Source organism: Jannaschia maritima (genome assembly GCF_030973515.1).
Lineage (GTDB): Bacteria > Pseudomonadota > Alphaproteobacteria > Rhodobacterales > Rhodobacteraceae > Jannaschia > Jannaschia maritima.
Genome location: NZ_JARGZA010000023.1, coordinates 1 through 47,033 on the forward strand (window position 1 = coordinate 1; position 47,033 = coordinate 47,033).

38 protein-coding genes, 1 tRNA gene and 1 pseudogene are annotated in these 47,033 nt (G+C 66.7%); 17 read left to right on the forward strand and 23 right to left on the reverse strand.

What is annotated here, in order from left to right:
* The 4 genes and pseudogenes from P0084_RS16720 to katG form a co-directional block, all read left to right on the forward strand.
* Positions 1-174, forward strand: a pseudogene (locus P0084_RS16720) (ABC transporter substrate-binding protein); the annotation flags it as partial.
* A 13-nt stretch (positions 175-187) separates the two neighbouring features.
* Complete coding sequence (locus tag P0084_RS16725) at positions 188-1,846, forward strand: ABC transporter permease (protein WP_308918025.1); 1,659 nt, start codon at positions 188-190, stop codon at positions 1,844-1,846.
* Complete coding sequence (locus P0084_RS16730) at positions 1,839-2,474, forward strand: ATP-binding cassette domain-containing protein (RefSeq protein ID WP_308918026.1); 636 nt, start codon at positions 1,839-1,841, stop codon at positions 2,472-2,474. The genes P0084_RS16725 and P0084_RS16730 overlap by 8 nt, the downstream gene beginning before the upstream one ends.
* 124 nt (positions 2,475-2,598) lie before the next feature.
* Positions 2,599-4,797, forward strand: coding sequence for a catalase/peroxidase HPI (gene katG, locus P0084_RS16735; protein ID WP_308918062.1), 2,199 nt, complete (start codon positions 2,599-2,601; stop codon positions 4,795-4,797).
* A gap of 123 nt (positions 4,798-4,920) precedes the next feature.
* Here the strand turns inward: katG and P0084_RS16740 are convergent, their stop codons facing one another.
* From P0084_RS16740 to P0084_RS16755, 4 genes are all read right to left on the reverse strand, one after another.
* Positions 4,921-5,169: a hypothetical protein gene (locus P0084_RS16740; protein ID WP_308918027.1), complete on the reverse strand. Its 249-nt coding sequence runs from the start codon at positions 5,167-5,169 to the stop codon at positions 4,921-4,923.
* A gap of 22 nt (positions 5,170-5,191) precedes the next feature.
* On the reverse strand, positions 5,192-5,869 hold the full coding sequence (locus tag P0084_RS16745; RefSeq protein WP_308918028.1) for an ion channel: 678 nt from the start codon (positions 5,867-5,869) through the stop codon (positions 5,192-5,194).
* A gap of 14 nt (positions 5,870-5,883) precedes the next feature.
* Positions 5,884-7,071, reverse strand: coding sequence for a low temperature requirement protein A (locus tag P0084_RS16750; protein WP_308918029.1), 1,188 nt, complete (start codon positions 7,069-7,071; stop codon positions 5,884-5,886).
* Between the two features lie 167 nt (positions 7,072-7,238).
* Positions 7,239-7,862, reverse strand: coding sequence for a recombinase family protein (locus P0084_RS16755; protein WP_308918030.1), 624 nt, complete (start codon positions 7,860-7,862; stop codon positions 7,239-7,241).
* Between the two features lie 71 nt (positions 7,863-7,933).
* On the opposite strand from P0084_RS16755, the gene P0084_RS16760 reads away from it, so the two are divergent.
* The 3 genes from P0084_RS16760 (at position 7,934) to P0084_RS16770 (ending at position 9,445) form a co-directional block, all read left to right on the forward strand.
* A complete protein-coding gene (locus tag P0084_RS16760) occupies positions 7,934-8,275 on the forward strand; it encodes a type II toxin-antitoxin system RelE/ParE family toxin (protein WP_308918031.1) in 342 nt (113 codons plus the stop codon).
* Positions 8,272-8,568, forward strand: coding sequence for a helix-turn-helix domain-containing protein (locus P0084_RS16765; protein ID WP_308918032.1), 297 nt, complete (start codon positions 8,272-8,274; stop codon positions 8,566-8,568). The genes P0084_RS16760 and P0084_RS16765 overlap by 4 nt, the downstream gene beginning before the upstream one ends.
* A 241-nt stretch (positions 8,569-8,809) precedes the next feature.
* Entirely contained in the window at positions 8,810-9,445 is a 636-nt protein-coding gene (locus P0084_RS16770; protein ID WP_308918033.1) for a VPLPA-CTERM sorting domain-containing protein, read from the forward strand.
* A 69-nt stretch (positions 9,446-9,514) separates the two neighbouring features.
* On the opposite strand, the gene P0084_RS16775 is transcribed toward P0084_RS16770, so the two are convergent.
* From P0084_RS16775 to P0084_RS16810, 8 genes are all read right to left on the reverse strand, one after another.
* A complete protein-coding gene (locus tag P0084_RS16775; protein WP_308918034.1) occupies positions 9,515-10,213 on the reverse strand; it encodes a response regulator transcription factor in 699 nt (232 codons plus the stop codon).
* The gene (locus P0084_RS16780; RefSeq protein WP_308918035.1) at positions 10,206-13,169 is read right to left on the reverse strand and encodes a PAS-domain containing protein; all 2,964 of its coding nucleotides are present in this window, start codon (positions 13,167-13,169) and stop codon (positions 10,206-10,208) included. The genes P0084_RS16775 and P0084_RS16780 overlap by 8 nt, the downstream gene beginning before the upstream one ends.
* A gap of 126 nt (positions 13,170-13,295) precedes the next feature.
* On the reverse strand, positions 13,296-13,781 hold the full coding sequence (locus P0084_RS16785; protein WP_308918036.1) for a hypothetical protein: 486 nt from the start codon (positions 13,779-13,781) through the stop codon (positions 13,296-13,298).
* Positions 13,782-14,143: 362 nt separating this feature from the next.
* Positions 14,144-15,640, reverse strand: a complete 1,497-nt coding sequence (locus P0084_RS16790; RefSeq protein ID WP_308918037.1) for a tripartite tricarboxylate transporter permease — start codon at positions 15,638-15,640, stop codon at positions 14,144-14,146.
* Complete coding sequence (locus tag P0084_RS16795) at positions 15,637-16,098, reverse strand: tripartite tricarboxylate transporter TctB family protein (protein ID WP_308918038.1); 462 nt, start codon at positions 16,096-16,098, stop codon at positions 15,637-15,639. Before P0084_RS16795 ends, P0084_RS16790 begins: the two co-directional genes overlap by 4 nt.
* Before the next feature lie 4 nt (positions 16,099-16,102).
* On the reverse strand, positions 16,103-17,074 hold the full coding sequence (locus P0084_RS16800; RefSeq protein WP_308918039.1) for a tripartite tricarboxylate transporter substrate binding protein: 972 nt from the start codon (positions 17,072-17,074) through the stop codon (positions 16,103-16,105).
* Between the two features lie 17 nt (positions 17,075-17,091).
* Positions 17,092-18,282 carry an ABC transporter substrate-binding protein gene (locus P0084_RS16805; RefSeq protein ID WP_308918040.1) on the reverse strand — a complete coding sequence of 397 codons (1,191 nt, stop codon included), beginning with the start codon at positions 18,280-18,282 and terminating at the stop codon, positions 17,092-17,094.
* Positions 18,279-19,400 carry a mandelate racemase/muconate lactonizing enzyme family protein gene (locus tag P0084_RS16810; protein ID WP_308918041.1) on the reverse strand — a complete coding sequence of 374 codons (1,122 nt, stop codon included), beginning with the start codon at positions 19,398-19,400 and terminating at the stop codon, positions 18,279-18,281. Before P0084_RS16810 ends, P0084_RS16805 begins: the two co-directional genes overlap by 4 nt.
* Positions 19,401-19,507: 107 nt before the next feature.
* On the opposite strand from P0084_RS16810, the gene P0084_RS16815 reads away from it, so the two are divergent.
* Entirely contained in the window at positions 19,508-20,524 is a 1,017-nt protein-coding gene (locus P0084_RS16815; RefSeq protein WP_308918042.1) for a LacI family DNA-binding transcriptional regulator, read from the forward strand.
* A gap of 32 nt (positions 20,525-20,556) precedes the next feature.
* On the opposite strand, the gene P0084_RS16820 is transcribed toward P0084_RS16815, so the two are convergent.
* The 3 genes from P0084_RS16820 to P0084_RS16830 form a co-directional block, all read right to left on the reverse strand.
* Positions 20,557-21,339 carry an SDR family NAD(P)-dependent oxidoreductase gene (locus P0084_RS16820; RefSeq protein WP_308918043.1) on the reverse strand — a complete coding sequence of 261 codons (783 nt, stop codon included), beginning with the start codon at positions 21,337-21,339 and terminating at the stop codon, positions 20,557-20,559.
* A complete protein-coding gene (locus P0084_RS16825; RefSeq protein WP_308918044.1) occupies positions 21,336-22,220 on the reverse strand; it encodes an SMP-30/gluconolactonase/LRE family protein in 885 nt (294 codons plus the stop codon). Before P0084_RS16825 ends, P0084_RS16820 begins: the two co-directional genes overlap by 4 nt.
* 88 nt (positions 22,221-22,308) lie before the next feature.
* Positions 22,309-23,232 carry a LysR family transcriptional regulator gene (locus P0084_RS16830; RefSeq protein ID WP_308918045.1) on the reverse strand — a complete coding sequence of 308 codons (924 nt, stop codon included), beginning with the start codon at positions 23,230-23,232 and terminating at the stop codon, positions 22,309-22,311.
* Between the two features lie 166 nt (positions 23,233-23,398).
* Between P0084_RS16830 and P0084_RS16835 the strand changes: the two genes are divergently transcribed.
* Genes P0084_RS16835 through P0084_RS16845 form a run of 3 tightly spaced genes read left to right on the forward strand, consistent with a single transcriptional unit; the run spans position 23,399 to position 26,396 of the window.
* Positions 23,399-24,355: a Bug family tripartite tricarboxylate transporter substrate binding protein gene (locus P0084_RS16835; protein WP_308918046.1), complete on the forward strand. Its 957-nt coding sequence runs from the start codon at positions 23,399-23,401 to the stop codon at positions 24,353-24,355.
* A 34-nt stretch (positions 24,356-24,389) separates the two neighbouring features.
* Positions 24,390-24,884 carry a tripartite tricarboxylate transporter TctB family protein gene (locus P0084_RS16840; protein WP_308918047.1) on the forward strand — a complete coding sequence of 165 codons (495 nt, stop codon included), beginning with the start codon at positions 24,390-24,392 and terminating at the stop codon, positions 24,882-24,884.
* Between the two features lie 6 nt (positions 24,885-24,890).
* Positions 24,891-26,396, forward strand: a complete 1,506-nt coding sequence (locus tag P0084_RS16845) for a tripartite tricarboxylate transporter permease (protein WP_308918048.1) — start codon at positions 24,891-24,893, stop codon at positions 26,394-26,396.
* Between the two features lie 823 nt (positions 26,397-27,219).
* Here the strand turns inward: P0084_RS16845 and P0084_RS16850 are convergent.
* Entirely contained in the window at positions 27,220-28,269 is a 1,050-nt protein-coding gene (locus P0084_RS16850; protein ID WP_308918049.1) for a LacI family DNA-binding transcriptional regulator, read from the reverse strand.
* Between the two features lie 73 nt (positions 28,270-28,342).
* Here P0084_RS16850 and P0084_RS16855 point away from each other — a divergent pair.
* From P0084_RS16855 to P0084_RS16880, 6 genes are all read left to right on the forward strand, one after another.
* Positions 28,343-28,419 (forward strand) — tRNA-Arg (locus P0084_RS16855).
* 110 nt (positions 28,420-28,529) lie between these two features.
* Positions 28,530-31,280: a class I SAM-dependent DNA methyltransferase gene (locus tag P0084_RS16860; RefSeq protein WP_308918050.1), complete on the forward strand. Its 2,751-nt coding sequence runs from the start codon at positions 28,530-28,532 to the stop codon at positions 31,278-31,280.
* Positions 31,273-33,336 (forward strand): DEAD/DEAH box helicase, encoded by a 2,064-nt coding sequence (locus P0084_RS16865; RefSeq protein ID WP_308918051.1) that lies wholly within the window; start codon positions 31,273-31,275, stop codon positions 33,334-33,336. Before P0084_RS16860 ends, P0084_RS16865 begins: the two co-directional genes overlap by 8 nt.
* A complete protein-coding gene (locus P0084_RS16870; protein WP_308918052.1) occupies positions 33,329-34,507 on the forward strand; it encodes a GIY-YIG nuclease family protein in 1,179 nt (392 codons plus the stop codon). The genes P0084_RS16865 and P0084_RS16870 overlap by 8 nt, the downstream gene beginning before the upstream one ends.
* Before the next feature lie 1,282 nt (positions 34,508-35,789).
* Positions 35,790-36,797, forward strand: a complete 1,008-nt coding sequence (locus P0084_RS16875; protein ID WP_308918053.1) for a sugar transferase — start codon at positions 35,790-35,792, stop codon at positions 36,795-36,797.
* Positions 36,798-36,852: 55 nt separating this feature from the next.
* The gene (locus P0084_RS16880) at positions 36,853-38,388 is read left to right on the forward strand and encodes a lipid II flippase MurJ (RefSeq protein ID WP_308918054.1); all 1,536 of its coding nucleotides are present in this window, start codon (positions 36,853-36,855) and stop codon (positions 38,386-38,388) included.
* Here the strand turns inward: P0084_RS16880 and P0084_RS16885 are convergent.
* From P0084_RS16885 to P0084_RS16915, 7 genes are all read right to left on the reverse strand, one after another.
* Positions 38,336-39,304, reverse strand: coding sequence for a sulfotransferase family protein (locus P0084_RS16885; protein ID WP_308918055.1), 969 nt, complete (start codon positions 39,302-39,304; stop codon positions 38,336-38,338). The genes P0084_RS16880 and P0084_RS16885 overlap by 53 nt on opposite strands.
* Positions 39,305-39,340: 36 nt before the next feature.
* Positions 39,341-40,492 carry a glycosyltransferase gene (locus P0084_RS16890; protein WP_308918056.1) on the reverse strand — a complete coding sequence of 384 codons (1,152 nt, stop codon included), beginning with the start codon at positions 40,490-40,492 and terminating at the stop codon, positions 39,341-39,343.
* Positions 40,492-41,706 (reverse strand): glycosyltransferase family 4 protein, encoded by a 1,215-nt coding sequence (locus tag P0084_RS16895; RefSeq protein WP_308918057.1) that lies wholly within the window; start codon positions 41,704-41,706, stop codon positions 40,492-40,494. Before P0084_RS16895 ends, P0084_RS16890 begins: the two co-directional genes overlap by 1 nt.
* On the reverse strand, positions 41,703-43,109 hold the full coding sequence (locus P0084_RS16900; protein ID WP_308918058.1) for an O-antigen ligase family protein: 1,407 nt from the start codon (positions 43,107-43,109) through the stop codon (positions 41,703-41,705). Before P0084_RS16900 ends, P0084_RS16895 begins: the two co-directional genes overlap by 4 nt.
* Positions 43,110-43,114: 5 nt before the next feature.
* Positions 43,115-43,963: a polysaccharide deacetylase family protein gene (locus P0084_RS16905; protein ID WP_308918059.1), complete on the reverse strand. Its 849-nt coding sequence runs from the start codon at positions 43,961-43,963 to the stop codon at positions 43,115-43,117.
* A 374-nt stretch (positions 43,964-44,337) separates the two neighbouring features.
* The gene (locus P0084_RS16910; protein WP_308918060.1) at positions 44,338-46,017 is read right to left on the reverse strand and encodes a GumC family protein; all 1,680 of its coding nucleotides are present in this window, start codon (positions 46,015-46,017) and stop codon (positions 44,338-44,340) included.
* 7 nt (positions 46,018-46,024) lie between these two features.
* Positions 46,025-47,033: hypothetical protein (locus tag P0084_RS16915; RefSeq protein ID WP_308918061.1), on the reverse strand; the 1,009-nt coding region annotated here is incomplete at its 5' end.

Here is a 47,033-nt window from a genome sequence, read left to right on the forward strand (position 1 = left end):
GTGCTGGACCTCGATGCGCTGGAGGCGGCGGACCGCGCGCGCTTCGACGCGCTCGACCTGGGGCCCGCCACCTTGTCGCCGGAGGAACTGGGCCCCGTCCTGCCGGAGCCGCATCCCTCCTGGGCCACGCGCCTGGCCGACGACTGGGTGGAACGCTACGGCGTCTCGCCCTGATCCCGCCGCGCGGATGCTGCGCCCCCTGCCGCTGCTGACCGCGCTCGTCCTCGCGGGCCCCGTGGGGTTCGGCCTGCTGGGAACCGTGCTGCCGGCCTTCGGCCTCCTGGTGCCGGGCGACGGCACCGCATGGGGCCGCGCGCTCGACTGGCCCGGCCTGCCCCGCGCGCTGGGCGCGGCCGTCCTGTCGGGCGTCCTGTCCACGCTGGGCGCGCTGGCGATCGCGACGCTGGTCCTGGCGGGCTGGCACGGCACGCGCGCCTTCGCCTGGCTCGAACGCGCGCTGTCGCCGCTCCTGGCCGTGCCCCACGCGGCGGCGGCCCTGGGGCTGGCCTTCCTCGTGGCGCCGTCGGGCTGGATCGCGCGCATCCCCGCCACGCTCCTGGGTTGGGACCGCGCGCCCGATCTCCTGATCCTGGGCGATCCCTGGGGCCTGTCGCTCGCCGCGGGGCTCGTCGCCAAGGAGATGCCGTTCCTCCTGCTGATGATGCTGGCGGCCCTGCCGCAGGCGCAGGCGGGACCGCGCCTGCGGGTCGCCCGGTCCCTGGGCCAGGGGCGCGTGGCGGGCTGGCTGAAGGCCGTGTTCCCCGCGATCCATGCCCAGGTGCGGCTGCCGGTCCTGGTGGTGCTGGTCTATGGCATGACCAACGTGGACGTGGCCGTCATCCTGGGGCCGAACACGCCGCCCACCCTTGCGGTGCAGGTCGCGCGCTGGATGGCCGACCCAGACCTGTCGCAGCGCGCCGCCGGCGCGGCGGGCGGGCTGATCCTGGCGGGCGCGACGGCGGCGGTCGTGGGGGCCTGGTTCGCCGCCGAACGCGGGGTCGCCCGCCTGGGCCGCCTGTGGGTCGAAGGGGGCCGCGGCCTGCCCGAACGCCCCGCCCGCGTCCTGGGCCCGATCCTGGCCGGGGGCGCGGGCGCGGCCGTGGGGGCCGGCATCGCCGCCCTGGCGGTCTGGTCGGTCGCCGCGCGCTGGTCCTTTCCCGCCCTCCTGCCCGACGCGCCGACGACCCGGAACTGGGACCGGTTCGGCCCGGACATGCTGGCCGTGGCGGGCGACACGATGGCCCTGGCGCTCGGGGCCACGGCCCTGTCGCTCGTCCTCGTGATCGGCTGCCTGGAAGCGGAGCACCGCTGGCGCCTCGACGTCGGGCAGCGCGCGCTGTGGCTGCTCTACCTGCCGCTCCTGGTGCCGCAGGTCGCGTTCCTGCCCGGCCTGCAGCTCCTGCCCCTGATGCTGGGGGTGGGCCCGTCCTGGGGACTGGTGCTGGCGGGCCACGTCGTCTTCGTGCTGCCTTACGTGTTCCTGTCCTTGTCGGGACCGTTCCGCGCCTGGGATCCGCGCATCGCCCGGGTGGCGGCGGGCCTGGGCGCCTCGCCCGACCGGATCCTGTGGCGGCTGCGTCTGCCGATGCTCCTGGGGCCGGTCCTGACCGCGGCCGCCATCGGGATCGCGGTGTCGGTGGGCCAGTACCTGCCGACGCTGCTGCTGGGCGGGGGCCGCACCGCCACCCTGGTGACGGAGGCCGTGGCCCTGTCCTCCGGCGGGGACCGGCGGGCGATCGGCGTGTGGGGCCTGGGCCAGACGGCCGCCGCGCTGGCGCCCTTCGTGCTGGCCCTCCTCGTGCCCACGCTGGTCTTCCGCCGCCGGGGGGGGATGCGCGGTGCCTGACGCGCGCGCGGGCCTGACCCTGGACGACGTGACGATCGCCCGCGGCGCGGAGCGTCTGCTGTCGCTGTCCGCCCACGTCCCGCCGGGCACGGTCCTGACGCTGATGGGCCCGTCGGGGTCGGGCAAGTCCACGCTGCTCAGCCACGTGATGGGCGACCTGCCGCCCGCGTTCCGCGCCACGGGCCGCGTCGCGCTGGACGGCCGCGACCTGGGCAACCTTCCCCCCGAAGCGCGGGGCGTGGGCATCCTGTACCAGGACCCGCTCCTGTTCCCGCACCTGTCGGTGGCGTCGAACCTGGCCTTCGGACTGCCGGGCCTGCCCCGCGCCGAACGCCGCCGGCGGATCGCGGGCGCGCTGGAACGGATCGGGATGGACGGCTTCGGGCCCCGCGACCCCGCCACCCTGTCGGGCGGGCAGGCCGCACGCGTGGCCCTGATGCGCGTCCTGCTGTCGGGGCCCTGCGCGCTGCTGCTGGACGAGCCGTTCTCGAAGCTCGACGCCGACCGCCGCGACCAGATGCGCGGCCTCGTCTTCGACCGCGCCCGCGCGGTGGGCATCCCCGTCCTGATGGTCACGCACGACGCGGACGACGCGGCCGCTGCGGGGGGGCCCGTGATCCGGCTGTGAACGGCCGCGACCACGCGCCGCGTCCCGGCACGACCTCGTGACCGCGGGACGATGCGCAAACGGTTGGTGCCCGCCCGCCGGTTGGGTTAGAACCGTTCCAAACGGACCGGAGGGACGCAGGATGATGGACGGCAACAACACGGGCTTCACGGGCGGCTGCCCGGTCATGCACGGCAGCGCCACGGGCGGGCCGCGCAAGCAGCAGAATTGGTGGCCCAAGGGCCTGAACCTGGACATCCTCCACCAGCGCGGCGCGCGCGTGGACCCGATGGACGATGGCTTCGACTACCGCGAAGCGGTGAAGGCGCTGGACCACGACGCGGTGAAGGCCGACGTGATGCATGTCCTGACCGACAGCAAGTCCTGGTGGCCCGCCGACTGGGGCCATTACGGCGGCTTCATGATCCGCCTGGCCTGGCATTCGGCCGGTACCTATCGCCTGGGCGACGGGCGGGGCGGCGGCGGCACGGGCTCGATCCGGTTCGCGCCGCTGAACTCCTGGCCCGACAACGCCAGTCTGGACAAGGCCCGCCGCCTGCTGTGGCCGGTCAAGAAGAAGTACGGCAACGCCCTGTCCTGGGCCGACCTCATCATCCTGTCGGGCACGGTCGCCTACGAATCCTTCGGCCTGAAGACCTTCGGCTTCGCCTATGGGAGGGAGGACATCTGGTCCCCCGAACGCGACGTCTATTGGGGGTCCGAGACGGAATGGCTCGCCCCGTCCGAGAACCGCTACGGCGACCTCGACGACGCCTCCACGATGGAGAACCCGCTGGCGTCGGTCCACATGGGCCTGATCTACGTCAACCCCGAAGGCGTGAACGGCCAGCCCGACCCGGCGCGCACCGCCCACCACATCCGCGAAACGTTCGGCCGGATGGCCATGAACGACGAGGAGACGGCGGCCCTGACCGCGGGCGGGCACACCGTGGGCAAGGCCCATGGCGGCGGCGCGCACGACCGCATCGGCGCGGAGCCCGAAGGCGCGGGCCTGTTCGGCCAGGGCCTGGGCTGGGAGAACCCGGAGCATCACGGCCTGGCGACCAACACCTTCACCTCCGGCATCGAAGGCGCGTGGACCACGAACCCGACGAAGTGGGACATGGGCTACTTCGACATGCTGTTCGGCCACGAATGGGAGCTGACGAAGTCCCCCGCGGGCGCCTGGCAGTGGAAGCCGGTGGAGATCGACGAGGCCGACATGCCCGCGGATCCGACCGAGCCGGACAAGCGCCGCATGCCGCTGATGACGGACGCGGACATGGCGATGAAGGTGGACCCGATCTACCGCTCCATCTGCGAGAAGTTCATGGCCGACCCGGCCTATTTCGACGACACCTTCGCGCGGGCCTGGTTCAAGCTGACCCACCGCGACATGGGTCCCAAGGCCAACTACATCGGCCCCGACGTGCCCGACGAGGATCTCCTGTGGCAGGACCCGGTGCCCGCCGGCCCCACCGGCTACGACGTGGACGCGCTGAAGGCGGCCATCGCCGACGCCGGCCTGTCGCGGACCGAGATGCTGACCACCGCCTGGGATTCGGCGCGCACCTTCCGCCAGTCGGACATGCGCGGCGGGGCCAACGGCGCCCGCATCCGGTTGGAGCCGCAGTCGATGTGGGAAGGCAACGAGCCCGCGCGCCTCGACCGGGTGCTGCGGACGCTGGCCCCCATCGCGGAAGCCCACGGCGCGTCGCTGGCCGACGCGATCGTCCTGGCGGGCGTCGTCGCCCTGGAAGGGGCCGTCGCGGAAACCGGCGCGGACGTGGCGGTGCCCTTCGCCCCGGGCCGCGGCGACGCGAGCGCGGAGATGACGGACGCGCCCAGCTTCAGCGTGCTGGAGCCGTTGGCCGACGGGTTCCGCAACTGGGAGAAGGACCAGTACGCCGTGTCCCCGGAGGAGATGCTGCTCGACCGGGCGCAGCTGCTGGGCCTGACGGCGGCCGAGATGACGGTTCTGGTGGGCGGCATGCGCGCGCTGGGGCTGAACCACGGCGACAGCGACCTGGGCGTGCTGACCGACCGCAAGGGCCGGCTGACGACGGACTTCTTCGTCGCGATCACCGACATGGATCTGTCCTGGCACCAGGCCGACGACGGCCGGACCTACGAGATCCGCGACCGCGACACGGGCGATGCGAAGTTCACCGCGACCAGCGCGGACCTGGTCTTCGGCTCCAACTCGATCCTGCGCGGCTACGCGGAGGTCTATGCCCAGGACGACAACGGCGCGAAGTTCGTCCGCGACTTCGTGGCGGCCTGGACCAAGGTCATGAACGCCGACCGCTTCGACCTGCGCCCCGGCATCGCCGCGGCGCACTGAAGGGCGGACATTTGCGAAGACATGGGGCCGGTCTCGCGGGGGGCCGGCCCTTTTCTTGTCGGATCCCGGATGGGCGGCGTCCCACACGGACATACCTGACGAGACGTTCCGTGCCGGTAGTGCTTACGCGGTTCGCCGTCCGATCCACCAAGCGATCGCGGCGGGCACGGCGAACGTCACGAGGAAGACGGGCGCCTCCTGCATAACGGTGTAGCCTGCCGAGACGACGCCGACGCCGACGTTCGTGAGGGCTAGGACGAACCAGACCGGGATGAACCACTTCGCCGCCTGGGCGCGACCAGCGACGCCGCCTCGCAGATGGCCCACACCTATGAACAGCGCGAGCAGGATCAGGCCGGCGGTGAGGATCATGATGGTGTGCATGGGCGGGCCTTCAGGTCTTAGGCGGGGTGGCGGTGTGCAGCCCCACGAGGCGGGCGAGTAGGATGACGGTGTAGAGGACGCCGACGATGGCCTCGGCCACGGCGGTGGCCTGCGCCAGCGGGCGGCGGGGTAGGATGTCGCCGTAGCCCGCCGAGGTGAGGGTCACGTAGGAGAAGTAGAGGTGCTCCTGCCAGGACGCGACAGGCCCGTCGGGGCCAACGAAGCTGCCGGGCTGGAGCCATTCGACGGTGGCGAAGACGGCCGCGAAGGCCGAGCCGATCACGAGGTAGAGCGCGGTGGCGGCGAGGATCGTCTCGGTCATGACCTGGCGCGCGCCGAAGGTGTAGCGCGCGAGGACCACGAGGAAGACCGCGTGGTACGCGATGGAGGTGAGGAACACCGCTGGCGACCGCCCCGGCCCGTCCGCCAGCCCCGCCCAGACGCCCGCCATGAACACCGCCGCTCCGGTGGCGAGGGTAGCCAGTCGCAGCGTCCAGTCATGGGACAGCCACCACGTGCCTACCACGAAGATCGACCCGTAGAAGGCGTAGAACGCGACCGTGCCGAGGATGCCCGTCGTGGCGATGGGATAGACGAGATTGTGGGCCACGATGGCCGCGATCAGCCAGCCGGTCTTGGCGACCTCCGACAGGCCGCACACGGGCCGGGTCGCGGCGGCATCGCTCACTCTGCCGGGTCCGCTTAGGGCGCACGGGCCTCGCCACGGTCGGGGTTCAAGAGCGCCACCGGCAGCACGACCGCGAGCATCCCCAGCCCCAGCACGATCCCGTTCGCATGTGCCGCGTGGACGGCCCAGCCGATCAGCGGCATCGCGACGATCGGGATGGCGTAGGTCCATGGCACCCGCCGCTCCAGCGTGCGGCGGAACAGGATCACGCCGGCCATGAAGATCATCGGCCCCGCGCAGGCGATCAGGATCGAGGACAGGTAGATCGCGTCCGTCGGGTGTGCGACGATCACTTCGATGGCCACCGCCACCACGATGGCCCCGCAGACCATGATCCCGTGCGCGTAGGCGAGGCCCGCGCGCGCCAGCCGCGTCTGCTCCTCGGCCGAGTGGAACGCCTCCTCCCCCGCCTCGCCGGAATGGACGAAGTAGGTCCACCACATGCCCACGATCAGCGCGAAGCCGATCAGCGCGGTGAGGAACAGCGGCGCCGTCAGGTCCGCGCCGACCATCGTGCCGCCGAGCAGTAGGATGCTCTCGCCGAGTGCGATTATGAAGATCAGCTGGTTGCGCTCAAGCAGGTGCAGGCCCTTCAGCGTCCACGTCTCCATCGGCGTTGGCCTGTGACGGCCCGGCACGCGGAAGCCCGCATAGGGTCCGGCGTAGTCGATAACGACGGCGGCGATCCAGAGCGGCAGGCGCATCGACTCGACGAGCGCCCCGGCGATCCAGAACACTCCGGAGAAGGCTGACCACAGACCGAGCTGCCAGTAGTTCTGCCCCATGGGCGTGCCGCGCATGACGCGGGCCATGTAGAACGCCCGGATCAGCGCCATCGCCACGTAGGCCAGCGCGAAGAGCCAAGCGCGATACCCGAACGCGTAATGGATCGACGCGGCCATCAAGAGCGCGCAGGCCATCAGCACCAGCATCAGGACGCGCCCGTGGACCTTCTCGGGGTCGATCCAATTCGCCGACCACGCCGTGTAGTTCCATGCCCACCACACGCCCGCGAAGAGCGTGGCCGCCTCCAGCGCGCCCAGCCACGTCTGATGCTCCAGCAAGTAGTGGCTCAGCTGGATGATGGTGAAGACGTAGACGAGGTCGAAGAACAGCTCGACCGTCGTCACCTTCAGGTGCGTGCCGCCGGAGCGGTCGCGCAGGGCAGCAGATGGGGCGAGGCGGTCGAGTAGATTGAGCAAGGGGTGGGTCTCCGGTCGGCCTGTTAGATCCAACCTACGCAAAGAGGGAAACTTGGGGAAACGGTTCATTTGAAGCGCACTTCGGAAACGGCTCAGCACCGTTCCGAATGGATCTCATCGGGTGACACGGTCGGGACCGACCCAAGCGGGACGGTCCCGGCGCTTCGTCAGACCGTAGGCGTCATCGTGGTTGTGGTGTCGGGTTCCGCCGGTCGGCTTACCCGCCACACGCTCGTTCGGCTGATCCCGAGCTGTCGCGCGACCGCGCTCGGCCGGACGCCCTCGCCCAGAAGGCGTCGGACTTCCTCGACGTTGATCGACGCCTTCCGACCTCTGTAGACACCTCGGGCCTTCGCCTTCGCGATCCCTTCCATCTGTCGCTCTCGGCGCAGATTGGTCTCGAACTCGGCGAAGACGCCAAGCATGTCGAGGAACGCTTTGCCGGCGGGCGTCGAGGTGTCGATGGGCTGCTCCGTAGCGCGGAGCGTCGCGCCCTTTGCTTTGAGTTCGCGGATGATGTCCTGAAGGTCGCCCATCGACCGGGCAAGCCGATCAACGCGGGTGACCACCAATTCGTCGCCTTGCCTGATGAAGTCGAGCAGCGTGCGTAGCTCGTCCCTGCCCCGAACCGACGTGCCCGAGACCTTCTCGGCGCGAATCACGCGGCAGCCGGCCTTCTCCAGTGCTTCGTACTGTACATCGAGATCTTGGTCGGTGGTCGACACCCTCGCATAGCCATAGCTGCTGCCGGGCGGGACGGGGGCGTTCTCGCCATTCCATGAGATGCTCATCGTGGGGTTCTCCTTTAAGGTTGAACCCGGATCAGCTTGCCCACTTATATCTGATTCGATATAGGTCTGGTATGAAGCGGATCGTGTTCCTCGGCGATGCCCTCGATCAGGTGCGGTCCTTTCCCGAGGGCGCGCGGAAGGAAGCGGGCGTGCAGCTACACAAGGTTCAGCAAGGGCTGGAGCCGAGCGATTGGAAGCCGATGAGCACGGTCGGTTCGGGCGTGCGAGAGATCCGCATCCGCGAGGACGGCGGCGCCTTCCGCATCCTCTACGTGGCGCAGCTCACCGACGCCGTCGTCGTTCTACTTGCCTTCGAGAAGAAGGCGCAGAAGGCCCCGAAGCGGGACCTCGATCTCGCGAACGATCGGCTACGAACGTTCACCGCCATGCAGACCAAGGAGAAGAAGCGATGACCAACGACGAGATGGAAGTGCAGTCCTTCGACTCCGTCTGGGACGCGATCGAGGACACACCCGAAGAAGCGGCCAACATGAGGCTGCGCTCCGAACTCTTGACGGCTGTCGAGCAGGAGATCCGCTCCTGGGGTCTGACGCAGGGGAAGTCCGCCGAGCGGCTTGGGGTCACCCAGCCCCGGCTGAACGATCTGCTGCGCGGGAAGATCGCCAAGTTCAGCCTCGACGCGCTCGTCGATCTGTCAGCACGCGCCGGGCTCGCCGTGAAGCTGGGCATCGAGAAAGCCGCGTAGGCGTCGCGGCGGCATGCTCGTAAGACTGTTCCTTGTCCTAGATCACGAGCTAAGAACCACGAGCATTTCGGAACACTCAGTCGCTCGCGTGTCACCCGGCGATCGGATCGATGGGGCGCCTTGCGCGTCGCGGCGCTCAACCTGATCCCGCGCCGTTCGCTACAAAGGATACGTTTTAGGAAATCCACTGAACATACCGTTCTTCCACAAAAGCGCAGCCATGACAGCCGAAGGATTAATCATGCTACGCGCACTCATTTTCGGGACCACGATCTTCGGAGCTACCGCGGTTCAAGCCAGCACGATCATCACGCGCACCTTCGGTGGCGAAATCGTCTCGTCGTCGAATGCAGGAGGATTGCTGGCCGTTGGCGGCGATGCCACGGTCAACTTCAGCTACCGTGACGACGGCACGACCGACGTGCCAAGTGTCGGTATAGTCCTCGACGGGATCACGGTCAGCGCGCAAGATGCGGTCTACGAGTTCAAGAATAGCCTGCCTGGCGAGGACAATGACTTGTACCGCGTCGACAATGTTGAGGGTCAGACGATCATGTCGACCTCGCAATCGGACTGGACCGTTTCGTCCTTCCTGATCTTCTTCATCGACCAAGACGGCATCGCCTTCGACGAAAGCGGCGATATCGGCCCGTTCGGCACCTGGCCGGAATTGGATGTCTTCTCGGACGATCAGGAGGCCAGCGTTGCGGGCGTGTTCTTTGCCGACGCCAGCGGCGCGGAAGTCAGTGCCATCGTCAGATTGGACGAAGTCCTGAACCGCGTCCCCGAAGTGCCCCTGCCCGCCGGTGGAGGGCTCGTTCTGACCGGCATTGGGGCCCTGGCGGCGATGCGGCGACGGCGGCGCGCCGCGACCTGAGCGGTCTTCTTCCGTTTCGACCAAAGGCCCCGAGTCGATGCGCGACGGGGCCTTTGCGCATCGGTCAATCTACTCGAAGGCGTAGCCGATACCGCGGACGGTGCGGATCACCTGGGGCTTCTTGGGATTCGGTTCGATCTTGCGGCGCAGGCGCGAGATGCGCAGGTCCACGGACCTGTCGAACGGCTCCCAAGTGCGGTCATGCGCGTCGTCCAAGATCTGATCGCGGTTCAGCACGCGACCCCGGTTGCGCGCGAACATGCGTAACAGGCTGAACTCCATGGGCGTGATCGGGATCTCGTCGCCCTCGGGATCGAACAGCCGCGCCCCATCCAGATCCAGGTGGCAAGGTCCGAAGGGCACGCTGCCCGCGGGCATGTTCCGTGGCGGCGGCGGCGGCGGCGGGCGGCGCAGGACGGCGCGAATCCGGGCTTCCAACTCGCGCAGATCCACAGGTTTCGCCAGGTAGTCGTCCGCGCCCATCTCCAACCCGACGACACGGTCGATCACCGCGCCGGCGGCGGTCAGCATGATCACCGGCACGCTGTCCTCGCGCCGGAGCCATCGCAGCAGCGACAGACCGTCCTCGCCGGGCATCGCCACGTCGAGCAGGATCAGGGCGGGTTTCGCGCCCTGCATCGCTGCACGCAACGACGTCCCATCCTCGGTCAGGATCGGGGCGAAGCCGCGGCCTGTCAGATACTCGCCCAGCATGGCCCGCAGATCGGGTTCATCGTCGCAGATCAGGATCGTGGGCCCATTAAGCATTGGTCCGCTCTGACGCGATAGTGGCGAGCGCGCGCAAAACTGTGTCGGTGACCAGCGGTTTCTCCAGATGGGGCCGAGCGCGGGCCGCCAGGAACGATTGGACCCAGGGCGTGAGCGAGTCGCCCGTCATGAAGACCATCCGATCCGCCAGCGCCCGATCGGCGCGCGCGACCGCGTCGTGCAGTTCGGCCCCCGTCATGGACGGCATCTTCATGTCGCTCAGGATCGCGTCGAACCGTTCCGCCGCGATCAGCCGAAGCGCCACGGCCGGTTCGGTGGTCGAGCGGACGACGCAATCCCGGCGCGTCAACATATCGGACAGCATCGCCACGACGTCCGGCTCGTCGTCTACGATCAGCACCCGCAGACCCGCGAGGGACGCCAGATCGGCCTGTGGCATGGCGGGGGCCAGATCCGCGGCCGCGACGGGCAGCGTCAAGCGGAACCCCGCACCCTTGGTCCGATCGTCCAGCAGGGTCAGGCTGCCGCCATGCGCGGCGGCGATCCGATGCGCGAAGGACAGGCCGATCCCCGTGCCTTCGCCCACACCCTTGGTCGTCACGAAGGGCTCGAAGATGCGGGCCCGCAACGCGGCCGGGATGCCCGGTCCCGTATCGGTGACGTCCAGTTCCACAACCGCGCCCTTCGCGCGGGCCGTCAAGGTCACGACCTTTGGCACCGACAGCCCGCGCATGGCCTGTTCGGCATTGACCAGAAGGTTGCTCAGGACCTGTGCGATCTGGTCGGCATCGACCTCGACCGGGGGCAGGTCGGCGGGCACGTCGACCCGCATCTCGGCCCCGGACGCGCGCAGACCGTAGCCCCCGACCTCGCACGCGGTCGCCGCGATCTCGGCCAAGGACGCGCGTTGTAATTGCTGCGGTCGCTGGCGGGCCATGGCCAGGAACATCCGCACGATCCGCCCGCAGCGCTCGGCCGCGGCCTCGATCCGCCGCGCCTTGTCCGAGACGCCGCCATCGGCTTCCTCGGCTAGCATCATCGAATAGCCCGACACGACCGACAGCGGGTTGTTCAACTCGTGCGCGACGCCCGCCAGCAACTCGCCCAGGGCGGACATCTTTTCCGACTGGTGGGCCAGGTCGCGTTGGCGCCGAAGCTCCGCTTCCATCTCCAGCCGGGCGGTGATCTCGCGGAAGGTGAACATGTAGCCCCCCTGCGGGGTCCGCAGGGCCGACGCGAGCACCGTGCGCCCATCCGTAAACCGCATCTCGTAGTCGGTTTCGAGGTCTTGTCCCTGCTTCAAGACGGCCGCGACCGCCCCGCCGGGATGCCGGGTCAATTCCGGCGGCAGGATGTAGTGGTCGGCGTCAATCAGCCGCTGCACCGTCACCGCCGCGGACTCGCCCGGCTCGGGATAGGGGATGGATCGGCAGAACAGTTCGCGCCACCGCCGATTCGCTAGGACGAAGCGGAAGTCGGCGTCGTACATCGCGATGCCTTCGTCCAGCGATTGGATCGCGCCCTCCAAGATCGCGCGGGCGTTCTCTTCGGCGTTCAGCCGTTCGGTGACGTCGGCGAAGGTCAGCAGGTAACCGCCCGACGGCGTGGGCCAGCGATTGGCATGAAGGCGGCGGCCGTCGGTCAGCGGGATCTCGACCGGTCCGGCGGAGTCCTCCGCCGCGTCGAAAAGCCGGACCACCAAGCCGTCCAGCGCGTCCCCGCCCGCGTCGTAGAACCCCGCCGCCTTCAACCGCTCCGCGATGGCCTGCGCCCGTTCGCCCGGCAGTTGCGGTCCGGAGAAGGGCGTGAAGATGTCCCGATAGGCCTTGTTCGTGCGGATCAGCCGCCACTCGGCGTCGAAGAGGCACAGGCCGTAATCCACCGACTCCACGAAGTCGTCCAGCACATCCGACACCCAGGCCCGGGCCGTGACGTCGTGCAGCGTCAGCAGATGGCCGCCATTCTCCGCCGCCTCACAATCGCCTTGGAACGTTCGGCCGTCGAACAGGGCCAACTCGATGCCCTTCGCGTTCTCCCGCACCAGGTCAACCAAGCGATCCACATAGTCAGACCGGGACAAGCCATCAGGCAGGACCACCCGTTCGCCCTCAACCAAGCGCGTCAGAAGGGCGGGCAGGCTTTCGGGGCCGTCATTCGTCGCGGCGGGGCTGACGACTTGCGCGAAAGCACGATTGGCCGAAACGAGCTTTAGATTGCTATCGTATTGGGCGAACGCGGTCGCCATGCGATCTGCCGTCCGCTCGAACGTGATGTCCCGATAGGTGACGAGGTAGCCACCCAATTCGGTCCGTGCGGAAGTGCATAAGAAGACGCGGCCATCCGCCATCGGAATTTCTACATCCTTGACGCAGGCGCGAATCATCCCGACGAAGCTCTCCGCTACGTCGTGCTCCGTTCCGCCTTTCGGGGACGCAAGAACCCCATTGGCAATGTTGCGTGCGATATGCGTAGCGAGTGGCTCGCCCGGCTTGGGCTCGAAACTCGGATAGAGTTCCTTGTAGGACGCGTTCGCCGTCACGAAGCACAGGTTCTCGTCCCACAGGATGACCCCGACCTCCATCGACTGGAACATCGCGTCCATGATCCGCAACGTCCGCGCCTCCGCGCGGCGGCGGTCGGTCACGTCGGACCACACGATGGTGCAACCGCCTTCGGCCGTAGGGGATCGGGAAAGGGTGAAGAGCCGTCCGTCACGGTGGGTCACGTCGGTCCGCTTGCGCGAATTGGCATCGCCCGCGGCGCGTTCGGCCTCAAGGATCGTTGGCCAATCCTCGACCCCTTCGAACGCGTCCGCTGCGACGATCGCGGCCGTCACCTCGGCCCTGGAGGTGCCGGGCGTCATCGCGTGGGCCGCGCCTTCGTTGATCTGCCGGTAGCGTTCGTTCGCCGTCACCAGGCGGTCGTCCGCGTCGAAGAGGACGAAACCCTCGTCCAGCGTCGCGATGGCGTCTTCCAGCAGGGTCAGCGTCGTCATCCGCACCTCCGGGCCCCGGCCTGACGTAGCGTCGCATCGTATCCGCTCGGTGTCACGCGGGCAGGTCGATTGTATCGATTGTGTCGGCCGCCCGGTCCCGGCCCGGAACCGGGCGGCCGCAAGCCATCAGCAGAAGTCGGTCAACAGGACAAGGTCGTAATTCGGGCCGGTCCCGTCATCCGGGGGTTGGGGCGCATCGTCCAGTTCGTGCCCAAACGGCATGTGGTGGGACACCCCCTGCTCCGGCTCGAACGATGCTTTGTCGCCCGGTATTTCGATCCCCGTGGGCGTCCGGTTGGGCAGTTCGTCCGTCTCGGCAGGCGACCGGAACTCGAACTCCTCGGCGTTGGGGTCGATCTTGTGGGTCTCGAACTGGGGTGCCAGCGGCGGCTCGGGACGCCCCTCCTCCTCGGTCGGTGCGTTCTGGTAGTCGTTCGCGGCCATTCCCTGGCTGAACGGCGAATAGACCCAGCCGGGTGGCAGGTCACCGCTATCGGCTTCCTCGGTCTGCGGTGCCTCGACGTTCGTCGGCACGCGGCCGAGCGTGGGGTGATAGGTCCAGCCCTCGGGCAGTTCCCCATTTAGTCGCGACTCGCCGTCGATACCGTCCATCTTTATGAAAGCAGGCATAGTGCAGTCCTTCTCATTCAATCTGATTGTTTCCCGATCTTCGTTCGGGTGGCGGCGTAATCGACCGTCCACGTATCGGTGCGACGTCCGCGAAGGTCTCGATTGTAAGGATTGGCAGATACGTTTGTTACGGACTCACGCCTCGTCGACACGCTGCAACGTTTGACGCCTAGCGTCGCCTAAAGGTCTAATTTTTCGAACCGGGCCCGCACGTCACCTTGGAGCAGGTCCATACCGCCATTCAAGCATGCCCAACCGGAACGTTTTGGCAGCAACGCTGCAAATGCGGTTGAGGCAGGCTGCCGTATAGTGTTGCTCCGGCTCCGATCTCTCCAATTCGCTGGCTACTCAACAGCCGATCTATTCGAATGCCGGCGGACCCATGGGAGAACCAGCGGCATGACGAACAGCAAGCCGGCGATGACGACGAAGACTGCCGAGACGGGCCTTTGGAGGAAACTCAACCACGATCCATCCGCGGAGATCAGCGCGGCGCGCAGGTTGAATTCCGCGAGCGGCGTCAGCACCAACGCGATCACGAACGGACCGATGGGCAGCCGCATCACGCGAAACAGGATCCCGAACAGGCCGAAGGCGAACATCACCCAGACGTCGAAGACGCGGTTATTCCCGGCGTAGGCCCCGATCACGCAGAAGAGCAGGATGATCGGGATCAGATACGTCTTGGGCACCGTCATTAGCCGCGCCAATCCGCGCAGCGAAACGAGCATGACGATCAGCATGACGACATTGGCCACGAGCAGCGTGCTCATGAAGCCGTAGACGATCTCGGGGTTGTCCTGCAGCAGAAGGGGACCGACGCGGATGTTGTTGATCGTCAGCGCCGCGATCAGGAAGACGTCGATGATCGAACCGGGGATGCCCATCGTCACCATGGGGATGATGGCACCGCCGACGGTAGCGTTGTTCGCGGTCTCGGAAGCGATGACGCCTTCTTCGCAGCCGGTGCCGTAGCGTTCCGGTGTCTTGGACAGCGTCTTCGCCGCCCCGTAGGCCAGGATTGAGCCGATGGATCCTCCGACGCCGGGCAGGATGCCGACCCAGGTGCCGATCAAGGCCGACCGGATCAAATTAACCCAGTGGCGCGTGACCGCCCCCAGCGACAACACGAGACGGGACGATTGCAGGCGGATGACTTCCGCCTTGGCACCCGGTGCCGCGTCGGCCAGTAATTGCGAGACTGCGAAAACGCCGATCAGCACCGCCAGCAGGTCGAAGCCGCCGAGCATCCGGTCGAAGCCGAAGGTCAGGCGCGGTTGCGCGGTGACGGGGTCGAGGCCGGGCAGGGCAACCAGCACGCCTAGCATGGCGGCGATCAGCCCGCGCGTCATGGATCCCTCGCTCAACGACGAAATTAGGACGAGCGCGGAGAAGATGATCGCGAAGTATTCGTGCGGCCCGAAGGTCAGCGCGAAGGCCACAAGCGGCGGGGCCAGCAGCACCAGCGCCATCCACGAGACGACACCGCCGAAGAAGGAGGCGATGATCCCCAATTGGAGCGCGCGCGCCGCCTCGCCCCGGCGGGCCATCGGCATGGCGTCCAAGGTAGTCATCAGGTTCGACGGCGAGCCGGGAATGTTGAGCAGCGAGGCGGAGATTAATCCGCCTGAGATCGAGCCGACATACATGCCCACGAGCAGTGCTATGGCGTCGAGGGGGTTCCACCCGAAGGTCAGCGGAAGCGACAGGGCGATCAGCATTCCGCCGTTCAGGCCTGGGATCGCGCCGGCTACGATTCCCAGCACCGTACCTAGTACGATCAACGCGAACGGATAAGGTGCGAGCATCGTCGCGAAGGAGGCGGCCAGTTCCCCGATCATCCGATCAGCACCACGAAGACTTGGGTGAAGACGACCCAGGCCGCGGCTGTCGCGGCGAGGGCCGCAGCGGCCGCGATTGCCACGGCGCGGGGGGCCCGCTCCCCCAGGCCGAGCGCGATCGCGAAGATCATCGCCGCCGCGCTGGGATAGAACGGCACCAGGCCGAAGGTGAGGTTGAGCACGAACAGGGCTAGGATCGACGCGGTAAGGGCCGGACGGGCGAGACGTGCGTCGAAGGTCAGTTGCCCCGCCGTCCGCCCGCCTCTCACCGCTTCCAAGATCAGAAAGCAGGCCAGGACGGACAGGGCCCCGCCCGCCAGCATAACGAGATAGCCCGTTCCGAAGGCCGTATCGAGGAAGGAGGGCGGGATGGCGGCCCCCTCCCGCCAGACGAAAGCGCCCAGCAGCAGGAGGACCACGCCCGCCGCGACATCAAAGCCGCGCCGCGACAGCTGCATGACGCTACCGGATCGACGCGGCGACGGACTGGATCGTCTCCCACCGCTCGGCCAGCGTCGCCTCCAAGGCATCGCCGCGCAGGAAGTTGGGCAGGATGGCCCGCTCGGTCAGGGTCGTGCGGATCGTCTCGTCCGCCATCGTCGTCTCCAGCGCGTCAGCCAACGTAGCGATGCGGTCCGTGGGTGTGTCCTTCGGCGCATACCAGACGTAGTCGAGCCCGATCTCGATCGGGAAGCCCGCTTCGGTCGCCGTGGCCACATCGGGCAGGGCAGGGTCGCGTTCGGCGGCGAAGACGGTGACGGCCCGGACCTCCCCCGCGGCGACCTGGTCCAGGACTTCGGATACAGTGAAGGTGCCGACGTCGATATTGCCGCCCAGAAGCGCCGTCATCGACGGTCCGCCCCCGCCCACGGGGACGAAGTTCACGTCGTAGTCCGGTACGTTCATTAACATCTGGAGGAACGCGAAATGGTTCCCTGCGCCCGCCGAGATCCCCAGCTTGGGCCGACTGTCATCGGCGACCGCGTCGAAGAAGTCGCCGGCGGAGGCCATGGGGCTGTCGGCCCGCACCGCGATCACCTGCGTTTCGGAGGCCAGTTGGGCGATGGGCGTCAAGCTGTCCGGACCCATCTGATTGGCGCCCATCGCCGACGAGGTCAGCAGCGCCACATGGGTGGACAGCAGCGTGTAGCCGTCCGGGTCGCTGCGGGCGACTTCCTGCGCGCCGATGGCGGTGCCCCCGCCGGTGACGTTGACGACGGCGATGCTGGCACCCAGCGTTTCCGCGGTGGGTGCGGCGATCAGGCGGCTGAAGACGTCGGTGCCGCCGCCGGCCCCGTGCGGCACGACGAGGCGGATAGGCTCCTCCGGGTACGCTTGGGCGAGGGCGGGGCCCGTCAACGCCGCCAGGCCGAGCGGCGCGGCGAGGATCGCGCGGATCATCGCGCGGCGTGTCTTCGTCGGGATAAGGGTCATCGTGGTTTCCTCCGTTGTCACGATAGATCGGTGCCGGGCCGCGGGGGTTCTTCGGTCCCGGTGGCCCGCCGCCATTGATGTGCGATGTCGGATGCCAGAGCGGCGTCCGTGACGTCCCCTGCCAGCCAGCGGGCCGTCGCCAATCCGCAGGCATGCTGGAACGGGATGTATCCGGGGAACCGCGGCCGCAGCGACGCGCGCGTCATGCTTCGCCGGGTCGCTTCGCGGGCACCCCCATAGGGCGCGTCGCTCGGCCCGTCGTCCCACGCGCCGACAGCGGCCGGTTGGCCGTGATGGTCGCAGACAAGCGCGACCTGTGACGGACCCGACACCAGCGTGCGTAGGAAAGCGGTCGCCGCCTCGACGTCCCGGCAACGCTGCGTGATCCCCAGGCCGGCCCCACCCAGCACCGTCCCGGCGGCGGGATCAGCACCGGGCCCCGCGAAATCGGCGAAGCGCAAGCGCCGTGGCGTATCGTCCTCGGCATAGGTCAGATAATGATATGCGAGCGGCGCATAGGCGATGGGGGCCGGGTCGTCGGCGCGGGACATCGCTTCGTGCAGGTCGATCGCGTCCCAGTCGATCCCCCGCCCGTCGCTAAGGTTCCAGATCGCGCGCAAGCGGTCCATCGCCTCGCGCAGGACCGTTTCGTCGATTGGAATGTCGACGGACGGGGACTCGGCGAGCGGGGCGCCCAGATTGGCGCACAGCGCCAGGAGGGCCAGAAAGCCGTGGGGCGCCTTTGCCGCGAAGCCCAGGGCGCGGCCGGCCGCCCGTTCGCGCGCGCCGCAGGCCAGGACGGCGTCCCAGCCATCGGGCGGGGCGTCGATCAGATCGGGCCGCCAGATCGCCGTTTGGGTGGCCCCGTCCATCGGAAGGCCCCATAGCCATCCGTCGTGGCGGTAGCTTTCCAAGGATCGCCCGATGAACCCGTCGTCCCGCAGGCCGCCCGGCGCCAACGCGTCCGGATCGAGCGGACGCAGCAGCCCGTCGCGAGCGATGGCCCCGCAGAAGGGGTGATCGAACACGACCAGATCATAGCGGGCGGCCAGATCGGGGCCGAGCGCGCTTTCGAAGCCCGATAGGGGCTGCACGTCCCATTCGACGCGGACGCCGTGGTCCGTCGCGAAGGCACGGGCTGCCGCATCCATTGGCGCGGTGGCCCGGCGGTGGCCCCAGCCCAGACCGCGAAGGACGCGTTCGCTCATGCCCGCTCCTCCGCCGCCAGGATGTCGTGCAGCGAGAGGGGGATGCCGAGACCCGGCCGGTCCGGTGCGACGATGGCACCGCCGCTTCGCTTCCAGCCCGACGCCCACAGGTGTTCGTGAAGCCCCTGGTGCAGGATGTGGTGCTCGACGCCATCGCAATTGGGGATCGCGCCGCCGAGATGTACGCTGGCGGCCAGGCCGACCGCAGAGGTCGCGCAGTGCAGGCTGACCTGGCGGTGGTGGGCGCGGGCCATCGCGGCGAGATCACGCCCCCGGCTCAGCCCGCCGGCCAGGGTCACGTCGTATTGCAGGAACTGCACCACGTCCCGTTCTAGGATGTCCCGCATCAACTTGACACTCGATTGCAGCTCGGGACCGGCCAAGGGGATGCCGACCGCGTCTCGGATACGGGACCAGCCTGCAAGATCCAGCGCGGCGGTCGGCGCTTCGAGGAAGTGCAGGTCGAACGGCACCAGGGCCCGGGCCAACCGGATCGCCTGACCCAGCGTCGGCGCAAACATGGCGTCCACCATCAGCGGCACATCCGGGCCGATAGCCTCGCGGATCGCGGCGACCCGCGCTACGTCCTCCGCAAGCGGGGCGGCGCCAGCCTTGATCTTGATCCCATTATTGCCTTCCGCCACCGCGGCGGCCATCTCGCGCGCCAGGCTTTCCGGCGTGATCGCGTCGCCGTACATGCCACCGCTGGCATAGGTTCGCACCCTGTCGGAATGCCCGCCCAGCAATCGCCAGAGCGGTTGGTTCACGATCTTGCCGAACAGATCCCACAGGGCGATGTCGATGCCGGCCAGTATGGGGCCGAATCCGTCGGCGCGCCCGCTCAGCGTCTGGCGGTCTTCCAGCGAGGCGATCAGCGCACCGATGGCCCGGGGATCGTGTCCGATCAGGTGCGGGGCGACGTCGCGGGCGACCGTCAGTTCCAGAACGTCCGTCGAATTGTGCCCGTCGGTGTAGATCTCGCCCAAACCCGACAGCCCGGTATCCGTTTCGACGGAAACGAGGACGTATCGCCGTTCCGACCAGACATGATGGGTGTTGCGCGGGGCGTCGGCATATTCCCGTCGGATGGTCGCGGCTTTGACATCGGTGATCTTCACGGCCTGCGTCCTTCGACGAATGATAAGCGTTTATCATTATGGTCGTCGCTATGCCGCTTCGTCAAGTTATCTCATATACCGGCCTGATCGGGGCACAGGAGGGCCGAATGGCACGACGCGATATCCCCAACATACGAAGGGCCCGTCTGCAGGACGTCGCGACGGCCGCGGGCGTGTCGGTCGTCACGGTGTCACGGGCATTGAATGCGCCAGCGACGGTCTCCGCCCGGACGCGCGAGCGGATCGACGCGGCGATGCAGGCCGTCGACTACGTGCCCGACTTGGCCGCGCGTGGAATGGCGAAGCAACGGTCGGACATCGTCGCGGTCCTGGTTCCGACGCTTCTGGACCCGATCTTCGTGGACATGGTGCGGGGTTTGGAGGGCGTTCTCGCCGCGCATGGGATGCACCTCCTGATTGGCGATACCGGCTACGACCCCGACCGGGAGGAGGCCTTCGTCGCCGCCGCGCTGGGTCGACGACCCGACGGTCTGGTCTTGACCGGGACACAGCACACGCCACGGGCCCGTCGGCTCGCTGCCGGGTCGGGCGTGCCGGTCGTGGAGACATGGGGGATCGAAGGTGAGCCGATAGACCGCGCGGTCGGATACGACCAAAGGGCTGCAGCCCTTGCGCTGACCCGCCACGTCCTAGATCGAGGCTACGAACGGGTCGCCTATGTCGGTCGCCCGGTAAGCGGCAACGGCCGTGCGGCGGCAAAGCGCGACGGCTATCTGGCCGCGCTGCGGGCGGCGGGAATGGCGGTCGTTCCCGAATTGCTGATGGAATGCGTGACCAGCATGGAGGCTGGGAAAGACGCGATCAAGCGTCTCGTTCGACGCGGCGGTGCCGACGCCATCGTCTTCTCGGGCGATCGCATCGCGGCTGGGGCGTTCCTTCACTGCTTGGATACGGGGCTTCGCGTGCCCGACGACGTCGCCGTATGCGGCTTCGGCGACCACGACATCGCGCGCTTGCTTCCAGGCGGTCTCACGTCGGTTCGCGCCGATTCGGTCCAAATCGGACGCCTCGCCGGCGAGGCGATCGTCGACGGGCGTGTCGACGATGGTGGCCCCCGCTCGGTGGATATCGGATTCGAGGTCGTAGTGAGGGGCAGCACGTAGATCTTGATCGAAGCGGTCGGTGCAGCGTTCTTTTACTGGAGGCTTAGACCGCCGTCGATCACGATGGTCGACCCGGTCACGTAGGACGACCCGGACCCGGCCAGATAGATGGCCGCTTCCGCGATGTCCGAAGGTTGCCCCAGCCGCCGCATGGGGACCGGACCGATGCGCCTTTCATGGAACGCGGGATCGGCCAGCAGGTGACGGTTCAGATCGGTGACGACCGTACCCGGTGCGATCATGTTGACGGTGATGCCCGTCCCCGCAAGTTCGAGCGCGAGTACCTTGGCCATCTGCATCACCCCGCCCTTGGAGGCGCAGTAGGCGATCTGGTCGGGTACCGCGAGCGCTTGGTTCACCGAAGTGACCATCACGATGCGGCCATCCTTGACGCCCTTGTCGATCATGAGGCGCGCGGCCTCCTGCGCGCAGGCGAACTGGGCGATGAGATTCACCTGAAGGATATGCAGGAACTCGTCATCACTGGTCTCGAGCGCGGGCTTGCGTAGCGTGGTTGCGGCGTTGTTCACAAGAATGTCGAGCCCGCCGAGCGCAAGCTCCGCCTCGTGGACGGTGCCGCGTGCGGCGGCGGGGTCGGAGAAGTCCGCCGTGAGAAGCAGAGCCTTTCGACCCTCCCTTCGGACGGCGTCGAGCGCGGCCTCGGCCGCCTCGTCGTGCGCGAGCGAATGGATCGCAACGTCTGCGCCCGCCCGTGCGAACCCCACGGCGATCGCGAGCCCGATACCGTCCGATCCCGCCCCGGTCACGAGCGCCCGGCGCCCGGCAAGCGACTTCTCGTTCGACTGTCCGCTCATCCGCCGTATCCAACCTCGCGCTGACCGGCGACATCCACGTCGATTTGCAAAAGGCATCCGGCGAGGGGTTCGCGCTGCAGCGCCTCCTCCGAGAGGCCCTGGCGTGACGTGGTGATGAAAAGCGACCGGCGATCCGGTCCCCCGAACGCGCAGCAGCTCGGCTGTGACACCGGCAGGTCGATCCGGCGAAGGATCTCTCCTTCCGGGGACAGGCATACCACCGCGCCGCCGCCGTAGCGGGCGTTCCAGACGCATCCTTCGGAGTCGCACGCGCTGCCGTCTGGATTTCCCGGAAGGCCCGCCGGGGCCCCGAAGTCCCGCCAACGGCCGATGGCACCATCCGCGGCGATCTTGGCCGATTCCATGCGTCCCGTGGGCGTGTCCGCAAAGTAGGCCCGGTCGCCTTCGGGACCGAAGCACAGTCCATTCGGGATCGTGATGTCGGCGCGCAACGTCTCGTTGGCTCCGTCGGGCCGGAGCCGATAGAGGGATCCGGTCGTTCGTGAGCCGAAATCCCACATGGTCGACCACCAGATCGCGCCTTTGCGGTCCACCTTGCAATCGTTGACCCGGTTGCCTTCGTGCGGCTCGCCGATTGCCCGAAGGAGATCGAGCGTCTCGCTTTCAGGATCGAATGCGTACAGTCCCGACTTGAGCCCGACGACCAGCCCACCCGCCGCGCGCAGCATCACCGATGCGATCACCTCCGGCATCGCCCGACTCTGCACCGCGCCGGTGTGGGGATCGAGGCTACGCAAGGCGGGTGCGCGCACGTCGACCCAATAAAGCCGCGCGGCGCGTTCGTCCCAGATCGGGCTCTCACCCAGGATGTCCGGCGACGACACGGCAGGACGGACCTGGTCGGTGATCGACGTGTTCATGGCCGGCACCTCAACGTTCTTTGCCGAGGTCAGGCTATGGGTTCGGTCAGCATTGCAAAAATGAATTCTTGTCTTCGCCGCCATAGAATTAGGGAATGTCCGCCGCTGGTGTGTCGGTGCCGCCTTGTTCTATCGCATCGCGCATCAACTCGATGGTCCGGCGCACGACCGGGTACTCGTATGCCGAGGCGCGAAGATGGGCACCGGCCGGCAGGATGCCGAAGGACGGCGTCACGCGCACGACGACGAGACCATGCCGCGAGAGGACGGGCGCCATCTGGATGGGAAGCACCATCGCGGCGTCGGTCGTGGCCACGGTTTCGAACGCGAGTGACAGCGATGTGGTCTGGAGAAGAATGTCCGGTGGCGGTAGCGCCTGGGCGGCCAGGTAGGCCGCGACGAGATCCTCCATCTCGTCCGTGTTCGAGAAGGCGACCCAGCCCAAACCCCGCATCTCGCGCGCGGCGGCGAGTCTGCGTTGTGCCGCGGGATGACCCTTGCGAACGACGAGACCGCGTTCGACGTCCATAAGGTGGTGGAATGCGAGACCGCCCCGTTCCGCATCGGGTGAACGCGTGCCGAAGGATAGATCGAGACGCCCATCGAGCAGGCGAGGGACGATGCGCGAATTGAAGTCCGCGAAGAGCCGCGGTGTGGTTTCGGGATGATCGGCGCGCAAATGCGCGAAAACCCAGGAAAGATAGCGGGAATGGAATAGGGGCCCCGCGCCGATCCGCAGATCGGCGAGCTGGCCGGACCGGACCGCACGTACCGCTTCCAGGCCCTGGAAATGTTCGTGCTGCATGCGTCGTGCATGCGGAAGAAGGCCTTCGCCTTCCGCCGTGAGACGGATGCCTCTGGGAAGCCTCTGGAAGAGCTTGCAACCTAGCGACCCCTCGAGCAGCTGGAGCCGTTTGGTCAGGGTCGGCTGCGTGATGTTCAGCGTCCGCGCTGCCTCCGTGATGCTGCCCGTCCGGGCGACCGCCAGGAAGGTCGCGAATTTCTTATCCATTCGTTTTCTCTATATTCACACGTCGCAGATTTCATTTTCACTATTTGTCGGACGGCGGCTAGAGTGGATTTGTCGGCGATGTGGCTGCCTCCTTAGGGAACGGCCGCCGGCGAAGCTGGATCGAGGGAGGATCACCATGCTTATTCGCGCGCTTGCCACGACCGCCGTGGCCTGGGGCCTCTCGGCCTCCATGGCGACAGCCGACTATCCCGAACGGACGATCGAGAACATCTTCCCTTGGACCCAAGGCGCTGCGATGGCCGCGAGCCAGATCGTCGCCAAAGCCATGAGCGAGGAACTGGGCGAAACCATCACGATCGTCTCCACCCCCGGTGCGGGGGGCACCAAATCGTTCATCACCGCGATGGGTCGGCCGGCCGACGGCTACACGCTCATCGACGGCTGGGTCGCGCCACTCGTCCTTCAGCCCGTGTTGGGCAATGCCGACTGGTCCCACGAGGATTTCAAGCCGCTCCACGCCGCCCATTCGGTGCCGTTCTCGATCGGCATGCGCGCGGGCGACGACAGGTTCGAGGGCATCGAAGAATTAATGGCCTATTGTGCCGAGAACCCGGGCGAGTTGCGCTACTCGACCGATGCGCGGAACAACCTTCCGCATATGGTGACGGCGCGCGTTCTGCAGGCGTACGAATGCGTCGCGCAGAATATCCCCTACGGGACCGACGGCGACGCCATCAAGGACCTGAAAGCCGGCGTCCTCGATTTCGCCTACGTCAACCCGCGCGCCTACATCCAGGAGCCCGATGCCTTCGACATCGTGCTGGTCCTTTCCGACGATCCCGGGGCGGCGGCGACCTATGGGGGCGCACCGACCTTCGTCGATCTCGACATCGACCTCGGCATCTCCGGCCTGGCACCGATGGGCTGGACTTGGTGGCTGGTCCACCCCGACACGCCCGATGCCGAGACCGAGACATTGCGCCAGGCAATGGGCACGACCATGGCGCGGGAGGACGTGCGGGAGCAGCTTCGCGGCATCGGCTTCAACCCGCTATCCTATGGCCCGGAGCAATACGACGACGTCGTGGGCCCGGTCCGCGCCCAACTCGAGTCGATGCGAAATGCGATTGCCTGGGAAGAGGAGCGGATGGGCGGTCTATGACCACATCCGTGATCTGGGGGTGCGGGGAAGACCGTTGAAGCGGCTTCCCTTCGCCGACCTTCTCGCCGCCTTGTTCCTCGTGGCGATCTGCGGGACCGTGTTCCAGCAGATCGCCACATCCTTCGTCGATCAGGGGATGGCGGGCGGCACGCCTTACGACGATGCGGCCTCCTATCCCCGCGCTGTCGCTATCGTCGTCCTGGTGCTCTTGGTGGTGGCACTGACGCAGACGGCCCTACGGAGGGACGTCGACGCTGGGCGTCATGTGCCCTGGACGACGTTGGTCCGTCCGGCCGCGCTCGTCGGCGCCTTCGGGCACTACCTCCTCGGCCTCGGCCTGGTCGGGTATTCGCTGGCGACGCCACCGGCGGTCTTTGCCATGATGAAGATTGCGGGCGCGCGCCGCAACGGACGCGCTGCGCTGATCTCCATCGCGGCGATGCTCGTGACCGCGATCCTGTTCGAGGAAAGGCTGAACGTCGTGCTGCCCGGCGGGGCGATCAACTGGAACCTCTTCTGGCTTTGGTGACGCGGTATGTTCGATGCCGTCCTAGCGGGGCTACCGCTCTTCCTGACCGTGCAGACGGTCGTCCTCGTGGCGCTCGGCGTCGCCTTCGGCCTCGTCGTGGGGGCCCTGCCCGGCCTCGGGCCGCTCATGGGCATGATCCTCGTGCTGCCCTTCGCCATCGGCCAGCCGCCCATCGCGGCGATCGGGCTGTTGACGGCGATCTTCGTGGCCGGCTCTTGTGGCGGATCGGTCTCGGCTATCCTGCTCGGCATCCCCGGGACGCCCCTGGCCGCCGCGACGCTCTTCGATGGCTACCCGATGGCGCAGGCCGGACGCGGCGCCGACGCCATCGGCATCGCCATAAGCGCCTCGGCCCTGGGCGGCCTGTTCGGTGGGGCCGTGCTGATCGTCGCGACACCCATGCTGGCGGAGTTCGCCGGCGGCTTCACCGCCCCCGAATACACCGCCCTGGCAATCACGGGCCTCGTGACGGTCGCGGTGATCTCCGAGGGCTCGCTGGTGAAGGGTCTGCTTGCCGGCTGCTTCGGGCTCCTGATCGCCACGATCGGCACAGACCAGTTCTCCACGGGCTTTCGCTTCACCTTCGGGTCCTACCATCTCCTCGACGGCTTCCACATCGTGGCCATCGTCGTGGGCCTCTTCGCGATCCCCGAGATGGTCTGGCAGGTGATGCGGCCGAGCCTCGACGACAAGGTCGCGCTGCCCCCCGTCCGCGTCGGACTGCGCGCGGTCGGCCTCACGCTGCTGCATTGGGCGAACCTGCTGCGCTCCTCGGCGCTCGGCGCCTTCTTCGGCGCGATCCCCGGGGCGAGCGGCGTGGCGAGCTCCTTCGTGGCCTACGCCGCGGCCAAGGCTCTCGCGAAGCCCGATGAACGCTACGGCGAGGGGGCGGAGGGCGGCGTCGTCGCGACGGAAGCGTCGAACAACGCGACCGTGGGCGGTACGTTCGTGCCGACCCTCGCCCTGGGCATACCGGGCGACGCGGGCGCGGCCGTGCTCTTGGGCGCGCTGATCATCCTCGGCGTCTTCCCGGGCCCTGCCCTGTTTGCCAACAGTCCCGAGATCGTCGGCGGCATCTTCCTCGTCTACCTGCTCGCCAACGCGCTGCTGCTGGTCCTCGGCATCCTGATGACGCCGCTCTTCGCCTACGTGCTGTGCATCCGCGGCTCTAACCTCATTCCGATCGTGCTGCTTCTTTGCGCGGTCGGCGCCTTCGCGCTGCAGGCGTCGATCTTCGATCTCTGGGCAATGCTGGGCTTTGGCCTCGTCGGGATCCTCTTCAAGGCCGCCCGCTATCCGCTCGCCCCCGTGGTGATCGGCGTTATCCTCGGCCCGCTCCTAGAGAACAACTACCGCCGGTCGCTCCTGATCTCGCGCGACGGCCATTGGATCTTCTGGGATCGACCAATTTCGGCCACGCTGCTCGTGATCGATGCGCTCTTGATTGTTGGTGTGATCCTTTACGGTATTCGCCAAGCTAGGCGTCGCGCACGTTGTACGGAGGTCGCTTAGATTTGTTCTTCAAGTGCATGACAACGGGACAGTTTTTTAAACGCCGATCGGGATGCAGAAGGGTCGCTCGAAGCTCGTGGAACGTCCGAAGGGGTAGGTCCAGACCTTTACGGAACGCTTGAACGGGGCGAACCGTCCCGCCAGCCGCATAACTCGGCGACGTGTCTTCCGGCACGCCGGACGAAGCCGACCGGGCCACGCGAGGGCGGTGGAATCCAGACACCGAGGAGTTCGATACGCGGGGCACCACATGCTGTGGTCCGGCTCCCTTCGTTCGCGCACCCCGCGAGGAACGTTGTCGCAAGACGATATCGCCTCCACGCATGGTCCCCATCTGCCGCCGCATCTGCTCGGGGGCGAAGGGCGGGTCCCGCAGGGACGGAACGATCCGGGGGATCGTTTCGACGCCCGAAGCGCGGACCGCCTGAGCGGTCCGCCGGATCACCCCCCGCACGGCACCCCCCCTGCCCCGCACGACCCCCCGTCTGCCCGCGCGTATGTACGGGGGCGAAGGTCCGGTCCCCCCGCAGGGACGGAACGATCCGGGGGATCGTTTCGACGCCCGGAGTGCGGACCGCCCGAGCGGTTCGCCGGACCACTCCCCGCATGGAACGCCACCGCACGGCAACCCCCTCGCCCCAGGCAACCCCCCGTCTGCCCGCGCGTATGCACGGGGGGTGTACGGGGGGTGCATGGGACGACGGGCCGCAGGTCGCGGTGCGTCGCATTCGACGGACCCGTGCAACACGGTTGATATCGCTCGATATTCTCCCGGCGCGAGCAATTCGAGGCATTTCGCGGACCACCGGCGGCCCGTTCGCCCCTATAAGCCGTGTCTGTCCCGCAACGTGTCGCCGGGCAGGAAGGTCGGCACCAATTCCACCCGCCGGTCGGGCGACGTGAACTCGTGCGTGCCCGCGATGATCCGCGCCGCGATCCGCCCTGCCTGCCGCCTGCGGGAATCCACCGTGGCCAGCTTGCGCGGCAGCCCGTCGAGCAGGGTGAATCCGTTGAACCCCACCAGCCCAAGCGCGCCGCCCACGTCCAGCCCCCGCTCCAGGCACAGCAGCAGCCCCCCCGCCGCCGTCAGGTCGTTGGTGTAGAACAGGACATCCAGGTCCGGCGTCCGGTCCAGCATCGCGGCCGTCATCTCGCGTCCCCGCGCGAAGCCCGACCCCCCATCGTAATCGGCCCGGTCCGCGATGGCGATCCCCGCCTCGCCCAGCGCCCGCTCGAACCCCTCCACCCTCTTGCGCGCGCGGTGGTCGCCCGCGACCTTCGTGCCCAGCACGCCCACCCGGCGATAGCCCCGCGCCGCGACCTCCTGGCCCACGGTATAGCCCGCGCGCCAATGGCTTATGCCCACCGCCGCGTCCACGGGATCGCCGTCGACGTCCATCACCTCCACCACCGGACAGCCCGCGTTGGCCAGCATCGCCCGGCTGGCATCCGTGTGCTCCAACCCCGCCACCACCACGCCGGACGGACGCCACGACAGCATCTCGAACAGCGTCGTCTCCTCCTTGCGGGGGTCGTAGTCGGTGGAGCCCACGACGGGCTGCAGGCCCGTCCCGTCCAGCACCTCCTGCACGCCGACCAGCATCTCGGGGAACACCAGGTTCGACAGGCTGGGAACGACGACGGCGACCAGGTTCACCCGCTGCGAGGCCAGCGCGCCCGCGATCTTGTTGGGCACGTAGCCCAGCATCCGGGCCGCCGCCTCCACCTTGCGCCGCGTCTTGTCGCTGACGTCGCCCTGCTGGCGCAGGACGCGGCTGACCGTCATCTCGGATACGCCCGCCGCCTCGGACACGTCGCGCAGGGTCAGATGGGTCCGTCTGCCACGCTCCGCCACGGCGACCTCCGGCTGCAAGGGGTCGGAACAGGCTATGCCCGCCGGATGCCATGGACAAGCGACCCCGCTCCCCCTTAACGAGGGACCGCGCGACCCCGTGGCTCAACTGGATAGAGCAGCCCCCTCCTAAGGGGCAGGTTGCAGGTTCGAATCCTGCCGGGGTCGCCAGCTGCGATCCGACACGCGACGCACGGCGCCGGAGGGGTCGGACGGGGCGGGACCTGGCCGGACGGGCGGCGACCGCGGGGGCGGTCCGGCCGAGGGGACGGAGGACGACCATGAACGCCGTCGAGATCGAGCAGGCCATCACCAAGTTGGCTGAGCGGGACTTCGACGCGGACGAGTTCCCGTTCGCGTTCCTCGAAGCCTTCGGGAACAAGCCGACCGGCAGCGTGATGAAGCGTTTGCGCAAGGGCACGGCGAACAAGTCCGACCTGAGCGGCGTCCTTCAGACGAACAACATCCACATGCTGGTCGCCGAGCCGGGCCACGTGGCCGAGGCGCTGACCGCCCTGCGAGACAGCCCAGCGACCGCGAACAAGCGCAACAAGGTGAAGTTCATCCTCGCCACCGACGGCGAGACGCTGGAGGCCGAGGACCTGGCCAGCGGAGAGACGGTCGCCTGCGCCTACCCCGACTTCCCGAACCACTTCGGCTTCTTCCTCCCCCTCGCCGGCATCAGCACCGTCGAGAAGATCCGGGAGAACGCGTTCGACATCCGCGCCACGTCGCGGCTTAATAAGCTCTACGTCAAGCTGCTGGAGGAGAACCCCGACTGGGGCTCCGCCGCGCGGCGGCACGATATGAACCACTTCATGGCGCGGCTGATCTTCTGCTTCTTCGCCGAGGACACCGACATCTTCGGCGGCGACGACAAGTTCACCGCGACGGTCGAGCAGATGTCGGACGACACCAACACCGACTGGGTGATCGCGGAGGTGTTCCGGGCGATGAACACCAAGCCGTCCGACCGCAAGGCCGCCGGGCTGCGCAACTGGGCCGACGTGTTTCCTTACGTGAACGGGGAGATGTTCTCCGGCTCCGTCGAGGTGCCGAAGTTCTCCCGCCTCGCCCGGCGCTACCTGCTGCATATCGGGCATCTCGACTGGACGCGGATCAACCCGGACATCTTCGGCTCCATGATCCAGGCCGTCGCCGATGCCGGCGAGCGGTCGGCCCTGGGGATGCACTACACCTCCGTGCCGAACATCCTGAAGGTGCTGAACCCGCTCTTCCTCGACGATCTTCGGCGGCAGTTGGAGGAGGCGGGCGAGAACGGACGGAAGCTGCTGAACCTGCGCAAGCGGATGGCCCGCATCCGGGTGTTCGACCCGGCCTGCGGGTCCGGCAACTTCCTGGTGATCGCCTACAAGCAGATGCGGGAGATCGAGGCGGAGGTGAACCGGCGGCGGGGCGAGGCGGACGCGCCCTCGGTGATCCCGCTGACCAACTTTCGGGGCATCGAGATCAGGGACTTCTCGGCCGAGATCGCCCGTCTGGCGCTGATCATCGCGGAGTATCAGTGCGACGTGCTCTACCGGGGCCAGAAGGAGGCGCTGGCCGAGTTCCTACCTCTCGACGCCCGCAACTGGATCACCTGCGGCAACGCGCTGCGGATCGACTGGCTGGAGGTCTGCCCGCCCACGGGGACGGGGGCGAAGGTGCGCTCGGGCGACCTCTTCGGGGTCGAGCCGGACCAGGCGGAGATCGACTTCGAGAACGAGGGCGGGGAGACGTATATTTGTGGGAATCCGCCTTATGTTGGCGATAAGAAGCAGGATACCGGTCAAAAGCAAGACATGGAGCGCCTCTTTCGAGATAGCACACCAAAATGGAGATCACTCGACTACGTTTGCGGATGGCTCCTCCTAGCCTCTCGATATCTCAAGGAAAGTCGTGGTGGATCAGCGTTTGTTACAACAAACTCCATATGCCAGGGCCAGCAGGTTCCAGTTTTTTGGCCCATCATTTTCCACTTGGGCGCGCGCATATCATTCGCCCATCTTAGCTTTCTCTGGCGCAACCTCGCAAAAAATAATGCTGGCGTGACGGTAATCGTCATCGGCCTGTCACATGATGAACTTTCAGAGCCTCGAATCTTTTCGCTCAGTTGCCAAGGTGTGATGGAAGAGCGTCGAGTTGAACAGGTAAATCCGTATCTGTTGGCAGCGCCGACGGTTTTCGTTGAGCCGACTGCAAGGCCGCAGAGCAATTTACCGAACATGCTTCTCGGGAACTTCGCGAAGGATGGTGGCCACCTTATAATTTCGGAAAGCGAGGCAGCAACTTTCTCCGCCGACGGCCAGGCATTCCTACGCCCAATGTTCGGCGGACAGGAGATCGTGAAGGGAACACGAAGGCTCTGCATATGGGTTGAGAGCGACCAGTCAGCGGATGCTGAAAGAGTCTCGGAGTTGCAAATTAGGTTCCAGAAAGTTGCAGAGAGCAGGTTGAAAAGCCCCAAGAAAGCTACCAGGGAATGGGCAGATCGCCCTTATCGATTTGTCGAGATTCGGTCGCCAAAATATCGGACAGCGTTTGGAATACCTATCGTGAGTTCGGAGAGACGAGAATGGTTTCCCGTTGACTTGCTGCCGGAGAATGCGATCGTAAACTACGCGTTTGGTTTGTATGATGCACCCTTATGGTCGTTGTCAGTTCTTTGCTCGCGCCTGCATCTTGCTTGGATCGCCACCGTCTGCGGCAAAATGAAGACCGATTTCCGCTACTCCAACACCCTCGGCTGGAACACCTTCCCCGTCCCCACCCTGACCCAGAAGAACCGCGACGACCTCACCGCCTGCGCGGAGCGCATCCTGCTGACCCGCGAGGCGCATTTCCCCGCCACCATCGCCGACCTCTACGACCCCGAGAAGATGCCGGGCGACCTCCGCGCCGCCCACGACGCCAACGACGAGACCCTGGAGCGCATCTACATCGGCCGCCGCTTCAGGAACGACACCGAGCGCCTGGAGCATCTCTTCGCCCGCTACACCAAGATGACCGCGAAGGAGGGCGCCCGTGCCTAACGCCGTCCCCACCGTCTCCGTCACCTACGCCCGCACCGGCGCGACCCACGCCTCCAATGAGCTCGGCATGCGCCCGATGCAGGAGCGGGCCTACGAGAAGCGGGGAGAGCAATACCTGCTTATCAAGTCGCCCCCGGCCTCCGGCAAGTCCCGCGCGCTGATGTTCATCGCGCTCGACAAGCTGGCCAACCAGGGGATGAAACAGGCCCTCGTCGTCGTGCCCGAACGGTCCATCGGATCGTCCTTCGCCGACGAGGTGCTGACCGATCATGGCTTCTGGGCCGACTGGACCGTCGCGCCCCAATGGAACCTGTGCAACGCGCCGGGCGGGGACGACGGCAAGGTCGGGGCCGTGGGGAGGTTCCTGGGATCCGAAGACCAAATCCTCATCTGCACCCACGCCACCTTCCGCTTCGCCGTGGACCGGTTCGGGATCGAGACGTTCGACGACCGGTTGATCGCGGTGGACGAGTTCCACCACGTCTCGGCCAACCCCGACAACAAGCTGGGCGCGCATCTGGGCCAGTTGATCGAGCGCGACCGTGCCCACATCGTCGCGATGACGGGCAGCTACTTTCGGGGCGACGCCGAGGCCGTGCTGTCGCCGGAGGACGAGCAGCGGTTCGATACGGTGGTCTATACCTACTACGAGCAGTTGAACGGCTACCGCTGGCTCAAGCAGCTCGACATCGGGTATTTCTTCTACACCGGGTCCTATGCCGACGACATCCTGAAGGTGCTCGACCCGACCGAGAAGACGATCCTCCACATCCCCTCCGTCAACTCGCGCGAAAGCACGAAGGACAAGCACAAGGAAGTCGGCCACATCATCGACGCCCTGGGCGAGTGGAAGCATGCCGACCCCGTGACCGGGTTCCAGATCGTCGAGACCCCGGACGGCCGGATGCTGAAGATCGCCGACCTCGTGGACGACACGGATCCGGCCCGCCGCAACAAGGTGCTCGCCGCCCTCAAGGACCCCGCCCACAAGGACGACCGCGACCACGTGGACATCATCGTTGCGCTGGGGATGGCGAAGGAGGGGTTCGACTGGATCTGGTGCGAGCACGCCTTGACGGTGGGCTATCGGGCCTCGCTGACCGAGATCGTCCAGATCATCGGCCGGGCGACCCGAGACGCGCCGGGCAAGACCCGCGCCCGGTTCACGAACCTGATCGCCGAGCCCTCCGCCTCCGACGAGGCCGTGACCGAGGCGGTGAACGACACGCTGAAGGCCATCGCGGCGAGCCTTCTGATGGAGCAGGTGCTGGCCCCGAAGTTCGAGTTCGTCCCTAAGACGGCGGCCAGCGGTCCGCAGGAGGGCGTGGATTACGGCCCCGATGGGTACGACCCGTCGAAGTCGAACATAGGCTTCTCGGATGGTCCCCAGGCGGCGTTCCAGATCGAGATCAAGGGACTGAAGCAACCGACGACCGAGAAGGGCCGCGCGGCCTGCGAGGATGACATCAACGACATCATCGCGGGCTTCGTGCAGGACCGGCACAATGTCGAGAAGGGCCTGTTCACCGAGAAGGAGGACCTCGTTCCCGAGGAGTTGACGCAGGTTCGGATGGGGAAGGTCATCAAGGATCGCTACCCGGAACTGCCCGAAGCGGACCGGGAGGCGATCCGTCAGAGGGCCGTCGCCGCCCTGAATCTGACCCAAAAGGCGTCGGAGGAGGTGCGGAAGGCGAAGGACGATCCAGAAGAGCCATCGCCCAACACCGCGTTGATCGACGGCGTCCGGAAGTTCGCGATGGATGTGCGGGACCTCGACATCGACCTGATCGACTCCATCAACCCCTTCGGCGAAGCCTATTCCATCCTGTCCAAGACGATGGATGCCGATGCGCTGAAGGCCGTCCAAGCGATCATCGCCGGGAAGAAGGTGAGCCTCACCATCGAGGAAGCTCGCGAACTCGCCCTGCGGGCAAAGCAGTTCAAGGCCGAGAGGGGGCGATTGCCGTCGGCGACCTCTCAGGACCCCTGGGAGCGGCGCATGGCGGAGGGGATCGCGTTCCTGAGCCGCAAGGTCGCGGAGGCGAAGCATGGCTGATCAGACCGACGAGGACCTGCTGGCCGAACTCGGCGTCGAAATCGAGGTCGAGAAGTCGCGTGCCCGAACCCCGCAGGAGGAACGGGTCCTGGCCGGCTTCGAGGACATCCAGCGGTTCGTCGCTGAGAGGGATCGCATCCCCAGTCACTCGACCGACGGGGACATCTTCGAACGTCTCTACGCCTTGCGCCTTGCCCGGCTGCAAGCGTTGACCGAATGGCACGATCTTCTGAAGCCGACAGACCATCAAGGACTCCTGTCTGCTCCCCCATTGCCACCAGACACTAATGGCAAGCTGGAAGATGACGAGGACATACTCGCCTCGCTCGGAGTCGAAGCCGAAGGGACAGACCTGACGACCCTTCGTCATGTCCGCTCGGCATCTGAAAAAAAGGCTGCGGAAGAGATCGCTCAACGCGATCCGTGCCCGGACTTCGAGAAGTTCCGCCCCCTTTTCGAGACCGTCCAATCCGAGATGGACACCGGCGTCCGAGAGACGATCCGCTTCAAAGGTGAGATGGGCATCAAGGCCGGGCGCTTCTTCGTCCTGAACGGTCAGAAGGTCTACGTCGCCGATATGGAGGAGCCCTTCCGCCAGGAGTATGGCGATTGGGACGCTCGGCTGAGGCTGGTCTACGACAACGGCACGCAGAGCAACCTGCTGATGCGGTCCCTCCAACGGGCGCTTACGAAGGACGACACGGGGCGGCGCATCACCGACCCGAGCGCCGGGCCGCTGTTCGGAACCGCCGAGGAGGCCGGCGACCGGCGAACGGGCACGATCTACGTTCTCAGCAGCCTGTCCGACGATCCTTGGATCGCCGAACGGCGCGACCTGTTCCATAAGGTCGGCGTGACCGGGGGAACGGTCGAACGTCGGATCGCGGATGCCGAGAACCAGCCGACCTTCCTGATGGCCGGCGTGAAGGTCGAACGAACTTACGAACTCATGAATATCAGTCGGTCGAAGTTCGAGACCCTCCTCCATCGCGTTCTGGAACCGGCTCGGGCCGACATCGAGATCACCGACCGGTTCGGTAAGCCGATCTCGCCTCGGGAGTGGTTCGTCGTGCCGCTATTGGTGATCGATGAGGCAGTCGAAGCGATCACCGCAGGCGACATCACTGGGCTTCGGTATGACCCGCAGACTGCGAGGTTGGTCAGAAGGTAGCCGTGCGAAGCGGGAGACTCGGTGTGGGCGAACAGATTGCCTATCGCGAGCATCTGCGGACGGGGGGACGGGCGACCTGGGATGGTGGACACCGATACCTCGGGAGTATTCACACCCTCTGAAGTCCAGACCCGCCACCTTGCGCGGTTGGCGGTTCCCCCGGGACATCGCGAGAGCAACGCAGAACTCCCGGTCTGTGTAACCCCCCGAACGCGAAGCGAGCGTCCTTAAGATCGCCCCAAGTACCGATTTCCCGATGCCGGTCTGGCGCAACTAGGCGTTCGCCGACCCCGAGCTGACCGACCCTCGTAGTCCGGCCAACCGCGCCTTCAGAGACCTTAACGCTTACGTTCGACCGGTTCCGGGCTCAGTTCCGATCCCGGTTCGCCGGGATTGCGCGACCCCGACACCGGGACCGGTTCGCATTGATGCCCCATCGCGCCATCAGAATGCCTGCCCACCGCTCGCGCAGCACATTGGCGGCCCGGAATGATGGGAACGACCACAATCTCCGCGACAGGACCGTGTCCGTCGCAGCAGCGGGCCTGACGGGACCCAGCGTACCAAGCAAAATCACTCGTCCGTTCCGTCGGCGACCCGACCTTTAAGTTCGATCCCCCGGTCGGGTCGATCCCTACCTTTGCGACGGGGACCGGACCGAGCACACAGGGAGAGAACGGCGACGATGCCGACACCGAGGGCGGGCCCGAATACGAAGAAGGCCAAGAGTACCCACACGATACCGAAACCGAGGAACCAAGTTATCAGCCCGATCACCAAGCCGATGACCGGGACGGCGATCGCCCCCGACGGCAGATCCGGTTCGGGCCTCATGGCGCTAGCATCTGCTGCAAATCGCGCCGTCCTTCCAAAGGACGGCATCTCTGGGACCCGACCGCTCTACCCTGACCTGTTCCAAACGGGACCACCCTTCCGAAGGCTGTCCTGAGACAGTACGCGCCAGAACGACACGATGCATACGAGCGTAACCCATTCCTGCTTTCGGTAAGCAAAGGCCTGCCTATGCCCAAGATCGATACCGCCAGTCCAAGATCTGTTCGACGCATGCTTCGCTTCGGTGACGCTGTTGTGATGTCCACGGCATGATCACGTACGCGTTGGTGATCTGTGCAAACCGAAAACCCCGGGGTTTGTTAACGCATCAGGGGTCGGTGTAGGTTCCACCCCGCCTTGGAAATGTGATCGCGGTGGCGCTTTTGCCTCGACATATGGCCATGGATGCTACAGACCATAGGTTAACGAAACGTTAACCTATCCGTCATTGCAGTTGGTCATTTTTATGCGCGCTATTGGATTCCGTCCCGTCTATCCCCGAACTTACCGGGCTTACAACGTCGTCGTCAGCGTTCTGCTGTTGGCCGTCTCGCTGCCTACAATGGTCGTGATCGCGTTGGCAATGCTCGCCACACAGGGCCCTGGCGTCCTCTATCGGGGCGATCGGATTGGGCGGGGACATCGTCCTTTCAAAATACTGAAATTCCGCACATTGTGTAGTGGCCGCGCCGCCAATCTGACGAAGGATCGCACCCTACCTGCGGACGCGGACATCTTCACGCCCCTAGGTCGTTTCCTCCGCGACACCCGCTTGGACGAGTTGCCGCAGTTGGTGAACGTGATCCGCGGCGACATGAACATCTGCGGCCCCCGTCCCGTGCGGGCTGTGATCCGCAACCTCCACGTCTCGGCGATTCCAGGCTACGATGACCGCTTCCAAGTTCGCCCTGGTCTTCTTGGTCCAACGCAGGCTTATTTTGGTCACGGCGCTAGCAAGCGTCTGCGGGCGAAGATGAATAGCATCGCGGTGCGTCGCCCTGTCGACATGATTGCCGAACTCAGCTTTGTGGTCTGCGTAATCGGAGCCATGGTGAGCAAACTCGTGGCTTCTCTTGTACCGGGACGACTGATGTCGGCGTTCGGCGTGACCCGGTCCCGTGACATCTGGCTGGGTGGAAACCAGCTTGCCGCTTCGGTTGCAGTCCATTGGATCTCTTCGCAAGAACTCAGGATCGTAGGTTCCGGAGTTGTTCCAGGTCTCTATGCAATCGCTATCCGTATGCGGTCGGGTGGCCTTCGGGTGGCGCAGGTCGAACTCTGGCCTGGCGACGAACACGATACCTATCGGTTCGAGGCCGCGAACGATTACGGCGCTTACGTGATCGAGAGGTACGCGCTGGGCAAGGCAGTCCTGCCCCCCCCAGTGAACGTCGTGCAAAGCAGGACCATGTCGTCCTACACCCTCACGATGCCCGAATCGGGTGCCAGAGCGTAAGGGCCGACCCGTCGAACTTCGACGTCCAGAACAGACTGGCCCACGACGGCGAACGATGTTCCGCAAGGGGGCCGCGCAGTTCGGGGGTCAGTTCCTCGGCATCGTCCTCGCGCTGCTCGTCTCGCATCTAATCGCGCGACGTATGGGGATCGGCCCTGAGGCGGACGCGTTGCTCCTCGGGCGACGTCTCATAACCGCAGTTTCGGAGATGCTGAACCAGGTTCTGGTCCTCGTCTTCATCCCCGTTGTTGCTGCGCAGATTGCCGGTGGGGCTCGCCTTGGGCGGATCGTCCTCAGGTCGGCAGGCCCGGCCTTCCTTCTGGGCGTGGTCCTTGCTACGACACTCTTCCTCGCCACGCCCGCTGTCATCGGCCTTGTAGCGCCCACCCTTCCAAACACAACGCAAGCGCTCGCTACCGATGTGATTGCACTGTTCGTGTGGACGCTCCCTCCGATGATCGCGACGATTGCGGTCTCCGCCTACTGCAACGTGCATGGTGTGTTCGGCCCGACCGCGGCCATCCGACAGGTGCCAAGGATGGCCATTATCCTAGCCCTCGCCCTGGGCAGCGCTGGTGCGATCGCAGTGACGGCGGCCTGGGCATACGCATTGGCCACATGGCTCGTCCTCATCGGGACGCTGGGGATCGCCGTGATCGCGCATCGCGGATCATCGGACGTGGATGAGGCGCCTGGTCAGGTCCCGGAGCCACCCGCAAAGGCGGGCCTCGGACGTAGGGGAACGGCTGCGATCGTCCTGGCCATCGGAGCGCTGGTCGCGATCTGGTTGGAAACAGCCGTCGCGGCGACTCGGGGAACCGGCGCGATCACGCTTCTGGACTTCGCGCAGCGAATCGGCGCGCTCCTAGGAAACACGCTGGCAACGGCGCTGGGCTTGGTCGTCTTCGCCGACATGTCCCGCCGTTTCGCGCAGGGACGGATCGACACTTTGGGGCCGTCCTTCCGCCGGGCTGTGACGATCGGTTTTGCCGCCATCGTTCCCGTTACCACTGCCGTCATTCTCAACGCCGGCGCCATCGTGGAATTGCTACTTGGTTACGGGCGCTTCGCTCATTCTGACGGTCGCGAGGACATCGTCCTTCTAATCCAACTCATGGCCGTCGCGCCAATCGGGGCTCTGATACTGCGAATGATGCTCGCAAGGATCATCGCCGAGGACGGCTTGCCGGTCGTTCGCCTGATCGGCAGCGTTGTCGTCGTGGACCTCCTTGGTCGGATTGGCCTCTTCGCAACGCTCGTCCCATCCGTGGGGCTGATCGGCATCCCGATCGCCCTGATCCTTTCACCGATTCTTCCCATCGTCATGCTGGGAACCTGGCTAAGCGCGCGCGGCACGTTCTCCGGTTCGATCCATAAGGGCCAACTGGGTCCGGTCGCGGCTTTGTCCGGCTTGACGGCGCTAAGCATTTCCGTGGGCGTGGCGACGGCCTCGGCGGTCTCAGGCGGGATCGCGGGCAAAACGCTCGCAGCGCTGCAGCTGACGATGTCGGGGGGGTTCGGATTGCTGACCCTGGCGGTCAGCGCATTCGTCCTGCGCGCTCGGCTCCGGTCGGCCCTGACGGCGTGGTGATCGCGACCGCCGCCGGGCTCCAACCGCTGCGACGCCACACCCAGTCCGGCCAGTCGACCCCCCGCCGCGACCGCCTCCGATCCTCGACCGCCTGCAGGATCCGCATCGGCAGGATCGCCCCGAGAGCATCCCCTGCCACGATGGCGCCCCTGTCCAACGACGAGAGCCGTCGCGTGCCGTGACCGCCGGCGTGGCTAGTATTCGGGGTGAAGTCGCTGACGAGGGTGTCCGGATCGATGTTGAGGTCCAGGAACCGGACCAATGCGGCGCGGGTGCTCTTCGGATCGTCCAGGGCGTCTTCGTAGCGCAGCAGCAGGACACGGTCGCACGTGCCCGCAAAGCGCCGAAGCCGCCGCGAGGTGAGGGCGTTCGCGATTGCCCCGCGCACGATGTCCTTCATGCGGGCGACACCCGTTGCCGGCACCCGACCGTAGGCGGCGAGCCGCGAGGCGGTCAGGGTCCGGCTCCCGCGCGTGATACCGACGAACCGCGCCTTCGGAAATCGGGTGGCGAGGTCTTCCGCCATACGGGTGTGGTGCGGCGACTTCTCCAGCCAATGATGGCGCCCGCGCTGCTTTGCGGTTTCCGACATAACGGCCTCGAAGACGTCGGCATGATCGCGGGCTGACACGAGAACCTGGTCCAGGAATGCATCGTCGAGCCCGCTAAGGATGTAGTAGTCGGAGTTCAGGAAAGCCGCTCGAAACGCATGTCGAGCGCCTGGGTCCGACAAGGGGCCGAAGGCGGTCGCGAAATGCGAGAAGAAGATGCTTTCATGTACCCCGCGGTGATCCCCCGCGGTGATCGCTGCGATGGCTCCGGATCCAGCCAGCAGGTTCGCGATCCAGGTCGTACCCGACCTTTGAAGGCCGAGGATGAAGATCCCGCCCTCGCCAGCCGCGTGGTGATCCGGCATGTCGACTGGCCTCCGTCCCGCGCCTGGTCCCATGCCTCAGCTTGCCTCGCGCGCGGGGGTCCACACGGTGCTGCGCTTGCCCCTGATGGCGTTGAGGATTCCCCAGCCCAAGGCGACATGGGTGAAGGTAAAGAAGCTGGCAAGGGCCACGATCTTGTTCCGCCGGAGACGCGGGCTCCAGATCCCGGCGAGGGCGAGGGCGTAGAACGTGATCTGCCCGATGCCCGTCATCGCGTAGAACCAACCGTCGTCGATCAGAGTGACGTTCGACACGAAGAGCACCACCAGGAACAGCGGATTGAGGCGACGCATCAATTTGTGGGAGACGAGTTGCCATGCATAGACACCGTGTCGAAAGGGGTTCATGAGCGAAGCGTTCATCATCAGGCTGCGCCACCCACGCTCTGATGATCGAAGCCTGCGACGCATCTCGTTCCCCATGCTCTCCGTCGTCGCCTCCGTCGTCGTCGCGGCCGGCTCGAAGGTCAGGCGTCGACCGGCATGGACGACTGCCACTGAGATGTCGAAGTCGTCCGTACATCCGGGTCGCGGCGCGCGGGCGAGCGATCGCCGGACGGAGTAGACGGACCCCTGCGCCGAAACGGTTCCACCGACGCATGCCTCGGCCATCTTGAGCGTCTGATCGTATCGCCAGAACAGGCTCTCGGACGTGCCGATCCCGCCCGCCTTTGCCGTGTCTACGGTGATCTGACCGCACACGCCGCCGATCCGCGGATCGCGGTAGTGTGTCAGCATCGCGATCAGCGTACCCGGGGCGAGCATCGCGTTGGCGTCCGAGAACACGACGACGTCGCCCGTGCACCGCTTCAGTCCTTCTGCGAGGGCGCCTGCCTTGCCCACACGCCCGAGGTCCAGGACGGTGACAGACGGATCGGCGGCGGCGGCGGCACGCGCCACCTTGGCGGTTCCGTCAGTCGAGCCGTCGTCGGCCACGATGACCTCGATGTCCATCCCCGATCGTTCGAGCGAGAGCGTATTGCGAAGCTTCTCCGCAATGACGGGCGCTTCGTTGAAGGCGGCGATCAGCACGCTGACCTTCGAGGGTCGGGGCGCGTCCGACCGCCGTGCACGGTCGGGGACCAGACGGGCGACGGCCAGCAAGATCAGGCCGTAGCCCACCAGCGAGTAGAAGAGGGCTGCGGCGGCGGTCCAGAAGAGAAAGGTCATCACGTCGCTTCCCCTCGCATGGCGGCCACGAGTTCCGCGGCGTTGCGCGAGACTTCGTATTCCGCGCGGATACGATCCTGTCCCCTAAGGGCGATGCGCCGCGCCTTCGGCCAGTCGCCGGAGATCCCCTCCAGGGCTCGTGCGATGGCCTCGTGATCCCCGGGTCGGACGAGCCAACCCGTCACGCCATCCTCCACCAGTTCCGGAATGCCCGACAGGTCGCTCGCGATTACGGCGCGTCCGCGGGCCATCGCCTCCATCAAGACCACCGGAATGCCCTCGACACGTCCCGCCGTCCCCACCACCGACGGAACGACCAGCACGTGCGCCCATCGGTGGTGGACGGCGACGTGAGCGGCGGTTTGCGGCCCCTCGAATCGCACGCGATCCGCGAGGCCGAGATACGCCGCGCGCCGCGCTAGATCGTTCGCTAGGTCGCCGCCGCCGACGATCCGCGCGGTCCAGTCCATGTCCGACGGCAAGTGAGATAGCGCATCCAGAAGATGCCAGACACCCTTCTTCTCGATGAGGGAACCGACGTAGAGGATGCGCAGTCCATCGGTCTCCAGCCTTTCGGGGGGGACGGCATCGATCTCGTCCGCGTTCACGCCGCAACGGATCAGCCGCAGCTTGCCTTCCGGAAAGCCGGGCAGCCGGGACAGGTAGCGAATGTTGAACCGGCTAATCGACCGGACGAACCGCGCGCGGGCGGCCTTCTCCACCAGCATCGCCTGACTGATGAAGATGTCGTTGGCATGGGCGGTGAAGCTGTAAGGAAGGCCTGCGACCCGGGATGCGATCATCGCCGAGGTGGCGGGGTGACCTGCGAACTCCCCGTGGATGTGATCGACGCCGGTCCGCCGGCACCACCGACCCAAGGCGACGGATTTCGGGAACAACGCGGCGACCGCCAACCCGCGTTTGGGTTCGCGCCAATGGGCCCTCGCGAGTTGCCCGATCAGGGTTGCCATTGCGAGGGGTGCCCGGGCGCATTCCCCCAATAGGGCCGCCAACGCCGTGGATCCCAGCCAGGCGTAGCCAAAGGCCTTGGGTTCGAGGGGGCGGAAGAACTCATGGACGTCCATGTCCCGGCGTCGCGTCTTGACGTGGAAGAGCCAGGGGTCGTGGCCGAGCCGACCGTAGGCGACCAGGTTTCGATACGCGAAGGTCTCTGTGACCTTCGGGAACTCGCTGACGACGACGAGGATCTTCAAGGCGCGCCTCCCGGGCCGGCCATGCGCTCAGCCTCGTTGACGTGGTAGAGGGCCGCGCAAAGGGCCGGCAGGGCCCATGTGTACTTCGTGTACTCGTTCGGGAGGAACAGGCTGGCGACCAGGTAGGCCGCGAACCCGTAGCCGAGCGCGAGTGCGAGGGTTCGGAACGCGTCGCCGGCTGGAGCACGGGCGACCGCGCGCAGCCGCGCAAAGGCGTAGCCGAAGATCGCGAAGAACCAGAGCGCGCCGAGGCCGAGTTGCACGATGACCGAAAGGTACATGTTGTGCAGCTCCCGCCCGAGCAGAGTGCGTCCCGGCAGGAAGCGATACGCCGGATCGACGAAGTGATGCACGAAGTTGCCCGGGCCCACACCCAAAAGGGGGTTCTGGGCGATCAGATCCAAACCGATCAGGTTGTAGGTCAGGCGTCGGCCGAGCGTCCAGTCCCGCCCTGTGCCACCGCCGAAGATCGAACCCAGACGCTCCCAGTACTCCGCCGGAATGAACGGTAGGAACCCAACGATGCCGATCGCGGCCACCACGAGGCCTAGGGGAACGAACCGTTCCCTTCGGTAGCGCCAGACCAGAAGCAGCGCTATCAGCGCATAGGCGACGACGGCGGATCGCGCGAACGACAGGATTATCGCCAACGTGCCGACGATCACGATGGCCGCCATGATCCGCCGATACCGCGCACTTTCCAGCATGTGCACCAGGGCGAAGACGACGCCCGCCAGGAGCATCGAGGCCGCGGTGGTCGGGTTGTAGTCCGATCCGCCCGAGGATCGGTCGAACCCTTCGGCCGTCCGCGCGGTGGTCGCGGCCTCCGACTGAGCGACCAGGGTGGCCCCCGTCGCGGTCTCCAACAGCAGGATCGCCGCGGAAACCAGGGACGTCGCGGCGACGGCATAGATCAGGATCGCGACCCGTGTCCGTGTATCCGCCGTCACCACGATCAGGACCATGAGCATCAGCAGGCTCGCGAAGGTCCGCAGCGCGTCGAGCGCGAGGCCACGATCATCGGCGAACACGGCGGAGATCTGAGCGGCGCAAAGCGTCAGCAGCCCGCAAACGACCACCGGTTCGCGCAGCGCGAGCGTCATCCGATCCTTCGTCTGCATGCCCTTGAGCGCGATGATCACGGCCGTACCCGCCGCGATCAGTTTGAAGGCGGAAACGGGCAGGAAGCCGAAGACGAGCTTTTCGACGGCGTCGAGGTGGGAGAACACAACCAGCGCCAGGACGCCAAGGAAGGGCTGCGCGAACAGAACGACCGCCCCGATCAACGCGACCGGCAGCGCCAGGGCGGCGATCGATGGACCGACCGCGCCCGCGGCGACGGCGGCGGCGCCACCCAGGCCGCCCGCCCCCAGCCAGATCGGCGCGACGCGGAGGGGATGCACCCCTCTCACGAGACGGCGTAGCCCGGCTTGCCGAAGCGCCGTCGGCGCATCCGCGCCGCGATGGCGGTCAGCATGTGCCACGGCAGGCGGCCGGCCGCGCCATTGGCCCGGGCCCTGGCGGCGAGCGTCTCCAGCTGCGGCGGGCCGCCGCCGAAGGCATAGTCCTGCATGTGGACGCGGCTGAGGATGTCGGGCGCCTCGCCTGGACGGTTCTCGCCCCGGCCGCCGGTGACGGCCTCGAAACCGACCCGCCGCGCCGCCTGGATCGAGATCGCGCAGCACCTGTCGAATGGCCAAGCCATGACCTTCGGAGGGCGTCCAAGGATCGCGGCCAAGCCGTCATGCGCCGTCACGAGCATCTGCTCCACCCGCGCATGGAAGGCGGCCTCTCCCTCGACCACACCGTTTCGCCACCACCGCCCGGAGAACGCGGAGTCGTTCTCGAGTATCGCGGCACCTTCGGACAAGACCGCGGGCGGGTCGACCGCGCGGTACCACATGGACTTGTCCCCTTCGATCCTCGCCCAGGAGAGCGGCGCGTACTTGCGCCAGTTCTGTCCCGTCGCGATGTCGATTCGCCGTCCCGACACCGGGACACACGCATGGTTCGTCCCATGCGCCTCCACGTCGAAGAGCGGGTCGGCGTCCATCTCGCGCAGCTCGGCGGCATTCATGTAGCCGCGCCAATCGACGGGATCATTGGATAGGGGTCGGGGAGCTTGGCCCGGCGTGACGAAATCGGTGGAGGCGAAGAAGGTCGCGGGCGCATCGAACTCCCGAAGGATCGGTGCGGCGAAGAGGTAGTTGTCCAGATAGGCATCGTCGAAGTGCAGGACGAGGGACCGCGGCCGCACCGGACGCCCGCGTCGTCGTGCCTGCACGAGTTCGGAGGTCGAAATGATTGTCCATCCCCCAATCCGAAACGCCTGCAGATGGCGGCGAAGGGTTTCGGGTCGGATGGACGTGTTCGCCGCCCAAGGAAGCCAGGACGCGTTCGGGGATACGCTGTGGTAGACAAGGATCGGAACGCCGCCTGGGTGATAAAGCATGCGGAAACCTGCCGCCGCACCAGCGCCGATGGATAGCAGCGCCGCGAACGGGGGCGCACCGGCGAACGTCATCGCCCCGCCCAGGGCGAACCCGGACCCGACCATGGCAGCCGCACCCCCGAACGCGCGCCGCCGTGTGCGGCGCCGGTCGCCCGATCCGTCGATGGTAGCGGGCGCCGTCACGACATCAACGCGGCGAAGGTGGCCGGCGGCTGATCCCCCAATGCGTTCGCGACGCTTCGGACCTCCGTGCGGGTGGCCTCGCCGGGCGGGATCCCGATGACGACGTGCTGCCCGGCGCGTGCGCCCCAATCTCGGATGTGAGGCAGAGGCGGCAGCATCTCCACCTCTATCCGTGCGCCGTCCGCCCCACGGCGATCGAGAATGCCGACAGCGGCGCGCAGTACGGCTTCGGTGTCTTCCACCTCTCGCGTCGATCCAAGGGCGGTCACGTGAACCGCGCGGTCGGGCCAACGGCGCGGGCCCGTCGTGGCGAACAGGAGGCCTAGTTGCTCCGCGAAGCGGCGCAGTCGTCGTGGCGGGCGCCCACCACGCCTCAGGAAACGCCGGGCGCTTCGGACCAGCTTAGGTCGGATCGGCGGCAGCACTCGGGACGAAAAGCCGCCCCGAAGGTCTTCGGATGTCCGGATCCGATCGCCCAACACGTCCATTGCCAGGATCGGCACGGTCGCCAGTACGGCGCCGACGATGAACCCAACGATCGTGTTGAAGAGCACCTTCGGAGATGTCGGATAGATCGGCACCTGAGCTTCGGAGATCGTCCGCACCTGCGAAAGACGCGCCTCTCGCGCCAGATCGGTGCGGACACGCCGCTGTTGGAGTTCCGCGAGTTCCGCTTCCATCGAAGCGATCCGTTGCTCGACGTCGGCCAGGGTGTTCTGAGCCGCATCCAGTTCCCGAAGGGCGTCCTGGGCGGCGCGAAGGTTGGCCTCGCGCTCCGCGAAACGGACCTCGGCCGTGGCGATGGACGCGCGTGCCGTGACGAGTGCTTGGCGAAACTGACGGGCCAAATCCCCATCGCTCTCGTTTTCGACGCTATCCTCCAACCCGGAGATCGTCGCGCGCGCCTCCGCCATGTCGATCCGTGCGTCCTGCAGAGCTTCAAGCGCCGCCGCGCGGCCGGCCAGGAGGTTCTCCCGCTCCGCGGCGACGTCGACCACGCCCAGCGCCGATCCGATTGCCTGCCGTTCGTCCATCAGTTCCGACAGCAGCGCCTCGTTGCGGTCCACGATGACGTCGAGGCTTCGGTCTACCTCCGCCGCATCGTTCCGCAGGTCTGTTTGCGCCAGCTCGACATAGGCGGCCGCGAGCGCGTTCGCGGCCCGCGCCGCGATGACGGGTTCGGTATGGCTGACCGTGACGAGGAGGATGTAGGACCCTTCCACGATCTCGACGCTCGTCGCACCCCGCAGGTCGTTGATGTAGGCTTCGATCTCCGTGGGGGGGACGAAGAAGCCCGAGTTCAGGATGCGGAGCCACCGAAAGACGTCGGTCCGAAGACGGTCGAACGCATCGGGCGGCGCGGAAAGGCCCCCCCCACCACTCTGCTCAATCACAATATCGACCGCCCGCTCCATCACCGGACGCGAAAGAATCCGTTCGATATGGGTTTGGGCGATGATCGTCGCCGGATTGAACTGGCTCACGCCAAGGAATGCGCTATTGAACTGGAGGTCCTCCGCCGAGGGCTGCATGTTCAGCGTAACGGACGATTCGTAGATCGGCATCGTCCGAAGCAGGACCATGCTGATCGCCAGCGCGCCGAGGCCCCCGACCACGGCGGCCCCCAGAATCGTCCAGCGGAATTGGCGGAACAATTCTCGGTAATGGGCTAGCATCGTGCCGTCACCGTGTCGCCAGAAGGGCGGGCACGTCCGGGCCGGCGAACGTCATGGCACCGTCCGGGCAGGCCCCCGGATCGGCCGACAGCCGGCCGCGGGCGGCATCGGCAAGGCAGAGCGCGCCGTCCGCGCCGCGCAGGGCCCCGGCCGCGTTGCCCCATGCGATCGTCACCCGCCCATCACCTTCGCCGCGAAGCTCGTAATGCCCCGGACCGACGACCGCGACGCGCGTCCGCTGGCCGATAAGGCGGGCCAGCGCACGGTAGGCATAGACGCCGGGCTTGGCCTTCGCATCGGGCGTATAGAGCGCCGTCCGGCGGTTCCCGTAGCTCGCGCCGCCCGACTCGCCCAGGCGGAACCACAGGCAGAACCGCGCCCCGGCGGCCAGGACGTTGAGGTTGCGCTCGATCACGGCCCGGAAGTGATCCGCCTCCGTGTAGCGACCGCCGTAGTCCAGCGTCGGCCCCCCGCATTCGGAGGAAAGGACCGGCTTGCCGGACAGGCGCTCGATCAGCGCGATCCGCGCCGCGTCGCGGGCTTCGGGGCCATAGAGGTGGACCGACGCCATGTCGAACGGGGCGCGCCGCAGCACCGGCAGGACGCGGCCGTCGATAATGCCCGCGATCTGCGCCCCGCGCATGTCGGCCCGCGTCAGCACCGTTTCCGATGTGGCGCTCCAGCTCTGGCGCACGGGGATGTCTCGACCGTCCCGCGCCACAAGCAGCACGTCGAGGTTGAACGCTGCAATCCCACCCATCACGAACGTCGCAGCCGCATCCTCCGCCTTTACCGCATCGTGCGCCGGCCGCACGTAGTCGACGAGCTGCTCGGCGCTGCCGGCCCCGCCGCCCGGCCCGCGCGTGGACAGGCCCCCCTCGCGCGCGAAGGCGAAGGCGGACTGGATGCCGGGCGTTTCCAGAACGATGCGCCCCGCGCGGGTCAGCAGGTCGTCCTTCTGCTGCAAGGACAGGTTGCCGCGGGCGCGCACGAACACGTTCGCGGCCTCGAGCTCC

What these genes read in the sequence shown, in the direction of transcription:
- P0084_RS16860 (WP_308918050.1), top strand. Translation starts at nt 28,530, where the DNA reads ATGAACGCCGTCGAGATCGAGCAGGCCATCACCAAGTTGGCTGAGCGG.
- P0084_RS16880 (WP_308918054.1), top strand. Translation starts at nt 36,853, where the DNA reads ATGTTCCGCAAGGGGGCCGCGCAGTTCGGGGGTCAGTTCCTCGGCATC.
- P0084_RS16845 (WP_308918048.1), top strand. Translation starts at nt 24,891, where the DNA reads ATGTTCGATGCCGTCCTAGCGGGGCTACCGCTCTTCCTGACCGTGCAG.
- P0084_RS16780 (WP_308918035.1), bottom strand. Translation starts at nt 13,169, where the DNA reads ATGACGACGCTGACCCTGCTGGAAGACGCCATCGCGACGCTGGACGAG.
- P0084_RS16910 (WP_308918060.1), bottom strand. Translation starts at nt 46,017, where the DNA reads ATGCTAGCCCATTACCGAGAATTGTTCCGCCAATTCCGCTGGACGATT.
- P0084_RS16830 (WP_308918045.1), bottom strand. Translation starts at nt 23,232, where the DNA reads ATGGATAAGAAATTCGCGACCTTCCTGGCGGTCGCCCGGACGGGCAGC.
- P0084_RS16740 (WP_308918027.1), bottom strand. Translation starts at nt 5,169, where the DNA reads ATGATCCTCACCGCCGGCCTGATCCTGCTCGCGCTGTTCATAGGTGTG.
- P0084_RS16765 (WP_308918032.1), top strand. Translation starts at nt 8,272, where the DNA reads ATGACCAACGACGAGATGGAAGTGCAGTCCTTCGACTCCGTCTGGGAC.
- P0084_RS16785 (WP_308918036.1), bottom strand. Translation starts at nt 13,781, where the DNA reads ATGGACGGTATCGACGGCGAGTCGCGACTAAATGGGGAACTGCCCGAG.
- P0084_RS16820 (WP_308918043.1), bottom strand. Translation starts at nt 21,339, where the DNA reads ATGAGCGGACAGTCGAACGAGAAGTCGCTTGCCGGGCGCCGGGCGCTC.
- P0084_RS16755 (WP_308918030.1), bottom strand. Translation starts at nt 7,862, where the DNA reads ATGAGCATCTCATGGAATGGCGAGAACGCCCCCGTCCCGCCCGGCAGC.
- P0084_RS16815 (WP_308918042.1), top strand. Translation starts at nt 19,508, where the DNA reads ATGGCACGACGCGATATCCCCAACATACGAAGGGCCCGTCTGCAGGAC.
- P0084_RS16795 (WP_308918038.1), bottom strand. Translation starts at nt 16,098, where the DNA reads ATGCAGCTGTCGCGGCGCGGCTTTGATGTCGCGGCGGGCGTGGTCCTC.
- P0084_RS16885 (WP_308918055.1), bottom strand. Translation starts at nt 39,304, where the DNA reads ATGCCGGATCACCACGCGGCTGGCGAGGGCGGGATCTTCATCCTCGGC.
- P0084_RS16800 (WP_308918039.1), bottom strand. Translation starts at nt 17,074, where the DNA reads ATGACCCTTATCCCGACGAAGACACGCCGCGCGATGATCCGCGCGATC.
- P0084_RS16770 (WP_308918033.1), top strand. Translation starts at nt 8,810, where the DNA reads ATGCTACGCGCACTCATTTTCGGGACCACGATCTTCGGAGCTACCGCG.
- katG (WP_308918062.1), top strand. Translation starts at nt 2,599, where the DNA reads ATGGACGGCAACAACACGGGCTTCACGGGCGGCTGCCCGGTCATGCAC.
- P0084_RS16760 (WP_308918031.1), top strand. Translation starts at nt 7,934, where the DNA reads ATGAAGCGGATCGTGTTCCTCGGCGATGCCCTCGATCAGGTGCGGTCC.
- P0084_RS16790 (WP_308918037.1), bottom strand. Translation starts at nt 15,640, where the DNA reads ATGATCGGGGAACTGGCCGCCTCCTTCGCGACGATGCTCGCACCTTAT.
- P0084_RS16870 (WP_308918052.1), top strand. Translation starts at nt 33,329, where the DNA reads ATGGCTGATCAGACCGACGAGGACCTGCTGGCCGAACTCGGCGTCGAA.
- P0084_RS16725 (WP_308918025.1), top strand. Translation starts at nt 188, where the DNA reads ATGCTGCGCCCCCTGCCGCTGCTGACCGCGCTCGTCCTCGCGGGCCCC.
- P0084_RS16825 (WP_308918044.1), bottom strand. Translation starts at nt 22,220, where the DNA reads ATGAACACGTCGATCACCGACCAGGTCCGTCCTGCCGTGTCGTCGCCG.
- P0084_RS16775 (WP_308918034.1), bottom strand. Translation starts at nt 10,213, where the DNA reads ATGCTTAATGGGCCCACGATCCTGATCTGCGACGATGAACCCGATCTG.
- P0084_RS16805 (WP_308918040.1), bottom strand. Translation starts at nt 18,282, where the DNA reads ATGAGCGAACGCGTCCTTCGCGGTCTGGGCTGGGGCCACCGCCGGGCC.
- P0084_RS16890 (WP_308918056.1), bottom strand. Translation starts at nt 40,492, where the DNA reads ATGACCTTTCTCTTCTGGACCGCCGCCGCAGCCCTCTTCTACTCGCTG.